The sequence below is a fragment of the Frigoribacterium sp. PhB107 genome (genome assembly GCF_003751515.1).
GTDB lineage: Bacteria > Actinomycetota > Actinomycetes > Actinomycetales > Microbacteriaceae > Frigoribacterium.
Genome location: NZ_RJKU01000004.1, coordinates 56,806 through 112,616, shown reverse-complemented (window position 1 = coordinate 112,616; position 55,811 = coordinate 56,806). Strand labels below are relative to the sequence as shown.

Annotated in this window: 56 protein-coding genes (2 of these 56 only partly in view); 20 read left to right on the top strand and 36 right to left on the bottom strand. The window is 72.6% G+C overall.

The features are described 5' to 3' along the window. The 14 genes from miaA to thyX form a co-directional block, all read right to left on the bottom strand. Nucleotides 1-462, bottom strand: partial view of a tRNA (adenosine(37)-N6)-dimethylallyltransferase MiaA gene (gene miaA / locus EDF18_RS15310; RefSeq protein WP_123548704.1) — the 5' portion only. The gene continues 480 nt to the left of window position 1, outside the view; 462 of the gene's 942 nt are visible here — the first part of the coding sequence; the start codon lies at nt 460-462; the stop codon falls past the left edge of the window. Nucleotides 463-486: 24 nt separating this feature from the next. Then, the gene (locus EDF18_RS15305) at nt 487-1,095 is read right to left on the bottom strand and encodes a regulatory protein RecX (RefSeq protein ID WP_158614701.1); all 609 of its coding nucleotides are present in this window, start codon (nt 1,093-1,095) and stop codon (nt 487-489) included. A 182-nt stretch (nt 1,096-1,277) separates the two neighbouring features. After that, nucleotides 1,278-2,339, bottom strand: coding sequence for a recombinase RecA (gene recA, locus EDF18_RS15300; protein WP_123548702.1), 1,062 nt, complete (start codon nt 2,337-2,339; stop codon nt 1,278-1,280). Between the two features lie 306 nt (nt 2,340-2,645). Continuing rightward, on the bottom strand, nt 2,646-2,870 hold the full coding sequence (locus EDF18_RS15295; RefSeq protein ID WP_123548701.1) for a DUF3046 domain-containing protein: 225 nt from the start codon (nt 2,868-2,870) through the stop codon (nt 2,646-2,648). 82 nt (nt 2,871-2,952) lie between these two features. Then, on the bottom strand, nt 2,953-3,261 hold the full coding sequence (locus tag EDF18_RS15290) for a helix-turn-helix domain-containing protein (protein WP_123548700.1): 309 nt from the start codon (nt 3,259-3,261) through the stop codon (nt 2,953-2,955). A gap of 146 nt (nt 3,262-3,407) precedes the next feature. Then, nucleotides 3,408-3,899, bottom strand: a complete 492-nt coding sequence (locus EDF18_RS15285; protein WP_123548699.1) for a CinA family protein — start codon at nt 3,897-3,899, stop codon at nt 3,408-3,410. Continuing rightward, entirely contained in the window at nt 3,896-4,537 is a 642-nt protein-coding gene (gene pgsA, locus EDF18_RS15280) for a CDP-diacylglycerol--glycerol-3-phosphate 3-phosphatidyltransferase (protein ID WP_123548698.1), read from the bottom strand. The genes EDF18_RS15285 and pgsA overlap by 4 nt, the downstream gene beginning before the upstream one ends. A 1-nt stretch (nt 4,538) precedes the next feature. Next, complete coding sequence (locus EDF18_RS15275) at nt 4,539-7,502, bottom strand: DNA translocase FtsK (protein ID WP_123548742.1); 2,964 nt, start codon at nt 7,500-7,502, stop codon at nt 4,539-4,541. A gap of 76 nt (nt 7,503-7,578) precedes the next feature. Beyond that, nucleotides 7,579-8,808 carry an ABC transporter permease gene (locus EDF18_RS15270; protein WP_123548697.1) on the bottom strand — a complete coding sequence of 410 codons (1,230 nt, stop codon included), beginning with the start codon at nt 8,806-8,808 and terminating at the stop codon, nt 7,579-7,581. Then, entirely contained in the window at nt 8,805-9,590 is a 786-nt protein-coding gene (locus EDF18_RS15265; RefSeq protein WP_123548696.1) for an ABC transporter ATP-binding protein, read from the bottom strand. The genes EDF18_RS15270 and EDF18_RS15265 overlap by 4 nt, the downstream gene beginning before the upstream one ends. Beyond that, nucleotides 9,590-10,606: a biotin/lipoyl-binding protein gene (locus EDF18_RS15260; protein WP_123548695.1), complete on the bottom strand. Its 1,017-nt coding sequence runs from the start codon at nt 10,604-10,606 to the stop codon at nt 9,590-9,592. The genes EDF18_RS15265 and EDF18_RS15260 overlap by 1 nt, the downstream gene beginning before the upstream one ends. Before the next feature lie 120 nt (nt 10,607-10,726). Beyond that, nucleotides 10,727-12,403, bottom strand: coding sequence for a ribonuclease J (locus tag EDF18_RS15255; protein ID WP_123548694.1), 1,677 nt, complete (start codon nt 12,401-12,403; stop codon nt 10,727-10,729). 100 nt (nt 12,404-12,503) lie between these two features. Continuing rightward, nucleotides 12,504-13,481 carry a 4-hydroxy-tetrahydrodipicolinate synthase gene (gene dapA, locus EDF18_RS15250; protein WP_123548693.1) on the bottom strand — a complete coding sequence of 326 codons (978 nt, stop codon included), beginning with the start codon at nt 13,479-13,481 and terminating at the stop codon, nt 12,504-12,506. Between the two features lie 62 nt (nt 13,482-13,543). Then, nucleotides 13,544-14,326: an FAD-dependent thymidylate synthase gene (thyX, locus tag EDF18_RS15245; RefSeq protein ID WP_233569200.1), complete on the bottom strand. Its 783-nt coding sequence runs from the start codon at nt 14,324-14,326 to the stop codon at nt 13,544-13,546. Nucleotides 14,327-14,485: 159 nt separating this feature from the next. On the opposite strand from thyX, the gene EDF18_RS15240 reads away from it, so the two are divergent. Further along, nucleotides 14,486-15,391 (top strand): TIGR01777 family oxidoreductase, encoded by a 906-nt coding sequence (locus EDF18_RS15240; protein WP_123548692.1) that lies wholly within the window; start codon nt 14,486-14,488, stop codon nt 15,389-15,391. Here EDF18_RS15240 and EDF18_RS15235 read toward each other — a convergent pair. Beyond that, nucleotides 15,388-15,828: a hypothetical protein gene (locus EDF18_RS15235; RefSeq protein ID WP_123548691.1), complete on the bottom strand. Its 441-nt coding sequence runs from the start codon at nt 15,826-15,828 to the stop codon at nt 15,388-15,390. The two genes, EDF18_RS15240 and EDF18_RS15235, sit on opposite strands and share 4 nt — an antisense overlap. After that, nucleotides 15,828-16,559: a 4-hydroxy-tetrahydrodipicolinate reductase gene (dapB, locus tag EDF18_RS15230; protein WP_123548690.1), complete on the bottom strand. Its 732-nt coding sequence runs from the start codon at nt 16,557-16,559 to the stop codon at nt 15,828-15,830. Before dapB ends, EDF18_RS15235 begins: the two co-directional genes overlap by 1 nt. 55 nt (nt 16,560-16,614) lie before the next feature. Between dapB and EDF18_RS15225 the strand changes: the two genes are divergently transcribed. Next, the gene (locus EDF18_RS15225) at nt 16,615-17,148 is read left to right on the top strand and encodes a GNAT family N-acetyltransferase (protein WP_123548740.1); all 534 of its coding nucleotides are present in this window, start codon (nt 16,615-16,617) and stop codon (nt 17,146-17,148) included. Here EDF18_RS15225 and EDF18_RS15220 read toward each other — a convergent pair. Together EDF18_RS15220 and EDF18_RS15215 are read right to left on the bottom strand one after the other, a co-directional pair. Then, nucleotides 17,145-17,747, bottom strand: a complete 603-nt coding sequence (locus EDF18_RS15220; protein ID WP_123548739.1) for a histidine phosphatase family protein — start codon at nt 17,745-17,747, stop codon at nt 17,145-17,147. The two genes, EDF18_RS15225 and EDF18_RS15220, sit on opposite strands and share 4 nt — an antisense overlap. 14 nt (nt 17,748-17,761) lie before the next feature. Further along, on the bottom strand, nt 17,762-19,120 hold the full coding sequence (locus EDF18_RS15215; RefSeq protein WP_123548689.1) for a pitrilysin family protein: 1,359 nt from the start codon (nt 19,118-19,120) through the stop codon (nt 17,762-17,764). 242 nt (nt 19,121-19,362) lie between these two features. Between EDF18_RS15215 and EDF18_RS15210 the strand changes: the two genes are divergently transcribed. After that, a complete protein-coding gene (locus EDF18_RS15210; RefSeq protein WP_123548688.1) occupies nt 19,363-19,977 on the top strand; it encodes a TetR/AcrR family transcriptional regulator in 615 nt (204 codons plus the stop codon). A gap of 115 nt (nt 19,978-20,092) precedes the next feature. On the opposite strand, the gene EDF18_RS15205 is transcribed toward EDF18_RS15210, so the two are convergent. Beyond that, complete coding sequence (locus tag EDF18_RS15205) at nt 20,093-21,136, bottom strand: aldo/keto reductase (protein ID WP_233569199.1); 1,044 nt, start codon at nt 21,134-21,136, stop codon at nt 20,093-20,095. 298 nt (nt 21,137-21,434) lie between these two features. Beyond that, nucleotides 21,435-23,708 (bottom strand): polyribonucleotide nucleotidyltransferase, encoded by a 2,274-nt coding sequence (locus EDF18_RS15200; RefSeq protein WP_123548687.1) that lies wholly within the window; start codon nt 23,706-23,708, stop codon nt 21,435-21,437. Between the two features lie 342 nt (nt 23,709-24,050). Here EDF18_RS15200 and EDF18_RS16175 point away from each other — a divergent pair, with 342 nt between their 5' ends. After that, entirely contained in the window at nt 24,051-25,316 is a 1,266-nt protein-coding gene (locus EDF18_RS16175; protein WP_148050110.1) for a hypothetical protein, read from the top strand. A gap of 115 nt (nt 25,317-25,431) precedes the next feature. Here EDF18_RS16175 and rpsO read toward each other — a convergent pair whose 3' ends face one another. Continuing rightward, nucleotides 25,432-25,701 (bottom strand): 30S ribosomal protein S15, encoded by a 270-nt coding sequence (gene rpsO / locus EDF18_RS15180; protein ID WP_056262814.1) that lies wholly within the window; start codon nt 25,699-25,701, stop codon nt 25,432-25,434. A 92-nt stretch (nt 25,702-25,793) separates the two neighbouring features. Further along, nucleotides 25,794-26,249, bottom strand: coding sequence for a VanZ family protein (locus tag EDF18_RS15175; protein ID WP_123548683.1), 456 nt, complete (start codon nt 26,247-26,249; stop codon nt 25,794-25,796). A gap of 119 nt (nt 26,250-26,368) precedes the next feature. On the opposite strand from EDF18_RS15175, the gene EDF18_RS15170 reads away from it, so the two are divergent. Continuing rightward, the gene (locus EDF18_RS15170) at nt 26,369-27,112 is read left to right on the top strand and encodes a M50 family metallopeptidase (RefSeq protein WP_123548682.1); all 744 of its coding nucleotides are present in this window, start codon (nt 26,369-26,371) and stop codon (nt 27,110-27,112) included. 14 nt (nt 27,113-27,126) lie between these two features. On the opposite strand, the gene EDF18_RS15165 is transcribed toward EDF18_RS15170, so the two are convergent. Further along, nucleotides 27,127-27,666 (bottom strand): adenine phosphoribosyltransferase, encoded by a 540-nt coding sequence (locus tag EDF18_RS15165; RefSeq protein WP_123548681.1) that lies wholly within the window; start codon nt 27,664-27,666, stop codon nt 27,127-27,129. Between the two features lie 132 nt (nt 27,667-27,798). On the opposite strand from EDF18_RS15165, the gene EDF18_RS15160 reads away from it, so the two are divergent. The 4 genes from EDF18_RS15160 (at nt 27,799) to EDF18_RS15145 (ending at nt 30,506) form a co-directional block, all read left to right on the top strand. Then, the gene (locus tag EDF18_RS15160; protein ID WP_123548680.1) at nt 27,799-28,854 is read left to right on the top strand and encodes a M4 family metallopeptidase; all 1,056 of its coding nucleotides are present in this window, start codon (nt 27,799-27,801) and stop codon (nt 28,852-28,854) included. A 68-nt stretch (nt 28,855-28,922) separates the two neighbouring features. Then, nucleotides 28,923-29,261, top strand: a complete 339-nt coding sequence (locus EDF18_RS15155) for a protealysin inhibitor emfourin (protein WP_123548679.1) — start codon at nt 28,923-28,925, stop codon at nt 29,259-29,261. Nucleotides 29,262-29,265: 4 nt separating this feature from the next. Next, nucleotides 29,266-29,865, top strand: a complete 600-nt coding sequence (locus EDF18_RS15150; RefSeq protein WP_123548678.1) for a hypothetical protein — start codon at nt 29,266-29,268, stop codon at nt 29,863-29,865. A 50-nt stretch (nt 29,866-29,915) separates the two neighbouring features. Then, on the top strand, nt 29,916-30,506 hold the full coding sequence (locus EDF18_RS15145) for a DinB family protein (protein WP_123548677.1): 591 nt from the start codon (nt 29,916-29,918) through the stop codon (nt 30,504-30,506). Here EDF18_RS15145 and EDF18_RS15140 read toward each other — a convergent pair. The 3 genes from EDF18_RS15140 to EDF18_RS15130 all read right to left on the bottom strand — a co-directional run bounded on the left by EDF18_RS15140 (nt 30,490) and on the right by EDF18_RS15130 (nt 34,118). Then, entirely contained in the window at nt 30,490-32,772 is a 2,283-nt protein-coding gene (locus EDF18_RS15140) for a UvrD-helicase domain-containing protein (RefSeq protein WP_123548676.1), read from the bottom strand. The genes EDF18_RS15145 and EDF18_RS15140 overlap by 17 nt on opposite strands. 141 nt (nt 32,773-32,913) lie before the next feature. Further along, nucleotides 32,914-33,744, bottom strand: coding sequence for an aldo/keto reductase (locus EDF18_RS15135; RefSeq protein WP_199732471.1), 831 nt, complete (start codon nt 33,742-33,744; stop codon nt 32,914-32,916). After that, nucleotides 33,744-34,118, bottom strand: a complete 375-nt coding sequence (locus EDF18_RS15130) for an FKBP-type peptidyl-prolyl cis-trans isomerase (RefSeq protein WP_123548736.1) — start codon at nt 34,116-34,118, stop codon at nt 33,744-33,746. The genes EDF18_RS15135 and EDF18_RS15130 overlap by 1 nt, the downstream gene beginning before the upstream one ends. An 86-nt stretch (nt 34,119-34,204) precedes the next feature. Here EDF18_RS15130 and EDF18_RS15125 point away from each other — a divergent pair, with 86 nt between their 5' ends. Further along, nucleotides 34,205-35,530: an MFS transporter gene (locus EDF18_RS15125; RefSeq protein WP_199732470.1), complete on the top strand. Its 1,326-nt coding sequence runs from the start codon at nt 34,205-34,207 to the stop codon at nt 35,528-35,530. Between the two features lie 29 nt (nt 35,531-35,559). Here the strand turns inward: EDF18_RS15125 and EDF18_RS15120 are convergent, their stop codons facing one another. Next, nucleotides 35,560-36,984 carry a PrsW family intramembrane metalloprotease gene (locus tag EDF18_RS15120; protein ID WP_123548675.1) on the bottom strand — a complete coding sequence of 475 codons (1,425 nt, stop codon included), beginning with the start codon at nt 36,982-36,984 and terminating at the stop codon, nt 35,560-35,562. 143 nt (nt 36,985-37,127) lie between these two features. Between EDF18_RS15120 and EDF18_RS15115 the strand changes: the two genes are divergently transcribed. Further along, the gene (locus EDF18_RS15115; protein WP_123548674.1) at nt 37,128-38,360 is read left to right on the top strand and encodes a YihY/virulence factor BrkB family protein; all 1,233 of its coding nucleotides are present in this window, start codon (nt 37,128-37,130) and stop codon (nt 38,358-38,360) included. A gap of 64 nt (nt 38,361-38,424) precedes the next feature. On the opposite strand, the gene EDF18_RS15110 is transcribed toward EDF18_RS15115, so the two are convergent. After that, complete coding sequence (locus EDF18_RS15110; RefSeq protein WP_199732469.1) at nt 38,425-38,850, bottom strand: cytidine deaminase; 426 nt, start codon at nt 38,848-38,850, stop codon at nt 38,425-38,427. Nucleotides 38,851-38,953: 103 nt separating this feature from the next. On the opposite strand from EDF18_RS15110, the gene EDF18_RS15105 reads away from it, so the two are divergent. Beyond that, nucleotides 38,954-39,526, top strand: coding sequence for a GNAT family N-acetyltransferase (locus EDF18_RS15105; protein ID WP_123548673.1), 573 nt, complete (start codon nt 38,954-38,956; stop codon nt 39,524-39,526). Nucleotides 39,527-39,582: 56 nt separating this feature from the next. Here EDF18_RS15105 and EDF18_RS15100 read toward each other — a convergent pair whose 3' ends face one another. Then, nucleotides 39,583-40,005: a hypothetical protein gene (locus EDF18_RS15100; protein ID WP_123548672.1), complete on the bottom strand. Its 423-nt coding sequence runs from the start codon at nt 40,003-40,005 to the stop codon at nt 39,583-39,585. Between the two features lie 123 nt (nt 40,006-40,128). On the opposite strand from EDF18_RS15100, the gene EDF18_RS15095 reads away from it, so the two are divergent. Further along, complete coding sequence (locus EDF18_RS15095; protein ID WP_123548671.1) at nt 40,129-40,560, top strand: hypothetical protein; 432 nt, start codon at nt 40,129-40,131, stop codon at nt 40,558-40,560. Nucleotides 40,561-40,627: 67 nt separating this feature from the next. On the opposite strand, the gene EDF18_RS15090 is transcribed toward EDF18_RS15095, so the two are convergent. Both EDF18_RS15090 and EDF18_RS15085 read right to left on the bottom strand, forming a co-directional pair. Then, nucleotides 40,628-41,137 carry a hypothetical protein gene (locus EDF18_RS15090; RefSeq protein WP_123548670.1) on the bottom strand — a complete coding sequence of 170 codons (510 nt, stop codon included), beginning with the start codon at nt 41,135-41,137 and terminating at the stop codon, nt 40,628-40,630. Between the two features lie 106 nt (nt 41,138-41,243). Beyond that, nucleotides 41,244-42,776 carry an aspartate ammonia-lyase gene (locus EDF18_RS15085; RefSeq protein WP_233569202.1) on the bottom strand — a complete coding sequence of 511 codons (1,533 nt, stop codon included), beginning with the start codon at nt 42,774-42,776 and terminating at the stop codon, nt 41,244-41,246. Between the two features lie 452 nt (nt 42,777-43,228). On the opposite strand from EDF18_RS15085, the gene EDF18_RS15080 reads away from it, so the two are divergent. Next, a complete protein-coding gene (locus tag EDF18_RS15080; RefSeq protein ID WP_123548668.1) occupies nt 43,229-44,755 on the top strand; it encodes an MFS transporter in 1,527 nt (508 codons plus the stop codon). 14 nt (nt 44,756-44,769) lie between these two features. On the opposite strand, the gene EDF18_RS15075 is transcribed toward EDF18_RS15080, so the two are convergent. The 3 genes from EDF18_RS15075 to EDF18_RS15065 all read right to left on the bottom strand — a co-directional run bounded on the left by EDF18_RS15075 (nt 44,770) and on the right by EDF18_RS15065 (nt 47,988). Beyond that, complete coding sequence (locus EDF18_RS15075) at nt 44,770-44,982, bottom strand: hypothetical protein (protein WP_123548667.1); 213 nt, start codon at nt 44,980-44,982, stop codon at nt 44,770-44,772. After that, on the bottom strand, nt 44,979-46,280 hold the full coding sequence (locus EDF18_RS15070) for an inorganic phosphate transporter (protein ID WP_123548666.1): 1,302 nt from the start codon (nt 46,278-46,280) through the stop codon (nt 44,979-44,981). Before EDF18_RS15070 ends, EDF18_RS15075 begins: the two co-directional genes overlap by 4 nt. A 160-nt stretch (nt 46,281-46,440) precedes the next feature. After that, complete coding sequence (locus EDF18_RS15065) at nt 46,441-47,988, bottom strand: carboxylesterase/lipase family protein (protein ID WP_123548665.1); 1,548 nt, start codon at nt 47,986-47,988, stop codon at nt 46,441-46,443. A 189-nt stretch (nt 47,989-48,177) separates the two neighbouring features. Between EDF18_RS15065 and EDF18_RS15060 the strand changes: the two genes are divergently transcribed. Together EDF18_RS15060 and EDF18_RS15055 are read left to right on the top strand one after the other, a co-directional pair. Next, nucleotides 48,178-49,890 carry a sodium:proton antiporter gene (locus tag EDF18_RS15060; protein ID WP_123548664.1) on the top strand — a complete coding sequence of 571 codons (1,713 nt, stop codon included), beginning with the start codon at nt 48,178-48,180 and terminating at the stop codon, nt 49,888-49,890. A gap of 40 nt (nt 49,891-49,930) precedes the next feature. After that, the gene (locus EDF18_RS15055) at nt 49,931-51,232 is read left to right on the top strand and encodes an ABC transporter permease (protein ID WP_123548663.1); all 1,302 of its coding nucleotides are present in this window, start codon (nt 49,931-49,933) and stop codon (nt 51,230-51,232) included. A 73-nt stretch (nt 51,233-51,305) separates the two neighbouring features. On the opposite strand, the gene EDF18_RS15050 is transcribed toward EDF18_RS15055, so the two are convergent. Beyond that, nucleotides 51,306-51,611, bottom strand: coding sequence for a hypothetical protein (locus EDF18_RS15050; protein ID WP_133738649.1), 306 nt, complete (start codon nt 51,609-51,611; stop codon nt 51,306-51,308). A gap of 157 nt (nt 51,612-51,768) precedes the next feature. Beyond that, nucleotides 51,769-52,371, bottom strand: a complete 603-nt coding sequence (locus tag EDF18_RS15045) for an 8-oxo-dGTP diphosphatase (protein ID WP_148050109.1) — start codon at nt 52,369-52,371, stop codon at nt 51,769-51,771. Between EDF18_RS15045 and EDF18_RS15040 the strand changes: the two genes are divergently transcribed. From EDF18_RS15040 to EDF18_RS15025, 4 genes are all read left to right on the top strand, one after another. Beyond that, nucleotides 52,370-52,720 carry a hypothetical protein gene (locus EDF18_RS15040; RefSeq protein ID WP_123548660.1) on the top strand — a complete coding sequence of 117 codons (351 nt, stop codon included), beginning with the start codon at nt 52,370-52,372 and terminating at the stop codon, nt 52,718-52,720. The genes EDF18_RS15045 and EDF18_RS15040 overlap by 2 nt on opposite strands. Nucleotides 52,721-52,804: 84 nt before the next feature. Then, nucleotides 52,805-53,650 (top strand): hypothetical protein, encoded by an 846-nt coding sequence (locus EDF18_RS15035; protein WP_123548659.1) that lies wholly within the window; start codon nt 52,805-52,807, stop codon nt 53,648-53,650. A 45-nt stretch (nt 53,651-53,695) separates the two neighbouring features. Continuing rightward, entirely contained in the window at nt 53,696-55,804 is a 2,109-nt protein-coding gene (locus tag EDF18_RS15030) for a S9 family peptidase (RefSeq protein ID WP_123548658.1), read from the top strand. Between the two features lie 6 nt (nt 55,805-55,810). Further along, nucleotide 55,811, top strand: partial view of a DUF1697 domain-containing protein gene (locus EDF18_RS15025; protein ID WP_123548657.1) — a 1-nt sliver only. Its footprint extends 593 nt past the window's final position; a 1-nt sliver of its 594-nt coding sequence is all that appears in the window; only part of the start codon is in view: it crosses the right edge, with 1 base visible at nt 55,811; its stop codon lies off the right edge, out of view.

Sequence of the window (55,811 nt, the reverse complement as noted above, 5' to 3'; positions counted from 1 at the left end):
TGTGAGCAGCTCGTGCAGCGCGCCGGGGCCGCCGCTCTCGGCCACGCGTTCGAAGCGCTGTCGCACAGCGACGTCGGTGCCCGGGAACCGGAAGTCGAAGAGCACGCTCGAGACGTAGAGCCCGGATCCGCCCACCAGGAGGGGCACGGCACCGCGAGCGAGGACGTCGTCGATCACGGCACGAGCACGGGACTGGTACCACTCGACGCTGGCCTCGGCCGTCACCTCGAGCTCGTCGAGGAGGTGGTGAGGCACTCCTCGCCGCTCGTCTCGGGGCAGCTTGGCCGTCCCGATGTCCATCCCCCGATAGAGCTGCATCGCGTCGGCGTTGACGATCTCGGCCTGGCGCCCCGCATCGCGGAGACGCTCGGCCAGGTCGAGCGAGAACGCCGACTTGCCGGTGCCGGTCGATCCCACGACGGCGATCACGCCGCCGCTGAGTGCTTCACCGACCGTCGACATGGTGCCCCAGTGTAGGACGGGGCGTCACTCGAAGCGGACGCCGCCCCGGCTGCTGCCGCCGCGCGGCAGGGCCTTCTCGACGGCACGACGTATGGTGTCGGAGCGATAGCCGCGACGCATGAGGTAGCCGTTGAGGCGCCGCTCGGCCGTCGCCCTGTCCAGCCCGCGCAGCGAGCTCGCGCGCTTCACGGCCCACTCGTCGGCCCTGGCCTGCTCGTCGGCGTCGTCGGTCTCGGCGAGGACCTCCTCGATCACGGACGCGTCGATGCCCCGCGCGCGCAACTCGGACGTCACGGCGCCCCGACCGAGGCCCTTGCGGCCCTGTTTCGTCTCGAGGAGGTTCTCTGCGAGTTCCCTGTCGTTGAGGAGGCCCACCCCCTCGAGGCGCGACACCTCGTCGGCCACGACCTCGGGATCGAGGTCGCGCGCCTCGAGCAGGGACGCCATCTCCGCCGACGAGACTCCTCGTCGGCTGAGGGCATGCAGGCTGACGTTCTCGGCCCGGGTCCGCTGTGCGTCCAAGTCCTCGGGCGGCTCCTCGGCCTCTGCCTCGTCGGCGGACGCAGCGGCCGCAGCCGGGACGTCCGACCAGTGCTCGGTCACGGCGGCCAGCGCGGCTGCCGCGTCGCGCACCGGATCCCGCCTCGCGCCGTCGCCCGACGGCTCGACAGGCTCGTCGTCGCCCACGACAGGCGCCGGCCCCCTCGAAGGGTGGCTCGACGCGTCTGCGCCTGTGCGGCCGGACCTGGCCCCGCGGACCCCGAAGAGGGGCGTCACGGGTGCCAGGTCGTCAGCCGACTCGTCGTCGTGCGAGGTCATGCGCCCTTCCGGGCGGCGATCTTCGCCTCGATCGACTCGACGGGGGCCTCGACCGGCTTGGCCCCGCCGACGCCGAGCTTCGCGAGGATCTTCTGCTCGATCTCCTGTGCGACGGAGGCGTTCTTGAGGAGGAAGTTGCGAGAGTTCTCCTTGCCCTGACCGAGCTGGTCGCCTTCGTAGGTGTACCAGGCACCGGACTTGCGGACGATGCCGTGCTCGACACCGAAGTCGATCAGGCTGCCCTCGCGCGAGATGCCGACGCCGTAGAGGATGTCGAACTCGGCCTGCTTGAAGGGCGGTGCCATCTTGTTCTTGACGACCTTGACGCGGGTGCGGTTGCCCACGGCGTCCGTGCCGTCTTTCAGGGTCTCGATGCGGCGGATGTCGAGTCGCACCGAGGCGTAGAACTTGAGCGCCTTGCCGCCGGCGGTGGTCTCGGGACTGCCGAAGAACACGCCGATCTTCTCGCGCAGCTGGTTGATGAAGATCATCGTCGTGCCGGTCTGGCTGAGACCACCCGTCAGCTTGCGGAGGGCCTGCGACATGAGACGCGCCTGGAGGCCGACGTGGGAGTCGCCCATCTCGCCCTCGATCTCGGCACGCGGCACGAGCGCCGCCACGGAGTCGATGACGACGAGGTCGATGGAGCCGGAGCGGACGAGCATGTCGGCGATCTCGAGCGCCTGCTCGCCCGTGTCGGGCTGCGAGACGAGCAGCGCGTCGATGTCGACGCCCAGCTTCTTCGCGTACTCGGGGTCGAGCGCGTGCTCGGCGTCGATGAAGGCCGCGATGCCGCCGCCGCGCTGCGCGTTGGCGATCGCGTGCAGGGTGAGCGTCGTCTTCCCCGAGGACTCGGGGCCGTAGATCTCGACGATGCGGCCTCGAGGGAGCCCACCGATGCCGAGCGCGACGTCGAGCGCGATGGAGCCGGTGGGGATGACGGCGACCGGAGCCCGCTCGTCACTGCCCAGGCGCATGACCGCGCCCTTGCCGAACTGACGGTCGATCTGCGCGAGCGCCGTCTCGAGCGCCTTCTCGCGGTTCTCTGCTGAGGGCATGGTGACTCCTTCGTGGTTGCTGTCCGTGCGCCTGTAGGCTGTCGCGTCGCGCTCGGCCCGGGGGCGGCGGTCTCGACGACAAGGCTGGTGCCCCCACGGATGCGGGAGCGGTGGAACGTCGATGCATGAACGCTACGACCGGCCACCGACATCGCAGACGCGATCCCCGGCGGAAGTGGAGCACTCGGGCGTCGACGCCCTTGTGGAGGAAGCTACCACCGTGCCGAACGCACGTTCGAACTCGGAGCCCGGCGTGTCGAACACCTGATCGTCGACGGCCCGCGGCGCGCGCGTCCGTGACGGCGGTCAGCGACGCGGCTCTGGCAGCCCTGCTCCGTGCCTGCGGCCCACGGGGACGCCCTCGGCCTCGCAGAGGGCCAGCCACACCTCGCGCGGCGGCACACCGCCGCGGAGCGCCTCGTCGGCGGTCTCGTCGCCCAGCGACGAGAGGACGAGGTCGCGGGTGACGACCCGCCCGTACGCCTCGCCGAACTCGTCGTCGACCGCCCTGCGGAACTCGCTTTTGCGCATCAGTCGAGGGTACCCGGACGCCGAGACGCCCCCGACACGGGTCGGGGGCGTCTCGAGGCGTACTGCACGTCGGACCGTGAGGTCAGCGCACGACCAGGTCGGTGTCGAACTCGGCGACCATGTCGTCGGGCAGGGTGTCGGGGATCGGGTTGAGGCCCTCGATGACGGCCATCCGGTCGCCCACCTCGCGCATGATGACGGAGATCGGCGTCTCGAGCGCGTCGGCGACCGACGCGAGGATCTCGGAGCTGGCCTCTTTCTGCCCACGCTCGACCTCGCTGAGGTAGCCGAGTGCGACGCTCGCCTTGGAGGCGACCTGTCGCAGCGTGCGGCCCTTCTGGAGACGGAAGTCGCGGAGGACGTCGCCGATCTCTTGACGGACCAGAACCATGGGACCCCTCCTTGCGACATAAGACCCACCGTGACGGGATTCAGGGGTGGGTGAGGAACACTGCTGTCGAACTGGGTGCCACTGTAGCCAGCCAGCTCTGTGTGACGCTTGTGAACTCACGAGATGTAACGAGACCGAAACCCCGGCTATTCCCGAGGCCCCGCGAGCCAGTCGTGCAGCATCGAGAGTGATTCGGAGACGGTGGCCGATCGGATGGCTGCCCGGTCGCCCTCGAGGGCGAGCCTCGTGACGCGAGCCTCGCCTCCTGCGCTCAGGGCGACGTACACCGTGCCCGGCGCGTGGCCGTCCTGGGCGTCGGGGCCGGCGACCCCGGTGGTGGCGATGCCGACGTCGGCGGCCTGACCCTCGACGGCCAGCGCCCGACGTGCCCCTGCCGCCATGGCGACGGCGACGTCGGGGTCGACGGCGCCCCGGGCCGCGAGCAGCGCGGCCGGCACGCCGAGCAGTGTTGCCTTGAGGGGCGTCTGATAGGCCACGACTCCCCCGGCGACGACCGCGGACGCACCAGGGACCGAGATGAGCTCGGCGGCGAGCAGACCCCCCGTCAACGACTCGGCGACCGCGACGGTCAGCCCCTGGCGGTCGAGCTCGTGCACCACCTCGGCCGCGGTGGTCACGAGGTGCGGGAGTGCTTCAGGGCGACCCGGACGTAGTCGGCACCCGACACGAGCGTGGCCACCACGGCGGCCGTCATCACGACGGTGTTGAGGCCGTGCACCCAGTCGCCTAGCGGCACCCACAGCGGGAAGAGCGCCAGCGTCACCGCGACGGCCTGGAGCACGGTCTTGAGCTTGCCCCCGCGCGACGCGGGGATGACGCGGTCGCGGATGACGACGAAGCGGTACACGGTGATCCCGATCTCGCGCACGAGGATCAGCGCGGTCACCCACCAGGGCAGCTCGCCGAGCACGGAGAGCCCGACCAGTGCGCCACCGACGAGGACCTTGTCGGCGATCGGGTCGACGATCTTGCCGAAGTCGGTGACGAGGTCGAGGCCCCTCGCCAGCATGCCGTCGAGGCTGTCCGTGAGGATGGCGACCACGAACAGCACAGCGGCCGCGATGCGCAACGGGCCGTCGGCGCCGTCGTCGATCAGCAGCCAGGCGATGAACAGCGGCGCCATCAGGATGCGGACGACCGTGATCACGTTGGCGATGTTCGCCGTGCTGGCCGGCCCCGCGCCGCGGCTCGCGAAGCGTCCCCGCCAGGGGAACGTCGCGGCCCGGGGGGCGTCGGGGGTTCTCTCGTCGGTCACGTCAGTCCCTGCCGGTCAGGCCCCAGGCGTCTTCCGACTCCTCGTCGCCGTCGACCTCGTCGTAGCCTCGTGTCATCTCGGCGACGGGATCGTCGCCGTAGTCGCCCGCGCCGACCGCCGTGGGAGCCGAGGAGGCGGGGGCCGGCCCCCGGAGCCCGTCGTCGCCCTGACCGCGCAGCTTGGCCAGAACGCCCGGCAGCTGCTCGTTGTTCACGAGCACGTCGCGCGCCTTCGACCCCTCGGAGGGGCCGACGATGTCGCGCGACTCCATGAGGTCCATCAGGCGCCCCGCCTTGGCGAAGCCGACGCGCAGCTTGCGCTGGAGCATCGACGTCGACCCGAACTGGGTGCTGACGACGAGCTCAGCGGCCGCGAGGAGCAGCTCGAGGTCGTCGCCGATGTCGCCGTCGATCTCCTTCTTCTCGACCACGGCCGCCACGTCGGGCCGGTAGTCGGGACGCGCCTGCCGGGTGACGTGCGCCACGACCTCGGCGATCTCCGCCTCCTGCACCCAGGCGCCCTGGACCCGCATGGCCTTGGAGGCGCCCATCGGCAGGAAGAGCCCGTCGCCCTGGCCGATCAGCTTGTCGGCGCCGGGCTGGTCGAGGATGACCCGCGAGTCGGTGACGCTCGACACGGCGAACGCGAACCGCGACGGCACGTTGGCCTTGATGAGGCCAGTCACGACGTCGACCGACGGACGCTGCGTCGCGAGCACCAGGTGGATGCCCGAGGCACGCGCCAGCTGGGTGATGCGGACGATGCTGTCCTCGACGTCGCGCGGGGCGACCATCATGAGGTCGGCCAGCTCGTCGACGACGACGAGCAGGTAGGGGTAGGGCTTGAGCGACCGGGCGCTGCCGGCCGGCAGCACGATCTCGTTCGCGACGACGGCGCGGTTGAAGTCGTCGATGTGGCGGAAGCCGAAGCTGGCGAGGTCGTCGTACCTCATGTCCATCTCCTTCACCACCCACTGCAGCGCCTCGGCCGCCTTCTTGGGGTTGGTGATGATGGGCGTGATCAGGTGCGGGACGCCGGCGTAGATGGAGAGCTCGACCCGCTTCGGGTCGATGAGGACCATGCGCACGTCGGTCGGCTTGGCCCGCATGAGCAGGGACGTGATCATCGAGTTGACGAAGCTCGACTTGCCGGAGCCGGTGGCGCCGGCGACCAGGAGGTGCGGCATCTTCGCGAGGTTCGCCACGACGTAGCCGCCCTCGACGTCCTTGCCGACGCCGATCGTCATCGGGTGCACGCTCTTGGCGGCGGCCCCGGAGCGCAGGACGTCGCCGAGCGACACGATCTCGCGGTCGGTGTTGGGGATCTCGACGCCGATGGCGCTCTTGCCCGGGATCGGGGAGAGGATCCGCACCTCGTTCGACGCGACGGCGTACGAGAGGTTCTTGCTGAGCGCCGTCACCTTCTCGACCTTGACGCCCGGGCCCAGCTCGATCTCGTACCGCGTGACGGTCGGGCCGCGGCTGAAGCCGACGACCTTCGCGTCGACGGAGAACTGCCGGAGCACCTCGGTGATGGAGCGCACGATCTCGTCGTTCGCCTCGCTGCGCGCCTTCGCGGGCGGTCCGACGCTCAGCGTCGACGCCGCCGGCAGGCGGTAAGGCGCCACGGGCGAGTCGTCCTCGACGTCGAGCGACGGCGGGGCGGGCTCGTCGTCGTCGACGGCGAGGAAGTCGGCCGCGACGTCGCTCTCGCCGGGCGCGGCCGCGGACGCGGTGGCCGGCACGCCGGTCGCAGGCAGGGACGGCAGGACGGTCGTGGCGGCCGTCACACCCGAGGGACCGCCGACGGCGGCACCCGCGGCACCCGCGGCGGACGTCGTGGGCGCCGGCTCGTCGTCGTGCAGCGGGACGTCGATGCCGAACGACCGCACGGCGTCCTCCGCCGCGTCGAGGTCGTGCAGCAGGTCGGCCTGGTAGACGTCGGTCGGGGCTTCGGCTGCCGCGGCCCCCGCTGCCGAGGACCCTGCGGCCGGGGCGTCGCCGCCGATGGTCGCGCCGTGGTCGACGAAGACCGGGCCGGCGGCACCGCGACGACGCGAGCCCCGCCCCCGGCGGTCCGCGGCGTCGTCGGCGCTGCTCTGGGTGACCACGGGAGTGTCGTAGGCCGGGTCTTCTTCACGGCCGCTCTTGGTGCGCCGCCACCACGGCAGCGTGTCGGGCTCGTCTGCGTCGCCCACGGCGGAGCCGTCGCCGGCAGGGGCCGAGCCGCCCTCCGCGGTCGTCTCGCCGAAGAGCCAGCGGTACAGGTCGCCGAGACGGTGGCCGATGCGGTTCGGCGGCGTCTTGGTCATGATCAGCAGCGAGAGCGCGAGCAGGACGACGACGACCGGCACCGCGACCCACTCGGTCGCGAGCATGACCAGCCAGGAGGCGACGAGCCAGCCGAGCACCCCGCCGCCGCTCGCCAGGGCGGGCATGCCGTCGACGGCCTGCGGCTGGCCGCCGTAGATGTGGCACAGGGCGCTGATGGACACGATCATGAGGCCGAGCCCGATGCCGATGCGCGTGTTGTCGTGGACGGAAGCCGGGTGCCGGAACAGCCAGCCCGCGAAGAGCACCATGATGACCGGCAGCGCGTAGGCGACCCGCCCGAAGAACCCGCCGAACGTGTACGCGTCGAACGCGACGGCCAAAGGGCTGGTGGGGTTGAGCCACTCGACCACGGCCCCGGCGATCGCCAGCAGCACGAGGAGGAAGGGGACGCCGTCGCGGCGCTCGGACTTGTCGAGCGACTCGCTGCCGAAGAGCCGGAAGGCGCCGCCGGTCAGGTGGGCCAGGCCCATCCAGGCGGACGCGAGGACGCCGGGGCCCTCGTCGACGGGTGCCGGCGCCTTCGCGGCGGGGAGCTTCTTGGTCGCCGCGGTCGCGCCTCGGGCGGCCGAGGCGCCCGTGGACGCGCCGCGCCCCGAGCGCGAGCGCGCTGTCGACTTGGTGGGCGTGGCCATGCCGTCGAGGTTACCGCCCGCCGCCGACGCCGACCGGAGGTGGTCGGCGCGCCGGGCCCCGAGCGGCCCGCCCACCTCAGTAGCGGATGGCGTCGATGACCTTGACCCGGACGGCGACGAGAGCGGGCAGCACTCCCGCCACGGCGCCGATCAGCGTCGCGGACCCCAGGCCGATCAGGGCGGCGGTGATCGGGAACGGCGGCAGGTCGTCGACCGACCCCTGGGCGATGAAGCCCTGCACGGTCGGGTTCTGCACGACGAGCACGGCGACCATGACGCCGACGGCCCCCGCGACCACCGTGCCGGCGACGCTCTCGAGCATCACCGAGAAGAACACCCGGGGCGCCGTGGCGCCGAACGACCGCCGGACCCCGATCTCGCGGATCCGCTGCCGCACCGTGACCAGCGCGATGTTGACGAGTCCGAGCCCGCCGAGCAGCAGCACGAGCACGCCGACGCCCGTGATGATCAGCTTGATCGGCTTGAAGGGGTCGGAGTCGCCCGCGTACGCCGCGTAGTCGGACCGGTTCACGTCGACCTGCACGTCGTCGCCGAGGGCCGCCGCGAGGTTGCCCTGCACCATCGTGCTCAGCTGGTCGCCGGACGACGTCGGCAGCCACATCTCGTACTGCGGCGTCTCGGCGTACCCGCCCTGCGAGAGCGGCACCAGGTCGTGCTCGTCCGAGGGCAGGAGGAACAGCCCGGGCGCCTCCTCGGCGTACTGCGCCGCCGTGACGCCCACGACGACGCCGGTCACCGAGTCCGTGCCGCTCAGCAGGAGGGTGGGGTGCGAGGCGACCGGAGGGCGGCCGAGCGTGTCCCAGAGCGCCTCGTTCACGACGACCGCCGGGGCCATCCGCTGGTCGTCGCCCTCGACGAACCAGGATCCCTCGGCCATCGACACCCGGTGCATCTCGCCGTACTCGGGGTCGACGACCTGTGCCGAGACGTCGGTGAGGCCGCCGGGCAGCTGGACGGACCTCGTCGTGTAGAGGTTCTCGGACGCCCACGAGATCTGGTAGCGCGACATCGTCGAGCGGAACTCGTCGTCGAGGAGGGCGGGGTCGAGCGGGGTCGCCCCCTGGCTGTAGGCCGAGACCGTGTAGGTGGCGGGTCGCCCGCCGGACTTCTCGGACGACTCGCGCGTGGACTGCTCGGCGAGGCTGCCGAGCCCGACGACGGCGGTCAGCGCGGCGACGGCCACCGCGACCCCGATGAGGCTGAGCAGCACCCGCAGCTTGTTGACCCTCAGCTCGGACCAGGCCTCGACGAACGCTCCCACGACCCCCGACAACAGACCGCTCACGACACGACCTCGACGGGTGCCGGGGCGGAGGAGGAGGGAGCCTCCGAGGCGGAGGCGCCCGCCGGCACGAGGGCCGACGCCCCGGCCAGCCCGCTGCCCAGTCGCGCGGCCGAGAGCACGCCCGCGTCGAGCGAGTAGTGCCGCGCGGCGAGGCCCGCCACGGCCAGGTCGTGCGTGATGGTGACGAGGGCGGCGCCGGTGTCGGACGAGATGTCGTCGAGGAGGCGCATGACCGTCGCCCCCGTCTCGATGTCGAGCGCTCCCGTCGGCTCGTCGGCCAGGATGACGCGCGGGTCGCGCACCAGCGAGCGCGCGATCGCCACCCGCTGCTGCTCGCCGCCCGAGAGGCGGTGCGGCATCGAGTCGACGCGGTGCCCGAGCCCGACCTTCTCGAGCATCTCGGCCGCGATCGCCCGCCGGCGCCAGAAGCGCCGACCGCGGGCGTAGAGCAACGGCGTCATGACGTTCTCGAGCGCCGTGCGCCCCTGCAGCAGGTTGAACTGCTGGAAGATGAAGCCCACCTGCTCGCCGCGGAGCCGGTCGCGGGCCCCCGAGCGCATGCCGCTGACGTCGACGTCGTCGAACCAGTGCGTACCCGTCGTCGGCGCGTCGATGAGCCCCAGGATGTTGAGCAGGGTCGACTTGCCCGAGCCGGAACGGCCGACGATGCTCACGTGCTCGCCCGCCTCGACCACGAGGTCGACGCCGCGGAGGATGTCGAGCGTCGCGTCGTCGGCGAGGGGGACCGTCTTCGTGACTCCCTCGAGCCGGATCAACGACATCAGCAGTAGACCTCTCCGGTCGTCGGGTCGACGCAGCCCTCCTGCGAGGCGACGGCGCCGGGCACGAACTCGAGGACCATGTCGCCCTCGACGAGGCCCCCGGTCACCTCGACGGTCGTGCCGTCGTTGATGCCGAGCGTGATCTCCCGCTCCTCCTCGGTGCCGTCGGCGCCGACAACGGTCACGACGCCCTTGCCCGCGGCGCCCTCGACCGCGGTGAGCGGCACCGTGAGGACGTCGGTCGCGACGCCGGCGGGGATCGTCAGCTTCGTGGCGAGGCCCGCGAAGACCGTGACGTCGCCGGGGACGGCGCACGTCACCGACTGCCCCGAGACGCCCGTGCCCGACGAGTCTCCGGTGTCGCCGGCGGTCGTGGTGCCCGCGCCGGCACCGGCACCGCCGACCGAGAGACCGGTGCAGGCGAACGGCGCCGGGCCGCCCTGGATGGACGCGGTGCCCTCGGCCGGCCGGCTGACCAGGCGGTAGAGCTGGTCGGCGGCCAGCGCCCCCGTGACGTGGAACGTCGGAGGCGCCACCTTCGCGACCGCGTTGCCCACGGCCACCTCCTGGTCCTTGATGACGGAGAGCTCCGTCACGGTGCCCGCGACGGGCGACGTCACCACCGCGGTCTTGACGATCGGGGCGCGCTCGGTGACGGTGCCGTCGGCCGAGACCAGCGCCTCCTGCGGGGTCTCGGAGCGCAGCGTCGCGATCTTGTCGCCCGCGGCGACGGCCTGGCCCTTCTCGACGACCACGGTCACGACGGTGCCGGCGAGGGTCGCAGGCACGGTCGAGGCGACGTCGGCCTCGACCGTGGCGTCGACCGTCACGTCGTTCGTGACGGTGCCGACGGCCACGGCGACCTGGGGCTCGACGGCCTCGCCAGCCGGGACCGCCACGGAGCCGGTCGCCGCGTCGGGCGCCGCGAAGAACGCGAGCTTGACGAGGGCCACCGCGATCGCGACGAAGATCAGGATGCGGAGGATCGGGAAGATCCAGGTCTTGGCGACGCGCACGGGCGACTCCCCCTTCGGAGCAACGGACGGAACGTGCTCACCATAGGAGGAGGGGGACGACGGAGGCCTCAGCCGTCGGGATGACTTCCCGAGCGAGCTGAGGCCTCGTGCCGAGCCGGGTCAGGCGCCGATGACCACCGGCACGATCATGGGACGACGACGGTGCTGCGTGGCGACCCAGCGGCCCACCGTGCGGCGGACGACCTGGCTGAACTGGTGGGTGTCCCGGGTGCCGTTCTCGGCCGCCTCGGCCAGCGCGGCGAGGATCTTGGGCATGACGTCGTCGAAGACCCGCTCGTCCTCGGCGAAGCCGCGCGACTGGATCTCGGGGCCGACGACGACACGCCCCGTGGTGGCGTCGATCGCGAGGAAGACGGAGATGAAGCCCTCCTCGCTGAGGATGCGCCTGTCCTTGAGGTCGGCGTCGGTGATCTCGCCGACGGTCGAGCCGTCGACGTACACGTAGCCGAGGTCGAGCTGTCCGACGACCTCGGCGACCCCGTCGCGGAGGTCGACGACGACGCCGTCCTCGCCGAGGATCGTGTTCTCGCGCGGCACGCCGGTGCGCTCGGCCAGGGCGGCGTTCGCGTAGAGGTGCCGGTGCTCGCCGTGCACCGGCATGACGTTCTTCGGGCGGAGCACGTTGTAGCAGTAGAGGAGCTCGCCGGCCGAGGCGTGGCCCGACACGTGCACCTTCGCGTTGCCCTTGTGCACCACCTTCGCGCCGAGCTTGGTGAGCCCGTCGATCACCCGGTAGACGGCGTTCTCGTTGCCGGGGATGAGGCTCGAGGCGAGGATGACCGTGTCGTCCTGCCCGATCTCGATCTGGTGCTCGAGGTTCGCCATCCGGGCGAGGACGGCCATCGGCTCGCCCTGCGAGCCCGTGCTCATGTAGACGATGCGGTCGTCGGGGAGGTCCTTGGCCTTCTTGGCGTCGATGAGGACGCCCTCGGGCACGACGAGGTAGCCCAGGTCGGCGGCGATGCCCATGTTGCGGATCATCGACCGGCCCATGAACGCGACCCGGCGCCCGTTGGCGTGGGCGGCGTCGAGCACCTGCTGCACGCGGTGCACGTGGCTCGAGAAGCTCGCCACGACGACCCGGCGCGGCGCCCGGCGGATGACGTCGTCGAGGACCGGTCCGATGTCGCGCTCGAGGGCGGTGAAGCCCGGCACGTCGGCGTTCGTCGAGTCGGGGAGGAACAGGTCCACCCCCTCCTCGCCGAGGCGGGCGAAGGCCCGCAGGTCGGTGATGCGGTCGTCGAGCGGCAGCTGGTCCATCTTGAAGTCGCCGGTGTGCAGGACGACGCCTGCGGAGGTGCGGATCGCGACGGCGAGGGCGTCCGGGATCGAGTGGTTCACCGCGACGAACTCGAGGTCGAACGGGCCGAGGGTCTCGCGCCCGCCCTCCTTCACCGTCAGCGTGTACGGCTTGATGCGGTGCTCCTTGAGCTTCGCCTCGATCAGGGCGAGCGTGAGCTGCGAGCCGATCAGCGGGATGTCCGCGCGGAGGCGCAGGAGGTAGGGCACCGCCCCGATGTGGTCCTCGTGGCCGTGGGTCAGCACGACGGCGAGGACGTCGTCGAGCCGGTCGCGGAGGGGCGAGAAGTCGGGGAGGATCAGGTCGACGCCCGGCTGGTGCTCCTCGGGGAACAGGACGCCGCAGTCGACGACGAGCAGCTTGCCGTCGATCTCGTAGACGGTCATGTTGCGCCCGATCTCGCCGAGGCCACCGACCGGGATGACCCGGAGCGTGCCGTCCTCGAGCTTGCGCGGGGTCTTGATGGTCGTGGGCATCGTGTCCTTCGGGTCGAGGTCGGGGCTCGTGCCCCGGGGATCGAGGTCTCTGTCGGCCCGCGCGCCGAGCCGTCGGCACGGCCAGCGGCGTGCCGCGTGGTCAGCGCGTGGTGCCGTGCACCTTGGGCAGGGCGCCGCCGGCCGCCGCGTTGCGGTCGGGGCGGAAGCGGCTGAGGTCGAGCCCGGGGATGTCGCCGACGTGCGAGAGCTCGTCCTCGATGAGCGCCGCCTCGCTGTCCTCCGGGCCGACGAGCGGCAAGCGGACGCGGGGGCTGGAGATGCGGCCGAGGCCGTGCAGGATGTACTTCGCCGCCACCGTGCCGGGCACGTGCGTCATGACGGCGCGCACCAGCGGCTCGAGCATCTGGTGCGCCGCCGTGGCCGTGTGCAGGTCGCCTGCGTTCACGGCGTCGATCATGGTGCGGTACGGCGCGGAGACGATGTTCGCCGTCACGCCGATCAGGCCGGAGGCGCCGATCGCCAGGTGGGGCAGCACGTTCGCGTCGTCGCCCGAGAAGTAGAGCAGGTCGGTCTGGTTGATGACGCGGCTGACCTCGGCGAAGTCGCCCTTCGCGTCTTTGACGGCGACGATGTTGGGGTGCTTCGCCGCGCGCAGCAGCGTCTCGTACTTGATCGGGATGCCGGTGCGGCCGGGGATGTCGTAGAGGATGACCGGCAGGTCGGTCGCGTCGGCGATCATGCGGAAGTGCGTGAGCACGCCGGCCTGCGTGGGCTTGTTGTAGTACGGCGTGACGATCATGACGCCGTCCGCGCCGGCCTTCTCGCTGGCCTTGTACAGCTGGATCGCGTGCGCGGTCTCGTTCGAGCCGCCGCCCGTGATGATCTTTGCGCGCCCCGCGGCGACCGACTTGCCGACCTCGACGAGCTTGAGCTTCTCGGGGTCGGTCAGGGTGCTGGTCTCGCCCGTCGTGCCCGTGACGACGATGCCGTCGGCACCCGCCGAGACGCAGTCGTCGATGTGCTTCTCGACCGCCGGCCAGTCGACCTCGCCGTCGGCGGTGAAGGGGGTGACGAGAGCGACGAGGACCTGCCCGAAGGGGTTGCTGATGTTCGACACGTCGACCAGCGTACTGTCTCGCCCCGCGCGGATCGCCCCTCGGAGGGTCAGCGTCGACCCGGTCAGGGGGCGACGCGGCCGTTCGTGCCGAAGGCAGCGTAGGTGAGGGGCATGAGCTCGGCCCAGATGTCCTCCATCTTCTCGGCGCACATCTCGATCTCGCGCTGCGGGAACGACGGGAAGTGCGTGCCCTCGCGCTTCGTGCGGAGGCTGAGGAAGTTCATCAACGACCGCGCGTTCACGGTGACGTACATCGACGAGTAGATGTTCAGCGGCAGGACGATGCGGGCGACCTCGCGCGCGACGCCGGCGTCGAGCATGCGCTTGTAGGCCGCGTAGGCCTCGCGGGAGGTGCGCTCGGTCTCGGACCGGACGAGCTCGCTCTGCTCGGGCGTGCCGGGCAGGAAGTCGTAGGCGCCGGGCTTGCCCACCTGCTGCAGGTTGCGGGTCGCGGCGGGGACGTAGAAGACGGGGTTGAGCTCGCGGTAGCGACCGCTCTCTTCGTTGTAGCTCGCCATGCGGTGCCGCATGAACTCGCGGAACACGAAGATCGGCGCCTGCACGTAGAAGGTCATCGAGTTGTGCTCGAAGGGCGAGCCGTGGCGGTCGCGCATGAGGTAGTTGATCAGGCCGGCGCCCTTGGTCGCCTGCGCCCCGTCGGCCGAGGCCTGGGCGCCCTCGAGCGTCTGCTCGCCCATCGTCGAGACGCGCGCCGCGAAGAGGACGTCGGAGTCGTGCGCGCTCGAGCGGACCAGCTCGACCGTGACGTCGCTGCGGAACTCGACGGGGTCGGCGGCGGTCTCGGGAGACGAGGAGGCAGGGGTCACGGCGTCGGCATCAGTCACGGCCACGACTCTACCTCCGACCACCGACGAGCCTCGATCGGCCGCAGGCTCGGCCCCTCGGCCCAGGGGCCGGCGCCCGGTCGACCGGGAGGAGGCGCGGCTACGCTCCCGGAGAGGCGCACATCCCCTGCGCCGCACCTCCTCGAGAAAGACGGGCCCATGACCGCCGACTCCCTCACCGTCCTCGTCTCCGGCGCCTCCGGCCTGGTCGGCACCGAGCTCCGCCGTCAGCTGGTGGCCGCGGGCCACACGGTCGTCGCGCTCGTCCGGCGCGAGGCCCGCGACGAGGGCGAGGCGACGTGGGTGCCCGCTGCCGGGATCGTCGACCGCACCCTGCTCGACCGGGCGGACGCCGTCGTGAACCTGAGCGGCGCCTCCCTCGGCCGGCTGCCCTGGACCGCCGCCTACAAGCGCGAGATCCGCGACTCGCGTGTGACGGCCACCGCCACGTTGGCGCACGGCATGGCCGGCGCCGAGCGGCCGCCCGCAGTGTTCCTCAGCGGCTCGGCCGTGGGCATCTACGGCGACCGCCCGGGCGAGCGCCTGACCGAGCAGAGCCCCCGCGGCAGCGGCTTCCTCAGCGACGTCGTCGCCGACTGGGAGGCGGCGACCGCCCCGACGCCCGACGCCACCCGTGTCGTCCACCTGCGCACCGGCGTCGTCGTGGGCCCCGGCGGCGCCATGGCCCCGCTGCTGCCCCTCACGAAGCTCGGCCTCGGCTCGCGCCTCGGCACGGGCGACCAGTTCTGGCCCTGGATCAGCCTGCACGACGAGGCCGCGGCCATCGTGCACCTGCTGACGTCGAGCCTGAGCGGCCCCGTCAACCTGGCCGGCCCCACGCCCGCGACCAGCGACGCCCTGACGCGACGGCTCGCCCAGGACCTGGGACGCCCCTACGCGCTGACGGTGCCCGAGGTCGTCATCAGCACGGCGATGCAGGAGGCGGGTCGTGAGATGCTGCTGCCCAGCCAGCAGGTCGTGCCGGAGGCGCTGCTCGCGGACGGCTTCGCCTTCCGTCACCGCACGGTCGACCAGGCGGTCGACGCGCTCGTCGGCAGCCGCTAGGCCGCGGACCGCATCCGCGACGCCTTGCGGACGGCCTGTCGGGCCCGCCTGCGGTCGCCGCACGCGTCGTAGGCCAGGCCGAGCCGGAACCAGGTACGCCAGTCGTCGGGGGCGTCCTCGACTGCCTGGGCCCAGCGCGGGAACGCCGCGTCGGCGGCGGCGCGTTCGTACCGGCCCGAGGCACGGCGCGGGACCTCGTCCACCGGCAGCTCGCCCGCCTCCTCGAGCTCGCGCACCATCTGCTGCGTGTGCACCCCGAAGCGCAGCTCGGCGACCAGGGCGAAGATCCCGAGGACCGGCAGCACGAGCAGCGCCACGCCGAGCACGACGGCCACGGGCTCGCCGGTCATGACGAAGAGGTACGCGCGCTGCGCGACGAGGACGACGTACAGGAGGAGGAACAGCGCCATGACGAGCGCCGCGGTGCGGCCCTTCATCAGTCGAGCGGCAGCACGCTGTCGAGCCCCACGACGACGCCCTCGACCCGGGGCGCCTCGGCCATGGCGACGAGCAGCCCCTGCTCGTAGGCGCGCTGCGAGATCGTGTCGTGCGTCAGCGTGAGCGTCTCGCCCTCGCCGCCGAAGACGACCTCCTGCTTCGCGACGACGCCCCGGAGGCGCATGCTGTGCACGGGCACGCTGGCGACCTGCTGGCCGCGGGCGCGCTGGTCGGAGAAGGGGGCGGAGACCGGGCCCAGCTCGCGGCGTGCCTCGGCGATGAGCTCGGCGGTGCGGACGGCCGTGCCCGAGGGCGAGTCGACCTTGCCCTGGTGGTGCGCCTCCACGATCTCGACGCTCTCGTAGAAGCGGGCCGCCATCGTGGCGAACCGCGTCGCGAGGACGGAGCCGAGGGAGAAGTTCGGGACGACCAGGACGCCGGGGCCGCCGACGTCGGCGACGACGGTGCGGAGCTTGGCCACCCGCTCGGCGTTCCAGCCGGAGGTGCCGACCAGGACGGGCAGGCCCGCCCGGACGACGTGCTCGACGATGCCCGGGCTGACGGCCGGGTGCGTCACGTCGACCACGAGGTCGGCGCCGCGCACGTCGTCGAGGTCGTCGCGGGAGGAGAGGCCGGCGTGCAGCTCGAGGCCGGGGGTGCGCCGGACGAGGTCGACGACGAACGAGCCGAGCGTGCCCGTGGCTCCGACGACGGCGATCTGTGAGGTCATGGGCTCCAGGCTACTCGGCGGCGCCCGGGGGCCCGCCCGACCTAGCATGGTGCGCATGCCCCGGTTCCGTGCCGTCCCCGTGTCGTCCCCCGCCGCCGCCGAGCTGCTCGAGGCGTACTTCGCCGAGCGCCGGGAGACCTTCCCCTCGGGGAAGGGCAGCTACCGCACCGCGTCGCCGTCGGACGCGACCTTCACTCCCCCGGCCGGGTCGTTCCTCGTCGTCGAGGACGACGACGAGGTCGACGACGACGGAGCAGCCGAGCCAGGCACGGCGCACGCCCTCGCCTGCGGCGGCGTCCGCCGCATCGACCCGACCGGGGAGGGGCTGGTGCGGTACGAGGTCAAGCACGTCTACGTGCGCCCCGAGGCCCGCGGGCGAGGGCTCGGTCGCCTGCTGATGGCCGAGCTCGAGGAGGTGGCTGCCGACCTGGGCGCGGACCTGGTCGTCCTCGACACGAACGAGAGCCTGCTGGCGGCCGGGGCGCTCTACCGGGCGACCGGCTACCGCGAGGTCGAGCCGTACAACGACAACCCGAACGCGACGACCTGGTTCGCCAAGCCCGTGGCGCCCCGCGAGCCCGTCAGCTAGATCGGCTGCTCGACCGGCAGGCCGGTGCGCAGCTCGACGGGCAGGTGGCCCAGGTCGTTGTGCGTCACGAGCTCCGGCGGCTTCGCCGAGCGGACACGGATGATGGTCAGGCCGGCGTTGGCCTGGTTCACGCCCATCCAGCGCCAGTCGGGAGCCCCGAAGACCTCGCGCACGAACCACCCGATGACGAAGTTGTGCGTGATGAGCAGGTCGTGGCGATCCTCGCGGGAGGGCGTCAGCCACTCGGACACCGCGTCGGCCATCTGCGCCTGGCCCGCCTCGATCTCGTCCTCGGTGACGCCGCCGAAGAACGGCTTGTAGGCGGATGGCATGTCGGCCGTCGGGCCCGAGGGCACGCAGTCGAAGAGAAGGGTGGACGGCTGCGACTCGAGGGCGGGGAGCCGCTCCGTCATGATGCGCGCCGTCTCGGCCGCCCGCTCGAGCGGGGAGTGCCAGGCGGCGGAGAACGGGACTCCCCCGAGCCGCTCGGCGAGGAGGCGCGCCTGTCGCTTGCCGCGCTCGGACAGCGGGCCGTCGGGGAGCCCGTGCTCGGCGTCCTGTTGCTCGCCGTGCCGGACCAGGTACAGGTAATGGGACACCGTCGTCTCCTGACTCATGGGGTGACCGCCGCCGACGTCGTCGTCGGGGGCGTGAAGGAGGATCCGTCGACGTCGCCCACGACCACGGTCGAGAGGGGACCGGACCGGAGCTCGCGAGCGAGGTCGCGCACGTCGTCGAGGCCGACGCGCCCGAGCCGGGCGAGGGAGGCGTCGAGGTCGACGAACTCTCCGGTCGACAGCTCGGCCCGGCCGAGGCGGTTCATGCGGGTGTCGCTGTCCTCTAGCGCGAGGGCGGCGGCGCCGCCGAGCTGGCCGAGCGCCCGCTCCCGCTCGAGCTCGGTGACGCCCGAGTCGGCGACGCGGTCGAGCTCGTCGAGCATGAGCTGCCCCACCATCTCGACGTTGCTCGGCGTGCAGCCGGCGTAGAGGCCGAACAGCCCGGCGTCGGAGTAGCTCGGGGCGAACGAGTAGACCGAGTAGGCCAGGCCGCGCCGTTCGCGGATCTCCTGGAACAGGCGGGACGACATGCCGCCTCCCAGGACCGAGTTGAGGACGGCGAGGGCCGGGCGGCGGTCGTCGGAGGCGGAGATGCCCGGCATGCCCAGCAGGACCGTGGCCTGCTCGAGGGGGCGGCGCACGACGAGGGTCGGCTCGCTGGGCGTCGGCACGACGAGCTCGGTCGAGCGTCGGGACACGGGAGCGGCTGCCTCGGTCGACCACGGCGACCTCGCGAGAGCCTGCTCGAGCCGCTCGACGACGTGGTCGTGGTCGACGGCTCCGGCGATCGTGACGACGAGGTCGCGGGGCCGGTAGTTCGCCAGGTAGTGCGCGTGCACGTCGTCGCGCCGCGCCTCCTTGATGCTCTCGGGCGATCCTCCGATCGGGCGCCCCAGCGGGTGCTCGCCGAAGACGGACTCGAACAGGCGCTCGCCGGCCACGTCCGCGGGGTCGTCGTCCGCCATCGCGAGCTCCTCGAGGATCACGCCCCGCTCGGTCTCGAACTCGCCGGGCTCGAGGGCGGAGGACGTGAGCATGTCGGCGAGGACGTCGACGGCGTCGTCCAGGTCGACGTCGCGCACCCGGGCGTAGTAGCAGGTGTACTCCTTCGCGGTGGCGGCGTTGTGCTCGCCGCCGACCGACTCGAAGGCGACCGCGATGTCGAGCGCGGAGCGCCTCGCCGTCCCCTTGAAGAGGAGGTGCTCGAGGAAGTGCGTGGAGCCGCGCTCGCCGGGCTGCTCGTCGCGGGAGCCCACGGCGACCCAGAAGCCGACGGTCGCGCTGCGGGCCCCGGGCATCTGCTCGGTGAGGACGCGGACGCCCGTCGGGAGGAGGGTGCGCCGCACGAGTGCGTCGCCCGTCGCGCGGAAGGAGAGCTCGACCGAGTCGAGTGGGAGGGAGACCGGGCCGTTCATCGCGTCGAGCCTACGGGACCGCACCTCGGCACCACCCGACCGTCGGCAGTGGCACCCGAACTGGGGGACGGCCGTGCGGACAAACAGACGGTTCAGTCTGTCCTCCGCGATGGTACAGTCGGGGAACCGTCGACGGGACACCCCCCTGCCTCGTCGTCGGCGGCTGGTCGGAGGTCATCCGGCGGTCCGGAGCAGACGTCCCCCGCGCTGCTCCAAGCCGATATGCCTCGAGGAGCCACGCTGTGACGGTCGATTCCCCCCCTCCGGCCGTCCAGCGTCTCCCGGGGCGGCCCCGTGCCGACCAGACGACGCCCGGCGCCCGGGACCGCGTGCTGACGACGGCCGACCGGCTCTTCTACGACGAGGGCGTCCGCGTCGTCGGCGTCGACCGCCTCATCGCCGAGGCGTCCGTGACGAAGGCCACGTTCTACAAGCACTTCGGCGCGAAGGACACCCTCGTGCTCGAGTACCTCCGCGTGAGGCACGAACGTGCCGTCGCCGGGCTCGAGACCGTCGTCGCCGCGTCCCCGGGCGGCGCCGCGACCGTCCTCGCGGTCGTCGACGAGGTCGTCGCGTCGCTGCAGTCGCCTCGCTTCCGCGGCTCGGCCTTCGCGAACGCCGCCGCCGAGTTCAGCGACCCGACCCACCCCGTCCGCGCCGCCGTGGCCGAGCACCAGGAGTGGCTCACCGACGCTCTCGTCGAGCTGTTCAAGGACGCCGACCACCCGATGCCCGGCGACGCGGCCGACGACTTCCTGCTGGCGCTCGACGGTGCGCTCGTCGGCGCGTACTGCGGCGACGCCATCGCGGCGTCCGCGGCGCTCCGCCGGACGGCCGAGCGCCTCCTGCCGGCCTAGCCCGCCGTCACTCCCGGGCCGGTCGAGCAGGTCGGGCCCGTCGGGCTGACCAGGCCCGTCGCACGGACCGGGCTGATCGTTCCGCCAGGCGGAGACGCGCCGGGCTGATCGTTCGCTACGCGGACACGCGGTCCAGCTCGAGCACCTGGGTGCGCGTGAGCTTCACCGTGGCCGCCTGCGCGAGCTCGACGACCTGCTTGGCGTTCGTGGCGCTCGCCACGGGCGCCACGACGTGAGGCTTGGCCAGGAGCCAGGCCAGGGCAACGGCCGCCGTCGAGACCTCGTGCGCCGAGGCGACGCTGTCGAGCTCGTGCAGCACGCGCAGCCCCTTCTTCGTCAGGTAGCCGGAGACCCCGCGGCCGCGCTTCGTGCCGGCGAAGTCGGAGCGCGAGCGGTACTTGCCGGTGAGGAACCCGCCGGCCAGGGCGAACCGGGGCATGACCCCGAGGCGCAGCTGAGCGGCGACGCGTGCCAGGCCCTTCTCGTACTCGGTGCGGTGCATGAGGCTGTACTGGTTCTGCAGGGCCACCATCGGGGCCACGCCGAGCATGCCGGCGGCGATGCGCGCCTCGTAGAGCCGGTTGCCCGAGTGGTGCGACCCGCCGAACCAGCGGACCTTGCCGGCGCGGATGAGGTGGTCGACGGCGAGCAGCGTGCGCTCGAAGGCGACCTCGGTGTCGTCGACGTGCAGGTACAACAGGTCGATGTGGTCGGTGCCCAGGCGCTCGAGGGACGCCTCGACGGCGCGCTCGATCGAGCGCGGCGAGAGCCCGGGAGCGTCCGCGCCCTTGCCGACCTTGGTCGAGACGACCATGTCGTCGCGCGATCGGCGCGAGCGCATCCACGAGCCGATCATGACCTCGCTGCGGCCGCCGGCGTAGCTGTCCGCCGTGTCGACGAAGTTGCCGCCGTGGTCGTAGTAGGCGTCGAGGACCGACATGGTGTCGGTCTGGTCGGCCGTCCAGCCGAAGACGTTGCCGCCGAGCGCGACGGGGAAGACCCGGAGGTCGGAGACCCCGAGTCGACGTCGGGGCTGGATGATGCCGAGGTCGACGGGCACGGTCGCGTCTCCGACGGTCTCGGGGAGGCGCGCAGGGAAGTCGACAGGAGGTGCGGAGGGCGTGGTGGGACCGGGGATGCCCGCCGACGTGTTCGTCACTCCGTGCCCTTCGTGGTCGTGGCGTCGTGCGGTCGAGGTGCCGGCCCCTCGCGGCACGATCCTCGGAGGATCGTCGCGGGGGTACGCCGGACGACCACCTCGATGTGCCGCCTGAGATGGCCCGGGAGCACCGTGCTCGCTCCTGGTGCAAGCGTACGTGCTGAGGCCGCCGCGCGCCTGCCGCCGCACCCGATCGTTACGAGATCCGGCACCCCGAGTTCGGGGGCTGCCACGGGACGACGGAGCGCCCGCCCCGACGTGGTCGGGACGGGCGCTCCGGCTGGCTGCCGATCGAGGACTAGACCTCGACGGACTCGTCGTTCGACTGCTCGGCGGCACCGCTCGAGTCGGTGTCCGCCTCCTCGGCGACGACGGGCGCCAGCGACAGCTTGCCGCGGTCGTCGATCTTGGTGATCTCCACCAGGATCTTCTGTCCGACCCCGAGGACGTCCTCGACGGCCTCGACGCGCTTGCCGCCGGCCAGCTTGCGGACCTCGCTGATGTGCAGCAGGCCGTCCTTGCCGGGGAGGAGCGAGACGAAGGCGCCGAACGACGCGATCTTGACGACCGTTCCGAGGAACTGCTCGCCGATCTCGGGGTTGGTCGGGTTCGCGATCGCGTTCACCTGGGCGCGGGCGGCCTCGGCCGAGGGACCGTCGACGGCGCCGATGTAGACCGTGCCGTCCTCCTCGATCGAGATGTCGGCACCGGTGGTGTCCTGGATCGAGTTGATCGTCTTGCCCTTCGGGCCGATCAGCTCGCCGATCTTGTCCTGCGGGATCTGGACCGAGATCACGCGGGGCGCGGTCGGGGCCATCTCGTCGGGCGCGTCGATGGCCGAGTTGAGCACGCTCAGGATGGCGGTGCGCGCCTCCTTGGCCTGCTTCAGGGCGGCGTCGAGGACGGCGGTCGGCAGACCGTCGAGCTTCGTGTCGAGCTGGATGGCCGTGACGAACTCGGACGTGCCGGCGACCTTGAAGTCCATGTCGCCGAGGGCGTCCTCAGCACCGAGGATGTCGGTCAGCGCGGCGTAGCGCGTCTGGCCGTCGACCTCGTCGGACACGAGGCCCATGGCGATGCCCGCGACCGGAGCGCGCAGGGGCACACCGGCGTTGAGCAGCGACAGGGTCGAGGCGCAGACGGAGCCCATCGACGTCGAGCCGTTGGAGCCGAGGGCCTCGGACACCTGACGGATGGCGTAGGGGAACTCCTCACGCGACGGCAGCACCGGCACGAGGGCGCGCTCGGCGAGGAAGCCGTGCCCGATCTCGCGACGCTTCGGCGAACCGACACGGCCGGTCTCGCCGGTCGAGTAGGGCGGGAAGTTGTAGTGGTGCAGGTAGCGCTTCTTGGTGACCGGGCTCAGCGAGTCGATCTGCTGCTCCATCTTCAGCATGTTCAGCGTGGTGACGCCCATGATCTGGGTCTCGCCGCGCTGGAAGATGGCGGAGCCGTGCACGCGCGGGATGACCTGGACCTCGGCGTCGAGCGGACGGATGTCGGCGAGGCCGCGGCCGTCCATGCGGACCTGCTCGGTGAGGATGCGGTCGCGGACGACCTTCTTCGTCGCCGACTTGTAGGCGGCGGAGACCTGACCGGTGGCCTCCGCGGGCAGCTCGCCCGCGTCGACCTTGGCCGAGATCGCGTCCTTGACCTTGCTCTTGAGCACGTCGTCGGCGTCCTGGCGCTCGGTCTTGCCGGCGATCTTGTAGACCTCGGCGAGCTCGGTGCCGGCAGCCTCGGTGACGGCCGCGAGGACCTCGTCCGTGTAGGGCAGGAACACCGGGTAGTCGGCGATCTCCTTGAAGGCCTGCGCGGCCATGGCCGACTGCGCGTCGACGAGCTGCTTGAGGAACGGCTTGGCCGCCTCGAGGCCCTGGGCCACGACGGCCTCGTCGGGCTTGGTGGCGCCGCCCTGGATGAGGCCCCAGGCGTGCTCGGTGGCCTCGGCCTCGACCATCATGATGGCGACGTCCTCGTTGCCCGCGGCGTCGGTGACGACACGACCGGCGACGGTGAGGTCGAAGACGGCCTCCTCGAGCTGCGAGGCCTTGGGGAACGCGACCCACTGGTCGCCGATGAGCGCGAGGCGCACGCCGGCGATCGGGCCGGAGAAGGGCAGGCCCGAGATCTGGGTCGAGGCGCTGGCGGCGTTGATGGCCAGAGCGTCGTAGAACTCGTCGGGAGCGATGCTCAGGACGGTGATGACGACCTGGACCTCGTTGCGGAGGCCCTCGACGAACGAGGGACGCAGGGGCCGGTCGATGAGACGGCAGACGAGGATGGCCTCGGTGGAGGGGCGACCCTCACGACGGAAGAACGAGCCGGGGATCTTGCCCGCGGCGTACGAGCGCTCTTCGACGTCGATGGTGAGCGGGAAGAAGTCGAAGTTGTCCTTCGGCTTCTTGCTCGCGCTGGTGGCCGAGAGGAGCATCGTGTCCTCGTCGAGGTACGCAGCGACGGCTCCCTGAGCCTGCTGGGCGAGACGGCCGGTCTCGAATCGGATGGTGCGCTTGCCGAACTTGCCGTTGTCGAGGACGGCTTCGCCGAACTTGATCTCTGGACCCTCCATGTGGGGGCTACTCCTCTTTGTTTTGCATCGAGGCCCCGTGTGGGCATCGATGTGCATCGGGAGCGGGCGGCGAGGACGGCGTGAGGACACGCACGTGCAGCAACGCGACGGAGGCGGCGGCACGTCTGGTCAGCGGAAGAAACGGTCGGACCCGCCCCGCGACCCCGTGCTCGGGACTCTCCTGCGTGCACGTGTCGGGGCGTTCCGCCTGTCACCACCGGCGACCAGCAGCCAGACCGGCCTGCTCCGAGGGCGATGTTAGCACCCGGCCCCTCGGGGACCAGGGAGGCGACCCCCTCTCGGGGCGGCGCCCCGGGCCGGAGCCCCGGCTAGGGTCGACGGATGCACGCACCTCGCCGCCCGCGCCCCGTCAGGACGCGCGCGGCCGGGACGCGCGCGACATCCGCGGTCGCGATCGCGACCGCGGTCGCCTGCTCGGCCGTGCTCGTGCTCGCCCCCGGCCTGCCCGCCGTCGCCGGGGAGGCGCCGACCGGGGACGCCTCGTCGGTGCAGCGGCAGATCGACACGGTCGTCGGCTCGCTCGACGAGCTGGAGGCCGGCGCCGCCGACGCGAGCGAGCGCGCCGTGGTCGCCGAGGGCGCGAGCACCCGGGCCGCCGACGCCCTCGCCGCGGCTGCGGCGCTCTCGGACCAGCTCGACACACGGTCCGCCGAGGCCGAGTCGACCGAGGAGGCGGCCCACCGGCAGGCGGGACAGCTCGCTGCGCACCTGGCCCGCGCCGGCAGCGGCGCGTCGACGATCAGCGTGCTGCTCGGCTCGGACCACCCGGACGAGGTGCTGCGCCAGCTCGGCACCCTCACCCAGCTCGGGGACCGCTGGCAGGTCGTGCTGGCGGACGCCACGACGAGCAGCAACGAGCTCGCCTCGCTCCGCGACCAGTCGGAGGCCGCACGCGCGGAACGCGAGCGCCTCGCGACGGAGGCGGCGCAGGGGGCGTCGGCCGCCTCCTCCGCCCAGGCCGCGGCCGACGGCGCGGTCGCGTCGGCGACGAGCCGCACCGACGAGCTCTACTCGCGTCTCGCCGCGCTGCGGCAGAGCACCCCCGACGCCGAGCGCACGGCCCGGCGGGACGCGGCGGTCCGCGCCAGCACCGAGCAGGCGGGCGCCGCAGCGGCGGACCGGGGAGCCGCCTCGAGCGGCAGCGGAGCCGGGACGACGGCACCGCCTGCCGTCGTGCTGGCACCGGCACCCTCCCCAGCGCCCGCGCCAGCGCCGGCGCCCGCACCTGCGCCCGCGCCAGCCCCTGTTCCTGCCCCTGCTCCTGCTCCTGCTCCCCCGGCCGGCGTCGTCAACGACCCGGCGGGCGCGAAGGCCTACGCGGCGTCCAAGATCGGCACGGGGTCCGAGTACACGTGCCTCGTGCAGCTCTGGAACAAGGAGTCGGGCTGGCGGACGAACGCGCAGAACCCCACGAGCGGCACGTACGGCATCCCGCAGGCGAACCCGGGGAGCCTCATGGCCTCAGCAGGGCTGGACTGGCGGACGAACTACCGACCCCAGGTCGACTGGGGCCTCAGCTACATCGCCGACCGGTACGGCACGCCGTGCGGCGCCTGGGGCTTCTTCGTCCGGAACAACTGGTACTGAGCCGGCCTCTCCGGTCTCCGTCGCGTCCGGGCTGCAGGCAGGACGAGAACGGCCCCCGCCCTGCTGAGCAGGACGGGGGCCGGAGTCGAGACCCGGAGGTCGTCGGCGAGGTCGACTAGCGACGCAGGCCGAGACGACCGATCAGCGTGCGGTAGCGCTCGATGTCGACCTTGGACAGGTAGCCCAGGAGACGACGGCGCTGGCCGACGAGGAGGAGCAGGCCACGACGCGAGTGGTGGTCGTGCTTGTGCTCCTTGAGGTGCTCGGTCAGGTCGAGGATGCGCTGCGTCATCACGGCGATCTGGACCTCGGGGGATCCGGTGTCGCCGGGGTGGGTCGCGTATTCTTCGATGATCCGGGTCTTGACGTCAGGTGCGAGTGCCATTCAGGATCCCCTTCCAGTTCGTTGCGCGGCGCCCGTCACAGGATGTGCGAGCTCTCTTGTTCCGCGGCCGTTCAGACGGCAACCTGGCGAGCTTACCAGACGGGTGCCGGACGAGGTGAGCGACGCCGGGCTCGCGACCGGCGGCTGCTCGGCAGGACGAGACCGACGAACGCGGCACCGATCGCCGCGCCGATCGAGTTCATCAGGATGTCCCGCGGGTCGGAGAACCGCGTCGACGAGAGGGCTGTGGCCTGGTAGAACTCGATGGCGCAGCTCGCGGCGAAGCCGACCACGACGCCGACCCACCAGGCGCGCTTCGGGAGGAGCAGCGCGGGGAACATGCCCATGGGCACGAACATGGCGACGTTCGCCGCAGCCTCGACCCTGGCGAACGTGATCCAGCTCGTCTCCTCGTGCCGGCCGAAGAAGTCGAGGGCGCGCCAGAGCAGCTCCGACGTGCCGTCGCCGTAGACCGACGGGCGCAGCGTCATCCACGCCACCCCGGCGAGGTAGACGAGGCTGAAGAGGAGGAGGACGGCGCGGCGCATCCGTCCATGGTGCGGCACTGCGGCTCGGAACACGCTGCCCGGAGCCGAGGACCATCCTCACGACGGAGGCGGTCGACCCCGGGGAGGGAGGACCGGGAGGCGCCTCCTAGGCTGGCGGGATGGACGAGACCACCGCCTCCTTGGCCGCTCTCTGGGCCCGGGTCGCGCAGCGCGCCGACCCGCTCCCCCTGTCGTGGATGTTGCTGGCCGTCGCCGCCGGGGCCGCGCTCGTGCTGCTGCCGGGCACCTGGCACACGGTGCGGCACGCGGTGACCGTCGTGCACGAGGGCGGCCACGGCCTGGCCGCCGTGCTGACCGGGCGGCGGCTGACGGGGATCCGGCTGCACTCGGACACGTCGGGCCTGACCGTCTCACGAGGCCCGCGGTCGGGGCCGGGCATGATCCTCACCCTCCTCGCGGGCTACACCGCCCCGGCGCTGGCCTCGCTGGGCGCCTCCTGGCTGCTCGGCGCGGGCTTCGCCGCCGGGTTGCTCTGGGCCTTGCTGCTGCTGCTCGCGCTGATGCTCGTGCAGATCCGCAACTGGTTCGGCCTGTGGGTCGTGCTCGTGGGCGCGGCCGTCGTCGCGGGCGTCACGTGGCTCGCGCCGGTCGAGTGGCAGCAAGTGTTCGGGCTGGTGCTGATGAGCGTGCTGGGCCTGGGAGCCCTCCGCGCCTCCGTCGAGCTGCAGTCCAGTCGTCGGCGAGCGGCGCGCCACGGCGCGCGCACCGAGTCGGACGCCGACCAGCTCGCCGGGCTGACCCACGTGCCCGGCGTCCTCTGGGTCGGCGTCTTCGTCGGGGTCGCGGCGGCGTGCCTCGTGGGGGCGTCGCTGCTGCTGTTCCCGGGGTGGCTCGCGCCCTAGGCCCGGCTCGCGCCCTAGGCGGGAGCGCCGCCGAGGGCGTGCACGGGGATGCGCGACGCGAGGCGTTCGCGGCCGGGCAGACCTTCGAGCTCGAGCAGCACGGCGATGCCGACGACCTCGTAGCCCGCCCGCTCGAGCAGGGTGACCGTCGCGTCGGCCGTTCCGCCGGTGGCGAGCACGTCGTCGACGACCAGCACCCGGGTGCCCGGGGGCAGCTGGCTCGGCCGCAGCTCGAGCGTCGCCTCGCCGTACTCGAGCGCGTAGCTCTCGCTCAGGACCTCGCCGGGCAGCTTGCCGGCCTTGCGCACGGTGAGGACGCCGACGCCCTGCTCGATCGCGATGCCGCCGGCGAGCGCGAAGCCCCGGGCCTCGATGCCCGCCACTGCGGTGAAGGCCCCGTCGAACGGCTCGGAGAGGGCGGCGGTCACGGTGGCGAAGGCGTCCGCGTCGGAGAAGAGCGGCGTGACGTCGCGGAACAGGATCCCGGGGACGGGGAAGTCGGGGACGACGGCGATCATGCGGTCGACGAGGGCGGAGGCGTCGGAGGCGGTCATCCGGTCGACGCTACCGGCTCGCGGAGGCCGCGCCGCACCTCCTGGGGGCGGCGGTGCCGTGTGGGCCAGCCGCTCGTGACGATCGTGTGAACGGACGGCCCCGATGTCGGAGGCCGGTGACAGAGTCTGTCCATGACCCGCTACATCGTGCCCCCGTACCTGCTCGCCCACCTCGCCGCGGCCGACACCGAGCGCTTCGCACGTGCCCCCGAGGCGGCCCGGCACGGGCTGCTGCAGATCGACGAGGTGCGTGCCGCCCGCAGCGAGGCGCCGCCCGTGCGGCAGGGCGCCGTCGCCCGGGGCGCCGAGGTCGAGCGCACCATCTCCGACGCCCAGGGCACCGAGCAGCTGCCCGGGGTGCGGGTCCGCGGCGAGGGCGAGCCCGCGGGCGACGACGTCGCGGTGACCGAGGCGTACGACGCCCTCGGCGCGACGCACGCGCTGTTCCGCGAGGTCTACGGGCGGTCGAGCATCGACGGCGCGGGCCTGCCCCTCGACGCGACCGTGCACTACGGGCAGGACTACGACAACGCGTTCTGGAACGGCGAGCGGATGGTCTTCGGCGACGGCGACGGCGAGGTCTTCGGCCGCTTCACCGCCTCGGTCAGCGTCATCGGCCACGAGCTGGCCCACGGCGTCACGCAGTACACGGCGAACCTCGAGTACCAGGGCCAGTCGGGCGCCCTGAACGAGTCGGTCAGCGACGTCTTCGGGGCGCTCGTCGAGCAGCACCTGTTCGACCAGACGGCCGAGCAGGCGACGTGGCTGATCGGCGAGGGGCTCTTCACCGAGGCCGTCGAGGGCCGCGCGCTCCGATCGATGTCGGCGCCGGGCACGGCGTACGACGACGACGTGCTCGGCAAGGACCCCCAGCCGGCGCACATGGACGACTACGTCGAGACGACCGACGACAACGGGGGCGTGCACCTCAACTCGGGCATCCCCAACCGCGCGTTCTTCCTCGTCGCCGACGCCCTGGGCGGCCGCGCGTGGGAGCGGGCGGGGCAGGTCTGGTACGACACGCTGGTCGGCGGCGAGCTGTCGCCGACTGCCTCCTTCGCGGAGTTCGCCGCAGCCACGGTCTCAGCGGCGGCGGCCCGGTACGGCGCCGACTCGGAGGAGGCGCGGGCCACGGCCGCAGGCTGGCAGGGCGTGGGCGTGGGCGTGGGCGTCGAGCCGGCAGCCTGAGTCCTGGTCCCCCGAGTGCCGGACCTCACGCCCTCGGCAGCTCGGCGCCGCGGAGTAGCATCGCGGCCATGATGGTGACCGTCCAGAGGTCCGGCGGCTTCGCCGGGCTCACCCGCACCTGGCAGGTCGACGTCGCTGCCGAACCCGACACCGAGTCCTGGCTGGTGCTGCTCGACCTCGTGCCCTGGTCGGAGGCCCCCGCCCCGACCCAGCCGGTGCAGCCCGACCGCTTCGTGTGGGTCATCTCGGCGGAGACGTCGCCGGCGAAGAAGGCCAAGCTGCCCGAGCAACAGGTGACCGGGCCCTGGCGGGAGCTCGTCGACCGGGTGCGCGAGGTGAGCGACGCGGAGGGCGAGGGCGAGCGCGGCGCCGCGCACGACCCCACCGCGCCGGGCCACGGGGCCTAGTCGCGTGCCCTCTCGAGACACCGTCTTCGCGTCCGTGGCCGCACTCGTCGTCATCGGCGGTGCCGTCGGGATCGGGCTGGTCGGATCGGCGCAGCCGTCCCGGGTCGTCGGCGCCCAGAACGCCCCGCCCTGGCCCGTGCCCGCCGTGGGCGACCGGCTCGGCCGTGCCGAGCTCGCGGGCATGCAGAACGTCTGGGGCGAGGACCTCGCGATGCACGTGCACACGCACCTCTCGATCACGGTCGACGGCGAGGCCGTGACGATCCCCGGCGACATCGGGCACGACGCCGACACGAAGCTCGCCGCTCCCCTGCACACCCACGACACATCCGGCATCGTGCACGTCGAGTCGCCCCGACGGGAGTCGTTCGTGCTGGGCCAGCTCTTCACCGAGTGGGACGTGCACCTCGACGCCGTGAGCATCGGCTCGCTCGGACCCGACGACGGCCTCGAGCTGACCGCCTTCGTGGACGGGAGCCGCTGGTCGGGCGACCCGGCCGGCATCCGGCTGAGCGACTTCGAGGACGTCGCGCTCGTGCTCGCGCCCCGGGGCGAGACCGTGACCGCGCCTCCCGCGTTCGGCTGGCCGCCCGACTACCGCTGAGCGTCCCGGCAGAGGTGGCGGCAGGGGCAGGGACGCGGCACGCTGGGGGCATGGACGAGAAAGAGACCCTGCAGCGCTACCTCTCGAAGCAGCGCGCCGACCTGCTGGCGAAGCTCGACGGGCTCGACGAGTACGACGCCCGGCGTCCGCTCGTCGCGAGCGGCACGAACCTGCTCGGCCTCGTCAAGCACGTCGCGAGCGTCCAGCTCGGCTACCTCGGCGAGGTCTTCGACCGGCCGTCGTCGCAGGAGATGCCGTGGCTGACGGACACGAGCGAGCCGGAGGCGGACCTCTGGGCGACCGAGGACGAGACGCGGGAGGCGATCGTCGCGTTCGCTCGGCACTCGGCCGACCACGCCGACGCGACCGTCGCGGCGCTCGACCTGGACTCCCCCGGCGTGGTGCCGTGGTGGCCGGCAGACCGACGCGACGTCACGCTGCACTCCATCCTCGTGCACCTGTGCGTCGAGACCGCGCGTCACGCGGGCCACGCCGACCTCGTCCGCGAGCTCGTCGACGGCAGGCTCGGCAACGGACCGGCCGACCCGAACGTCCCGGACCGGGACGACGAGGGCTGGCGCGCCCATCACGACCGGGTCGAGGCGGCGGCCCGGGCCGCCGGCGCTAGCCGACGACCGTGAGGCGCTGCGTGGGCCGGGTCATCGCGACGTAGAGGCTCGCCGCGCCGCGGGCAGCGCCGGTGCGGATGCCCTCGGGATCGACGAGCACGACGCTGTCGAACTCCAGGCCCTTGGACGTCGCGGGGCTGAGCACCGAGATCGGCCGGGTCAGCGACGCCGTGCCCGGCGCTACCTGCCCGGGGAACAGCGGGTCGAGCCCTGAGACGAGGTCGGCCACGAGGTGCTGCGGCGCGATGACCGCGAGCGTGCCCTCGGAGTCGATGCCGCGGTCGGCGGCGACCGCCTCGACGGCCGCGGCGACGAGGGCGTCGTGCGCCGCGCCTCCCCGGCTGTCGCCCGCGGCGGCGAGGCCAGGCACCGCGATCTCGCGCACCGGCCACTCGCTCGACCGGACCGACCGGCTCGCCGTGATGGTCAGCCCGTTCTCGACGGCCAGGCGTTCGGCGTGCTCGACGATCTGGCTCGGCGTGCGGTAGTTGACCGTGAGTTCTTCGAGGCGCCAGGGCGCCGTGGTGCCGGCGACGCTCGAACCGCGACGACGGCCGAGCAGGGCCTGGAGCGCCCTGTCCCACGAGGAGGCGGCGGCCGGGCTGGACGCCTGGGCGATGTCGCCGACGACGGTGAACGAGCGCAGCGGGCAGCGGCGGGACAGCAGCCGCCACTGCATGGGCGAGAGCTCTTGCGCCTCGTCGACCACGACGTGCCCGAAGGCCCAGGTGCGGTCGCCCGCGGCGCGCTCGGACGTGGTCATCGACGCGGCGCGCTCGGCGAAGCCGCCGGCGATCTGCTCGGCCGACACCATGCCCTCGACGCCCATGTTCTCGATGGCGCGCTCGGCGTTCTCGATGTCGCGCTTGCGCTGCTGCTTGCGGGCCAGCTTGTCGGGGTCGACCCCGGCCTGGAACTCGCCGAGCAGCTCGGCCGCCTCGTCGAGCAGCGGCACGTCGGAGATCGTGAACTGCGAGCCGCGGGGACGCTGGAGCAGGGCCCGCTGCGCCGGCGTCCAGCGCTGGGTGATGGTCGCGAGCCAGTTCGGGCGCGCGAACATGTCCTCGACGAGCTTCTCGGCCGACAGCGGCATCCACGCGGTGTTGAGCAGCACCCGCACGTCGTGCGACTGGCGGATGTCCTCACGGAGCACCGCCTCGTCCGACTCGTCGACGGTCGTGCCGTGTTCGCGCATCTGCGACACGAGCAGGCGCGTCAGCGCCGAGAGCGCCGCCTTGTTGAAGGTGACCCGGCCGAGGTTGTGCTGCTTGCCCCGCTCTTGTGCGCGCCGCATGGCGTCGCCGATCAGCTCGGGCTGCACGACGAGCCGCTCGCCGTTGATGTCGATCGTGGTCGCCTGCGTCGGCCGGACCTGCCGCGAGCGCACTGCCCGCTTGATCAGCTCGGCCATCTCGGCCGAGCCCTTGAGCGCCGCGACGTCCGGGGCGTCGTCGACCTGGGTCTCGAGGTCGGGGTAGAGCCCGCCGAGGCTCGACAGCACGACGCCGCTCTCGCCGAGCGACGGGAGGACCTGCTCGATGTACCGCAGGAACGACCGCGACGGGCCGACGATGAGCACGCCCGAGCCGCGCAGGCGGTCGCGGTGCGAGTAGAGCAGGTAGGCGGCGCGGTGCAGGGCGACCGCGGTCTTGCCCGTGCCGGGCCCGCCCTGGACGACGAGGACCCCGTCGAGCTCGGACCGGATGATCCGGTCTTGCTCGGCCTGGATCGTGGCGACGATGTCGGTCATGCGGCCGGTCCGCTGGGCCGTGAGGGCAGCCATCAGCGCGCCCTCGCCCTGCAGCTGCACGTCGTCGCGGTCGAGCAGGTCGGGGTCGAAGACCTCGTCCTCGAGGCGGGTGACGGCGCGGCCGGCGAGCGTGAGGTGACGGCGGGCCCGGACGCCCATCGGCGTCGCCGCGGTCGCCTGGTAGAAGGCGCTCGCGCCGGGCACCCGCCAGTCGAGCAGGATCGGGTGGTGCTGCCGGTCGCGCAGGCCGACCCGGCCGATGTAGCGGAGGGCGCTGCCGGTCTCGTCGGGCCGCTCGAGCTCGAGACGGCCGAACGCGAGCCGCTCGTCGACGGCGCCGAGCTGGGTGATCGTGTCCTCGTAGAGCTTCGCGAACGCGTCCCGCTCGCTGCGGCTCTGGTGGTTGCCGCCCACGGCTTCTCGCCGGGTGCTCTCCAGCCGCACGCGGGCGTCGGCCTTCAACTCGTCCAGACGCGCGTACAGCGTGGCCACGTAGGCGCGTTCGCGCTCGAGCTCAGATGACACCAGGTTTGCTCCACCCCTCGGGAAAAGACGGCACGCCAGTCTACCTGTGCCCGGGCGCGCCTCCGCCCCACCCGCGACGACGCCCGCGCCCTCCGAGGAGGACGCGGGCGTGTCGAGCCGAGCGGGTCGAGACCGCAGGCGGAGCTAGAACTCCTCGTGCGTCTCGGGGTCGCCGTCCCAGAGCCGGCCGCGCTCGAGGCCGCTGATGCGCGCCACCTCGTCGTCGGACAGCTCGAAGTCGAAGACGTCGAGGTTCTCGCGCTGACGGCCGGGGTCGGCCGACTTGGGCACGGGCACGGCGCCGAGCTGGACGTGCCAGCGCAGGACGACCTGGGTGGGCGTCTTGCCGTGGGCTCGGGCGATCTCGGTGACCACCGCCTCCTGCAGCAGCTCGCTCTGCTTGGCGAGCGGGCTCCAGCTCTCGGTGACGATGCCCATGCGCTCGTGCACCGCGCGCATCCCCGCCTGGGGGAAGTACGGGTGCAGCTCGATCTGGTTCACCACGGGCACGACGCCGGTCTCGTCGGCGACGCGCTGCAGGTGCTCCTCGGTGAAGTTCGAGACGCCGACGCTGCCGACGAGGCCGTCCTCCTGCAGCTTGACGAACGCGCGGAACGAGTCGACGTACTTGTCGACCCGCGGCAGCGGCCAGTGGATCAGGTAGAGGTCGACGAAGTCGAGGCCGAGGTTCCCGCGCGTCTCCTCGAAGCTCGCCAGCGTCTCCTCGTAGCCGTGGTGCCGGCCCGGCAGCTTCGACGTCACGACGAGCTCGTCCCGCGGCACGTCGACACGGCGGACGGCCTCGCCGACCGCCGCCTCGTTGCCGTAGTTGAGGGCCGTGTCGAGGAGGCGGTAGCCGGACTCGATCGCCGTGGCGACCTGGCCCGCGCCCTCGTCGCCGTCCATCCCGTACGTGCCGAGGCCGAGGGCCGGGATGGTCCGGCCGTCGGCGAGGCCGATCGAGGGGGCCGTCATCAGCTGACGCCGAGGAGGTCGATGACGAAGATCAGGGTCTTGCCGGAGAGCGGGTGCCCGCCGCCGACGGGACCGTAGGCGAGGTGGGGCGGGACGACGAGCTGGCGGCGGCCGCCGACCTTCATCCCGGGGATGCCCTCCTGCCAGCCGCGGACGAGGGCCGCGAGGGGGAAGTTGATGGGCTCGCCGCGGCTCCACGACGCGTCGAACTCCTCGCCGGAGTCGAACTCGACACCGAGGTAGTGGACGTTGACGGTCGAGCCGGACTGGGCCTCGTCGCCGTCGCCGACCGTGATGTCGGTGATCTCGAGCTCGGCGGGAGCAGGAGCGGTGGGGGCGTCGATCTCGGGCTTGGTGCTGGGGTCGTGAGTCATGGCTCCATCCAACCACCGCCTCCTCGTGTCGTCGGGAGGAGGCGGGACGTCGACCCCGAACGGTGCGCATCGCGCATGATGGAGCCTTGACCACTCCGACTCCCGCCCCTGCCCCGTCCCGCCGTCCGGTGCTCGTCGACGTCACGCCGCTGCGGCAGAGCCCGGCCTTCGCGCGCCTCTTCGTCGGCAACACCGTCAGCGGCATCGGGACGCAGCTCACCCTCGTCGCCGTCGGGCTCGAGGTCTACGACATCACCCGCTCGACCTTCGCCGTCGCGCTGGTCGGCGTCGTCTCGCTCGTGCCGATGATCGTCGCGGGCCTCTGGGGCGGCATGCTCGCCGACGCGTTCGACCGGCGCAAGGTCGCCCTCGTCGCCGCCGTCTTCGCCTGGCTGTCGACCGCCGCCATCGCCCTGCACGCCTGGCTCGGCCTGCACGAGGTCGGGCTGCTCTACGTGCTGACCTGCGTCAACGCGGTGGCCGGGACGATGATCGCGACGTCGCGCGCCTCGATCGTGCCGCGCCTCCTGCCGGCCTCGCTGCTGCCCGCCGCCGCCGCGCTCGGCGGCATCGGCACGGGGCTGATGCTCACCGTCGGGCCGGCGCTCGCGGGGGTCCTCGTCGCGGGCATCGGCTTCGCCCCCACCTACACGGTCGACGTGGTGCTCTTCTCGTTCGCGTTCCTCGGGATCGTGACGCTGCCGCCGATCCGCCCCGAGGGGAACGCCCAGCGTCCGGGGCTGGCGTCCCTGGTCGAGGGGATGCGGTTCCTGCGGCGGGCGCCGACGGTGCGCACGACCTTCGTCGTCGACATCATCGCGATGACCTTCGGGCAGCCGCGGGTGCTCTACCCCGTGGTCGGGGCGGTGGTGATCGGAGGAGGTGCGGTGACGGTCGGCGTCCTCACCGCCTCCTACGCGGTGGGCGCCCTCCTGAGCAGCGTCTTCTCGGGGCGGCTCGGCCACGTGCGCCTGCAGGGCCGAGCGGTGGACCGCGCGATCACCGTCTACGGGATCTGCATCGCCGCGTTCGGGATCGTGCTGGCGCTCACCTCGCCGCGCGGCGACGGCGGGCTGACGGAGGGGCTGGGACAGGCCGACCTGGTCGCGCTGGGCGCTGCCGCGCTCGCCCTCGCGGGGGCCGGGGCCGCCGACAACGTCAGCTCGATCTTCCGCTCGACCATCCTGCAGACCGCGGCTCCCGACCACATGCGGGGGCGCCTCCAGGGCGTGTTCATCGTGGTCGTGACCGGCGGGCCGCGTGTCGGCGACCTGTTCGTCGGCCTGGTCGCCGCCGCGGGCGTGGCGTGGCCGCCGTTGCTCGGCGGGGCGCTGATCATCGTGCTCATCGCCGTCGTGGCACGGCTCACGCCGTCGTTCAGGACGTACGACGCGCTCCACCCGACGCCGTAGCGACGGAGGCGGCGCGGCGGCCGTCGGCCTCACCAGCCGGGAGGCGGGAGGGGGCGACCCCAGGGATCGTGCGTGGGCGGGCCGTCCTGCCAGTGGTGCTGCTGGACAGGCTGCTGCGGCACCTGCCGCTGCGCGGGCTGCTGCGGCCAGACCTGTTCGGGCTGCGGCTGCGGCTGCTGCTGCTGCTGCTGCTGCCAGGCCAGCGCGGGCTGCTGCGGCCACCCGACGAAGGCCGCGGGCGGCGCCTGCAGCGCGGACCTGCTCGCGGCGAGCGCCGCCAGCAGGTCGGCCTCGTCGCGGCGTGCGCCCTCGTCGTGTCCGCGCTTGCCCTTGACGAGCCGCTGCCGGGTGAAGGCGAGGCGCGTGGCGTCCGAGACGAAGCGCCGCATGGCAGGCCCCGTCCCGTTCGCGGCCGCCCAGCGGCGTGCTCGACGGCGGCCGGCGCCCGTCGACAGCATCGCGACCTCGTCGGCGCTGAACCAGCCCACCGCGGCGTACTCGGCGAGCCGTGCGTGGGTGACGCGGCGCTCGTTGCGGCGCAGGAAGACGACCAGCAGCACCATCGCGACGAAGATCGGCACCTGCACGAGCAGGTAGTAGACGAAGAAGCCGTCGCCGACGACGACGAGCGCGCCGTTCCAGAGGGCGTGCAGGGCGGCGGCGGGCACGACGCCGAGGGCGAACCAGCCGATCGCGCCGAGCCGGCCGGTGCGTCGAGCCGCCCAGCCGAGCGCGATGCCGGTGCACGCCGTGTACATGACGTGGGCGAACGGCGACATCAGCGCCCGGACGACGAAGACGAACACCAGGCCGTCGCTGCCGAGCGTCAGGTCGTCGACGACCTGCAGCGCGAAGTACTGGATGTTCTCGACGAAGGCGAACCCCGCGGCCACGGTCGCGGCGTAGACCACGCCGTCGACGGGGCCGTCGAAGTGCCGCCGGAAGATCCACAGCACCAGCAGCACGCCGAACCCCTTGGCGACCTCCTCGACGATCGGGGCCTGGACGACCGCGCCGAAGACCTCTGCGCCTCCTCGCGCCCCGATGCCGACGAGGCCCTGCACCGACCCGACGACGAGGTCGACGATGAGGGCGGTGCCGACCGAGACGGCCGCGCCCCAGAGGAACGCGAACAAGAGCGCGACGCGGGGCTCCGGCTCCCAGCGGTCGACGAGCCAGATGCCCACCATGACGATGGCGAGCGGCACGAAGGCGAGCAGGCTCGCGGCGAGGATCACGCCGGGCGACAGGAAGATGAGGAAGTAGACGACCAGGGCGAGGACGAAGACCCCGATCACCGTGAAGCCGACCGCGAGGGCGACACCGCTCGCGACCGGGCGACGCCGGGGCGCGGGCTGCGCGAAGACCGGCTGCGCCGGCCACCAGACGGGCTCGGGCGCCCGCGCGGGCTGCCCGGCGATCTGGTGCTGCTGTCCGGAGTCGTCCCACGTCATGCCCCCGACCCTACGGGCCCGCAGGAGGCGGTGGCCGGGTGCCGAGGAGGCGCCGGCCGCGACGACGGCCGGGCACTGGCCGGGCGCTGGCCGCGGCGCGCACGGCACGCGCTCCGGCCCCTCCCCCGCTGTACCCTCAGGGAATGCCTGCGACGCGGTCCCTCCCGGAGAACCCGTCGCCGACCCGGTACGTCGTCATGCGGGTGTGGCACGACTTCCTGAGGCACCGCACGATCGACGCCGCCGCCTCCCTGACGTTCTTCTCGACCCTGGCGATCCTGCCGACCGCGCTCGCCCTCGTGTCGGGCGTCGCGCTCTTCCAGGACGGCGAGGCGGCCGTCAACGACATCCTCGAGGTCGCCCGCTTCGTCCTGAGCGCCGACGCGATCGACACCCTGCGGCGACCGCTCGAGCAGATGCTCAGCCTCTCGAACCCGGGCGTCGCCTTCGGCATCGGCCTGTGGCTGACGCTGTGGTCGCTGTCGTCGTACACGACCGCCTTCGGCCGGGCGATGAACACGGCCTACGAGGTCGAGGAGGGGCGGCGCATCTGGAAGTTCCGCGGGCACATGATGATCGTCACCTTCGTGCTGATGGTGTCGTTCGCCGTGATCGCGGCCCTGCTGCTCGTCACTCCGACGCTCTTCGTCGGCATCGGCGAGGCCGCGGGCTTCGGCGAGCCCTGGTTCACCCTCTACAACGTGCTCAAGTGGCCCGTCATCGCCGCCCTCGCGGTGTTCGCCGTCGCGATGCTCTACTACTTCACGCCGAACGTGCGGCCGCCCCGGCTGCGGTGGGTGTCCTACGGCGCCATGTTCGCGCTCGTCATCTGGGCGGTCTGCACCCTCGGCTTCGCCCTCTACGTGTCGACCGTCTCGAACTACGACCGCTTCTACGGCTGGCTCGGCGGCGTCGTGGTGGTGCTGCTCTACTCGTACATCAGCAACTTCGTGCTCGTCATCGGCGGCGAGCTCGACAGCGAGGTGCTGCGGATGCGCCAGCTGCGCCGCGGGGTGAAGGCCGAGGAGGTCATCCCCCTGCCGATGCGCGACACGGCCCGCAACCACATCCTCGCCCGGAACGGCGCGTGGGACGTCCGGGTCGGACGCGCGCTCCGCGAGCGGGCCCTGCGTGAGAACGGGGGCGTGCTCGACGCCGACGAGCTGCGTCACCTGCACGTGCGGGGCGAGCGGCTGCACATCACCGACCGCGACCACGCCCACTCGGCCGCGCTCGAGCTCGACCTGGACGGCGACGGCAGCCGCGAGCCGGAGCGGACGCCCGAGGTCGACGCAGCGCGCTCGCCCGAGGAGTATGACTCAGCCCGCGCCCCCGAGGTCGACGCCGCCCGCTCCCCCGAGCCTTCCACGCCGTAGCCGCCGCAGGCGTTGCACCCCGTAGTGGGCGATGCACCCCCGTCGTCACGGGGTGCATCGTCCACTACGGGGTGTCCCGGCGACGAGGAGGCTCCGGCTCGGGCCACGCCCACTCCGGGAGCAGGGTGCGCAGCGGTGCCGTCCTGCCCTGACCGAGGACGATCGTTGCGTCGATGTTGGACGGGTCGATCTGCCGGATGAACTCGCGGCACCGGCCGCAGGGAGGCAGCACGGTCAGGCGCTCGTCGTCGTCCCGCCAGACGGCCACGATGCGGGCGATCGCGTACTCGCCGCTCGTGACCATGGAGGCGACCGCCGCGTGCTCGGCGCAGAAGCCCGTCCCCGAGCCGGTGTCGATGCAGACGCCCACGTGGATCGCGCCGGTGGTCGTCTCGAGCGCCGACGCGACGTCACCGAAGAGGCGACCGCCCACGCGATGCGGGTTGATGCTGGTCCTGGCGATCTCGATCAGGTCGTCGTGCTCCGTCATCCTCCGAGGATAGGCAGAGCAGCTCTCAGCCCTCGTCGCGACGACGACACGAGGCCTCCCGCCCCTGGCGACCAGGTGCCGCGGATGCGGGAAGATCGAGGCCATGGACTCGGACACGGTGGCGACGACGCCTCGACTGACGCTGCGCCTCCATCGCTCGAGCGATCTGGCCCGGCTCGTCGCGATCCACTCCCGGCCGGACGTCGCGAGGTACCTCCTGCAGGACCCGTGGACCCTCGAGGACGGCGAGGCACAGCTCGAGCGACGCCTGCCCCGGACCGACCTGGCCGAGCCCGTCGGGGCGCTCGCCCTCGTGGTCGAGCGGGAGGGCCTCCTCATCGGCACGGTGTCGCTGTGGCGCACGGAGCAGGAGCGGCGCACCGTCGAGATCGGCTGGACGCTCGACCCTGCGCACGGAGGCGGCGGCTACGCGACCGAGGCGGTCGCGGCCGGTCTGCGGCTCGCGTTCGGACAGGACGACGTCCACCGCGTCACGGCGCAGCTGGACGCCCGCAACGCGGCGTCCGAACGCCTCGCCGTCCGGGTGGGCATACGCCAGGAGGCGCACCACCGGCAGGACTTCTGGAGCAAGGGCGAGTGGACGGACACCCTGGTCTTCGCGGTGCTGGCGGACGAACAGCGTCCGAGGCAGGCGCTCGATCGGCGGCCCGACTGACCAGCCCACGACCCGTGCGGGAAGCGGACGCGGGCAGGTGAAGGAGCGGCCGCTCCTCAGGCCGGCAGACGGAGCGCGCCGGTGTAGTCGCGACCGTCAGGGCGAGCTGACGCGAAGAGCCGGAGGTCAGCATGGTCACCTCGACAGACGGCGGCGGCCATCCTGTGGGCGCGCGCGGCGCTGGCGAGCGGTGACCGCCGGCCCTTCTCCGTGCGGACCGCCGCGAGGTCCGCTGCCAGACGGTCGTGGTGTCCCGCGGCGACCTCGAGGCTCCCGCCGGACGACAGGGTGATGCTCGCAGCGAGGCCGAGCTGGGACTGCAGCACCGCGACCGCCTCGTCGTCGCGGCTCTCTGCGGAGAGATCACCGACCAGCAGACTGAGAACGCGGATGCGAGCCCACGCCGTGAGCACCGACGTCTCGTCGACGGGGTAGCGCTCGACCAGGCTGGTGATGCGATCGAGGAGCACGTCGGTCATGGGCCGATCCTCGCACGCCGCTGGCCGAGGCTCGGGAACACGGGGGCCCGTCGGCCCCCAGACCGCGACCGCCGACGTCGACACGAGGAGGTCGTGACCGTCGTGCGCTGAGAGGATGACCGCATGACGGATCACCTCGGACGACGCATCGAGCACCTCATGAGCAGGTACCCGGTCGACGAGTCCTCTCGCCACACAGCCTGGGCTCGGACCACCGCGCTGAGCGAGCTCGTCCGGATCCTCCGGACGAACGAGCCGACCGACGTGGGGGTCGAGACGCTCGAGGCCCAGCTGAGACTGGCGGCGATCATCACCCGCGACTGCGACGGCGACCTCGAGGACGCGGCCGCGCACCACGATCGGCTGGCGTCCGACATCACCGCGGTGCAGCCGGACGCCGACCCCTGGTCCCCCGTGCGGAACGCCGCACGCGCCCACCGGATGGCCGCTGCGATCTGCCGTGGCGACCACTCCGACCTGCGGCTCTTCGCCTCCCCCCGGAAGGACGGGATCGACCGCACCCCGGCACTCCGGCTGCCGTCTGCCGAGGGGTGACCGCCGGCCCCCGCGCGCCGCAGCGGTCCGCCGCTCCGTCAGCACCCGCCGTGCTCGGCCGACGACGTCACGATCGCTCAGGACGGACGCTGTCGGACGTCCCGCCCGCAGCGGGGCGGTCCGGCGAGAAACGATCACCCGAGGCAGGGCTGTAGGCGTACCAGCGGCCACCACCCAGTCTCTCCGTGAAGGCTCGAGCCTCCTCGGCCTGCCGCTCTGCTCGCACGTGCAGGGCCTTCGCCGCCCTGGGGTTGGTCGGCGGCTCCGCAGACCTGAAGACCTGGCGCCCCTCGACCATCAGGTGCACCTCCACGCCGCGCCCGAGCTCGTCGGCGACCCGCCCGGCCAGGGCACCGCCGGTGACGGCGAACTCGTGCTCGTCCTCAGGCGCGTGCGACGGGACGTCCGGATCGAGGCGCGACCGGTGGAACGCGTCCCATGCTCGGAGATCGTCCTGGAGTCCCGGCGACAGGCGGGCATCGTCGAGGTCGACCGCACCGCCGGACCAGAGCACCGTGCCCGCGTGATCGGGGAACATCCGCACGATCAGGCGGCCGTCTCGTGAACGCTCGGTCATCCCGAGACCGTATCGTGCCCGCCGGACGGCGCCCAGGGGTTCCCGGCCGGTGCCGGGGAGGCGCGGTGCAGGCCGGACCGGAACCTCGCCTCCTGCGGACCGCTCGTCAGCCCGCGGTCTCGTCGCCCGGGTTGCGCACCCCGGTCGCGTTCGCGGCGCGGGCCACGGCAGCCGCCGGGTCGTCGACGTCGATGATCGGGATGGCGCTCGTCACGGCCTCGAGGCCGGACAGGCGTGCGGGCGACAGCACCTTCTGCACCTGCGCCTCGCTCATCAGGCCGGCCGCGACGACGAGCCGGGCGATGGGCGCGTTCGTCGTGAGCGCGGTGTGGGCGATCGCGGCGGCGGCCGAGTAGCCGATGTACGGCGTGAGAGCCGTGACGCTGCCGACGTTCGTCTCGACCTGCTGCGTGAGCCGGGCACGGTTCGCCTCGATGCCGTCGACGCAGTTCACCCGCAGGGTGCGGCAGGCGTAGGTCATCCACTGCAGGCTCTGCATCACCGAGTGCGTGATGACGGGCTCGAACGCGTTGAGCTGCAGCTGCCCCGCCTCCGCCGCCATCGTCACCGTCACGTCGGCACCGGCGACGGAGAACGCGACCTGGTTCACGACCTCGGGGATCACGGGGTTCACCTTGCCCGGCATGATCGACGAGCCGGCCTGGCGCGGCGGCAGCGTGATCTCGCCGATGCCGGCCTGCGGGCCCGACGACAGCAGGCGCAGGTCGTTGCAGATCTTCGACAGCTTGATCGCGCTGCGCTTGAGCGCCCCGCTCAGGGTCATGAAGACGCCGGTGTCGCTCGTCGCCTCGATCAGGTCGGGGGCGGTGACGAGCTCCATGCCCGACAGCTCGCTGAGGTGCCGGCGCACGGCGTCCGCGTACTGCGGGTCGGCCGTGATGCCGGTGCCGATCGCCGTGGCGCCGAGGTTGATCTCGCCGAGCAGCGGGACGACGTCGCGGAGGCGCTGCACGTCCTCGCCGAGGGTGTGCGCGAAGCCGACGAACTCCTGGCCGAGCGTCATCGGGACGGCGTCCTGCAGCTGGGTGCGGCCGACCTTGAGCACGTCGTGGAACTCGGCCCCCTTGGTCGCGAAGGCCGTGGCGAGCAGGTCGAGCTCGTCGAGGAGGCGGCGGAGCGTCAGGACCATCGCGATCTTCACCGAGGTCGGGTACGTGTCGTTCGTGCTCTGGCTGCGGTTGACGTCGTCGATCGGGTGCAGGTGCGCGTAGTCGCCCTTGGCGTGGCCCATCAGCTCGAGGGCCCGGTTCGCGATCACCTCGTTGCTGTTCATGTTCGTGCTCGTGCCCGCGCCTCCTTGGATCACCCCGACGGCGAACTCGTCGTGCAGCGCTCCGCCGCGGATCTCGACGCAGGCCTGCTCGATGGCGTCGGCCTTGTGCCGCTCGAGCACGCCGATCTCGACGTTCGCGCGGGCGGCGGCCTGCTTGACGAGCGCGAGCGCGATCACGAGGTCGGGGTAAACCGAGATCGGCCGCTGGCTGATCGGGAAGTTCTCGAGCGCCCGCGCCGTGTGGATGCCCCAGTAGGCATCGGCGGGGACCTCGCGGCTGCCGAGGGAGTCGGTCTCGGTCCGCGTGCTCGGTCCGGCGGAGCGCCGCCCGCGCGCGGCTGGCAGCTCGCCGGTCTGATCGGCGGGTCGCTCGCCGGGACGCCCGTCGAGGTCGTCGGTGCCGGCACCGTGCTGGTCGTCGGTGCGGGTGCTGTCGGTCGTCACGGTGTCGTGCCTCCGTCGTCGTCGTCGTTCGCCGCCACGACCTCGTGAGCCGTGACGGTCGGCCGCTGCCGAGCCTACCGAGCCGAGGAGGCGCGGGCCGGGCCGAGCGCACATCGTCGACAGGTGTCGACCAGCGTCGCGAACCGTGGGAAGCTTCTCGACGCCGCCCGAGTTGCAGCCTCTGCACCGATGCGTCGCCGCCTGCTCGAGGAGCACAGCGGCGACAGAGCATCACCGCAGCGCCACATCCTCGCCGCGCAGGACCGCAGCGCCACATCCTCGCCGCGCAGGACCGTAGCGCCGCGTGCCGCCCCACCCGACCGCCGCCCCCGGGCCGCCAGCCGAGAAGACGCATGACCACCACGACGCACGACGACGCCCGCCCCGACGCCCCCGAGGGCGACCCTGCTCCCGGAGGCGCCTCGTCGCTCACCCCGGCCGAGCGGCGGCGCCTGACCCGGACACCCGACCCGCGCGTCGTCACCGCGGTGCTGGCCTTCTCGGGCCTCGTCGCGGCCCTGATGCAGATGCTCGTGATCCCGATCGTGCCGTCGTTCCCCGAGCTGCTCGACGCCGACCCCGCCGACACGACCTGGATCATCACCGCGACCCTGCTCGCCGGCGCCGTCGTCACCCCGATCGCCGGACGCCTCGGCGACCTCATGGGCAAGCGCCGGATCGTGCTCGCCCTGGTCGTCGTGATGATCGTCGGGTCGATCGTCGCCGCCTCCACGTCCGAGCTCGTTCCGCTGATCATCGGTCGTGCGCTGCAGGGCACCGCGCTCGGCATCATCCCGCTCGCGATCAGCATCCTCCGCGACACGTTGCCCGCCGAGCGCCTCGGCGGAGCCGTCGCCCTCGTCAGCGCCACCCTCGGCTTCGGCGGCGCGGTCGGCCTGCCGCTCAGCGCCTGGATCTCGGTCACCTTCGACTGGCACGTGCTCTTCTGGACCGCCGCCCTGCTCGGCGTCGTCGTCTTCGCCCTCGTGGCCTGGCTCGTGCCCGCCAGCACGCTCCGCACCGAGGGCCGCTTCGACCTCCCCGGAGCGATCGGCCTCGCGATCGGGCTCACGGGCGTGCTGCTCGCGGTCTCGAAGGGCAACGACTGGGGCTGGCTCAGCGGCTCGACCCTCGCCTCCGGCCTGACCGGCCTGGCCGTGCTCGTGCTGTGGGGCTTCTACCAGCTGCGGGTCAGCAGTCCGCTCGTCGACCTGCGGGTCGCCGTCCGCCCTGCCGTGCTGCTGACGAACCTCGCGTCGGTCGCGCTCGGCTTCGCGCTCTTCGGCAGCAACGTGTCGCTGCCGCAGCTGCTCGAGCTGCCGGCCGAGACCGGCGTGGGCCTCGGCCAGAGCATCATGGTCGCGTCGCTCTGCCTCGCGCCCTCGGGCGTCGTGATGATGCTGATGGCTCCGGTCGCCGCACGGGCCACCGCCCGCTTCGGCGCGCGCATCTGCCTCGTCGTCGGCGGGTCGATCATCGTCGTCAGCTACGCGGTCGCCGCGGTCGCGTTCGACCAGGTCTGGCAGATCGTGCTCGTGTCGGTGCTGATCGGCTTCGGGATCGGGCTCGCCTACGCGGCCATGCCGACGCTGATCATGCACGCCGTGCCCGCCACCGAGACGGCCGCGGCCAACGGCCTGAACACCCTGATGCGCTCGCTCGGCACGACCAGCGCGTCGGCCGTGGTCGGGCTGCTGCTCACCGCCAACTCGATGCCGTTCGCCGGTGGATCGGTGCCGACCGAGGCCGGCTTCCGACTGACGTTCGTGCTCGGCGGGGCCGTGGCGCTGCTCAGCGTGCTGCTCGCCGTGGCGATCCCGCGACGTGAGCCCGTGTACGAAGACGCGGCACTGCCCACCGGGCCGGTCCGCACGCGCTGACCGGCCGCCGATCGTCAGCGGTGCAGCGCCGGGACGATCAGGTAGATGCCGTAGAGGACGCCGAGGCCGCAGAGCACGAAGCACGCGTAGCCGGCGACCGTGCGGACGACGCTCCGGTCGTCGACCGTGAGGAGGCGGAGGCCCAGCGAGTAGACCGTCACCAAGGCGGCGGCGGAGAACAGCGACACCAGGGCGACGGTGACGAAGGCGGACCAGTCGATGTTCATCGGGTCGTCCCGTCGTCGGTGCGGTCGGTGCGGTCGGCTCGGTCGCCGCGGTCGGCGGTCGTCGTCGCGACGGGCGGGTCGTCCAGCCGGACGAACGGCGCCTCCACTCCCCCGGCGGGCGTGTCGACGCGGCCCTTCTTCTCGGCGCGGCGAGCACGGCGGCGGGACAGGACGCTCGTCGCCGCCACGTCGACCTCCATGGCCGCCGACTGGTCGTGCGGGCGGCGACGCGACAGCAGGAAGATCCCCGCGATGACCGCGACCCCGACGACGGCGTCGACGACGAGTCCGACGATGCCCGCCGAGGCGATGAACGCCGCGACGGCGCCGACCGCAGCGCTCGCGGGCAGGGTGATGAACCAGGCGGCGACGATCTTGCCGGCGGTGCTCCACTGGATCTTGGCGCCGCGACGTCCGAGCCCCGCGCCGATGATCGAGCCGCTCGCGACCTGCGTCGTCGAGAGCGCGAAGCCGAGGTGGCTGGACGCCAGCACGGTGGCCGTGGTCGACGCCTCGGCGGAGAAGCCCTGGGTCGGCTTGACCTCGGTGAGGCCGCCTCCCATGGTCTGGATGATCCGCCAGCCGCCCGTGTACGTGCCGAGCGCGATCGCGAACGCGCAGACCACGACGACCCAGAGGGGCGGGCCCGAGCCTGCTCCGAGGGCGCCCGACGCGATCAGCGTCAGGGTGATGACGCCCATCGTCTTCTGGGCGTCGTTCGTGCCGTGCGCGAGCGCGACCAGCGACGACGTGAAGATCTGGCCGTAGCGGAAGCCGCCCCGCTCGCTCTTGTCGTCGCGGCGACGCGTGATCCGGTAGGCGAGCCGGGTGGCCGTGTACCCGACGAGCCCTGCGATCAGCGGAGCCAGCAGCGCGGGCAGCACGACCTTCGAGAGCACGACCGAGAAGTCGACCGAGCTGAGGCCGGCACCGACGACGGCCGCGCCGATCAGGCCGCCGAAGAGCGCGTGAGACGAGCTCGACGGCAGGCCGCGCAGCCAGGTGAACATGTTCCAGACGACCGCGCCGATCAGCCCGGCGAAGATCATCTCGGGCGAGATCTGCACCCCGCCGTCGCCCTCGCGGATGATGCCGCCGGAGACCGTCTTCGCGACCTCGGTGCTGAGGAAGGCGCCGACGAGGTTGAGCACGGCGGCCACCGTCACCGCGACCTTGGGCTTCATCGCCCCCGTCGCGATCGGGGTCGCCATGGCGTTGGCCGTGTCGTGGAACCCGTTGGTGAAGTCGAAGAAGAGGGCCAGGACGATGACCAGGACGACGATGAGCGTGAGATCCACCGGGCAACACTCGCACCCCGGTGAACGGCGGTCAACTCGGAGGTGCACGGCCCGCGACGAGGAGGTGGACGGCAGGTGTCCGAGGACGACGCGCGCGGAGTCCGGCACACCCGCTCCGCGCTCTCAGCACGCGGCTCCGACCGGCTCCGTCCGGCTCCGCTCAGACGTGCGGCACGAACTCCTGCCAGGCCCGACGCCGGTCGCCCCGCGGGTCCTCCTCGACCCGGTCGACGTCGTCGATGACGAGCGTGCGGCGGCGCTCGGGCTCGTAGGTCGGCCAGTCGGCGACCGCCCCGGTGAGGACGAACTCGACCCAGCGTGCGCGCATGCGGGAGGCCGTGCGGAGGAACGCGCGTCGACCGCCGAGCAGGCTCATCGCCCAGCCGAACGGCGTGCGCATCCGGTCGTAGAGCGCCCAGAGCTCGAGCCCGTGGAACGCGTCGACCCCGGCGACGCGGAGGATGCGCGGCGCGGCGTCGAAGCGGTAGAAGCGCACCCGCTGGTGGCGCGCATGGCGCTCGGCGACCTTCACCGACGGGAACCAGAACGCGTAGTCCCCGCCGAAGTCGAGCGCCGCCGGGCGGTCGGGCAGCCCGGGGTAGAGCTTCTTGATCGCCTTGCGGGACGGCTTGGCGGTGGCGGCGAAGATCGCGCGGATGCGTGGCTTGGTCGTCGCGAGGATGTCCCGCCGCCCCGTGAAGACCGAGCCCTCGCGGTCGTTCGTCCCGATGATCAGGGGCACGGGGTGGGCCCGGCCGGCCTTGAAGGCGTCGAGGGGCCGTTCCGGCAGCACGTCGCCGTCGATCACCGGGCAGAAGCAGATCGTGCCCGGCTCCTCGTCCGGGGTGCGGAGCTGCAGCTCGGCCGCCGCCCGCACGATCGAGGCGACCGGCGCCTCCTCGAGCATCTGCGCCGCGTCGTCGAGCGACGTCGACTCGAGGTCGTCGTCGCCGACCTGGTGGCTCAGCAGCTCGAGGAACTCGGCCGCCCAGGGCCGGGTCACCTCGGGCAGGTAGACCGCGTTCGTCGGCGAGCTCTGCGCGATGGCCCGGGCGAAGAGGCCGCGTGCCGACGGCACCGTCATGAGCGTCGTCACCGCGTTGCCGCCCGAGCTCTCGCCCGAGAGGGTGACCGCGCCGGGGTCTCCCCCGAACGCCGCGACGTTGGCGCGGACCCACTCGAGCGCCGCGACCTGGTCGCGCAGCCCCAGGTTCGACTCGACCGGGCGCTCGGGAGTCGACCAGTGCGAGAGGTCGAGCCAGCCGAGCGCGCCCAGCCGGTAGTTGATGCTGACGTAGACGAGCCCGGAGTCGCGCACCAGCGTCTCGCCCTGTCTCGGGTACTCGCGCGACGAGCCGACGCTGTACGCGCCTCCGTGGACGTAGACGAGCACCGGGAGGCGGTCGCCCGGCCGGGAGTCGCGGGGCGCGACGACGTTGACGGTGAGGCAGTCCTCGTCGAGCGGGGTGCGGCGGTCGACGCCGACGAACTGCCCCCTGTCCTGCGGGGCCGCCGGGCCGAACTCCGCGGCGTCGCGGACGCCCGACCAGGGAGAGGCCGGGGCCGGGGCCCGGAAGCGGCGAGCGCCGGTGGGAGCCGCCGCGTACGGGATGCCGCGCCAGGCGAGCACGCCCCGCTCGCGCACCCCGCGGACGAGGCCGCCGACGGTCTCGCGCAGCAGGGGGTCGTCGTCGCGGGCCGTGGTCACGACCCGACTCTACGAGCAGGAGGCGGAGGCGGCAGACACCGGCGGCGCGCCGGTCGCGGGCCCGTCACGCACCGGTCGCCCACCCGACGACCGTCGTTCATCCGGAGTTCTCCGAGGTGCCGCCTGAGAGACTGGTGAACGACTTCACACACTGCACATCTGCACCGACGGAACGGGGACTCGCGCCGCATGGAACTCGCCGAAGTGCTGATCATCCTCTCGGGCTCCCTCCTCGTCACCGGCTTCGCTCGCTGGAAGGGCCTGCCGGCCCCGCTGCTCACGGTCGCCGTGGCGCTCGCCGTGTCGTTCCTGCCCGGGGTGCCCGACATCCAGATCGACAGCGAGGTCATCCTCACGGTCGTGCTGCCGCCGCTGCTCTACTCGGCGTCGCTCGACGTGTCGCTGCTGAACTTCCGTGAGAGCCGCGTGCAGATCCAGCGGCTCGGCATCGGCGCGGTCGTCGTCACCGCGTTCGTCGTGGGCGGGGTCGCCTACGTGCTGATCCCCGACATGACGTGGCCGGCCGCCGTGCTCGTCGGAGCCGTCGTCGCCCCGCCCGACGCAGTCTCGGCCGCCGCGATCGGTCGCAAGCTCGGCCTGCCCCGCAAGGTGATGACCGTGCTCTCGGGCGAGAGCCTGATCAACGACGCGGCGTCGCTGACGCTGGTGAAGGTGTTCCTCGCGATCGTGGGGGGCGCCTCCTTGACGCTGTGGGAGGACCTCGGCATCTTCGGCCTCGCGATCGGCGTGGGCGTCGCGGTCGGCCTCGTGCTCGGCTTCGTCGCGCACCGCGTGCGGATGCGCATCGACGACCCCGTCATCGAGAACGTGATCGGGCTGCTGCTGCCGTTCATCGCGTACATCACGGCCGAGGAGCTGAGCGGCTCGGGCGTGCTCGCCGTGGTCGCGGCCGGCCTCTTCGTGGGCTTCAACTCGCCCCGCACCGGCTACGCGACCCGCCTGCAGGAGCGCCCGTTCTGGGCCGCCGCCGACGTGCTGCTCGAGGGCTTCGTCTTCGCCCTGATCGGGCTGCAGCTGCGCACGGTCGTCCAGGAGGTGGCCGCGAGCGACCGAGGACTCGGCCAGAGCGTCGGGGTCGCCTTCGTCGTCCTCGCGGTGGTGGTGCTCGTCCGGCCCGCGTTCGTCTTCGCCAGCTACTACGCGGCCCGCGTGCTGCGTTACCTGCTGTTGTCGCGCCTCCTGCGGGGCATGCGCCGGGTGCCGGCGTTGCGGCGCGTGCGGTACCACCCGCAGCCTCGGCTCGACTGGCGCCAGCTGACCGTCATCTCGTGGACGGGCATGCGCGGGGTGGTGACCCTCGCCGCCGTCGTGTCGATCCCGGCCGTGACCGAGAGCGGGGTGCCCGTGCCCGCGCGCGACACCATGTTCCTGATCGCGTTCGTCGTGACCGTCGGCACGCTGCTGCTGCAGGGGCTGACGCTGCCTGCCGTCATCCGCCGGCTCGGCGTGCAGGACACCGGCCAGCGCGACCGCGACCTCGCCGCCGAGCTCGCGCTCTTCGCGACGAGCACCGCCGAGACCCTCGAGCACGTCGAGGCGCGACGGGCGGCGTGGACGGCGCAGTACGGCCCCGAGCTGACCGAGCGGGCGATCCAGGCGGCCACGGCCAGGCTCGTGCGACAGAACGACGCCCTCCAGCGCGGCGCCGTCGAGGACGCCTCCGACCGCACCGTCACGGGCGCCGAGCGCGACCGCCGACGCGAGGTGCCGCGGGCGATCAGCAAGATCCGGCGCGAGCTGCTCGACAAGCGGCGCGAGGTGGTTCTGCGCGAGCGCGACGCGGGCGCCCTCGACGAGGAGGTCATGCGCCACGTGCTGCTCGGCATCGACGCGGAGGAGCTCGCCATGGACACCAACGCGATGTCGAGCACACGGTCGTGAGGGCCGGGCGTATCGTGACGGCGAGCGAGAAGGAGGACGCGTGACGTCGACGAAGCCCGATCCGGGGCGCTTCCGCCGCTGGTACTCGACCCTGCACCCGTCGCTGCAGCTGATCGGACTGCAGCTCTGGCTGCCGCTGTTCTTCATCGTCGGCTTCTGCCTCTGCTACATCGCCGCGTTCCACGCCCCGCACCCCCACGACGTGCCGATCGCGGTCGTCGGGTCGTCGTCGGAGCTGCAGCAGGCGCTCGACGAGGCGGACCCCGGCGTCTTCGTCGTCCGCGGCGAGACCACCGTCGAGGAGGCGCGCGAGGCCGTCCGCACCGGTCACGCTGCCGTCGCCTGGGACCCGGCCGGCTCGACCATCTACAAGGCGAGCGCGCACCAGTACCAGGCGTCGGCGCTCATCCCCGCGATGATCACGCCGGTGCTCCAGGCAGGAGGCGCGACACCCGTCGTCCAGGACCTCGCGCCCCTGCCCGCCTACGACGAGTACGGCACGGTGTCGCTCTACCTCATGCTCGCCTGGTGCATCGGCGGCTACATGGTCGCGATGTTCATCGGCCTGATGGGCGCGCCGCTGCGGCACCGCACCCGGGTGTCGGTGATCGTCGTCGGCGCGCTGCTGATCTCGCTCATCACGAACACCCTCGCCGGGCCGGTGATCGGCGCGGTGCAGGGGCACTGGGGCGAGCTGGTGCTGCTCGGCTGGGCCTGGATCACGGCCATCGGCCTCACGGTGAACGGGATCAGCTACTTCGCGGGGCGCTTCGTGGCCCTGCCCGCGATGATCGTGTTCGTCTTCCTGTCGATGCCCGCATCGGGCGGCGCCTACCCCTCGTGGTTCATGCCGCAGCCCTTCGCCTGGCTGAACGCCGTCGTGGTCGGCAGCGGCATCACCGAGATGCTCAAGCGCGTGCTCTACGACGTCGGCCCCGGCTACGGCCGCGGCCTGACTATGCTCGTCAGCTACGCCGTCGCCGGCGTCGTCCTGATGATCGTCGGCAAGGCGTGGTGGGAGCGGCGGCGCATCCGCCGCATCGTCACGGGCCGGACGACCATGTTCGCCGACGCCCAGGCCGCGAACCGCGACTTCCTCATCAGCGAGCGCGACGACGTGCTCGCGCGGCACGGGCTCGTCGCGACCGACACGGGCAGCATCGACACGGTGCCCGAGGACGAGCGGAGGCGGTACGAGGCGGGCGCGGACGACGGCTCGGACGTCGACGGCGACGTGCACGGCGACATGTTCCTCGGGGCTCCGGGCGGGCTCGAGGACACGGGGCTCGACACGCGGCCGGTGCGCGTGGTGCCGCGGCGGGACGACGCCGACGGCCGCTAGGTCCCTGCAGACGACGACGGGCCCGTGTGCAGTGCACACGGGCCCGTGTCGCGGTCGGCCGTCGATCGCCTGGTCAGCGGCTCCCGGCAGCGACCGCGGCCGCTCCGCGCCTGGCGAGCAGGGCTTGTTCGGCGGCCCGGTCCGAGTGCGCGAAGCGGACGGCGACGACCGCGAAGCGCGTGAGCACCGCGGCGGTGCCGATCAGGGAGAGTGCGAGTCCCGTGCTCCCCAGCACGGCGCCCACGACGATCGCGGCAACGGCGACGGCCCACCCGAGGGCCACCACCCATCGCGGTGTCGTCAGGGACAACTCGGCCCACCGTCGCGTGCCACCCGTCGTGCGTGTCGCACGGATGGTGACCGCCTGGTGTCCGCTCATGTCGCACTCTCTCCTGATCGTGTTGATCTGTCACCCGAATGACTCGTCTCCATCGACTGTAGGGATCGCGCCCGGAGCGTGCGTCCCCCTCTTGCGGGGGCACCCGAGAGGGGGCAGAACGCGCCGGAGTCCTCCGTTCTGCGGACCGGACGGGGCCTCAGGATGTGGGCAGCGGCCGGTCGGAGACCACCGTCGCGAGGTCGTCGCCGAAGGTGAACTCGTGGGCCACGTGTCCCCCGACGAGCACGCCGGACAGCCACTGCCGGGCGTCGTCCCACATCTCGTCGAGGGGCAGGTCGGCCACGTCGTGCCAGGCGGGCACGAGCTCGTCGCTCTCGGCCGGCTCGCCCTGCCAGCGGGTCGTCACGAACACGGACGACCGCTGGCTCCACGACTCGCGGTGGGGGAAGAGGTAGAGCAGCTCGCCCCGGGGGTCGAGGTCGGCAGGGTCGACCGTCACGCCCGCCTCCTCGGCGACCTCGCGGACCGCCGCCTCGACGGCCGTCTCACCCGGCTCGAGCTTGCCGCCGAGGCCCACGTGGTAGCCGACGCCGAGGCCGGTCTTCTTGCGGCCGAGCAGCACCTGGGCGACCCCGTCGCGCTCGCGGAGCAGGTACGTGACGCAGACGCGGTAGGGCATGCCGCCCAGGGTAGCGACCGGCGGCCCGGCGCCGAGCAGGACCGCGGCACCGGGACGCGGGAGCCGCGCGACGGGCACCGAGGAGGCGTCCAGGGACGCCCCGCGTAGGGTCGTCGTCATGCCCGAGACGCCCGACGCACCCCGCGGCGGCGTGCCGGAGTTCCGCGGCGCCGGCCGCAGCCTCGAGGTGCTGCGGGCCGAGGCGCACGACGAGCTGGCCGCCCTGATCGAGCTGCGCTGCCGCGGAGGCGAGGACCCGTGGGACGTCGTGCCGTCGCTGCCGACCGTCGACGAGCAGGTCGTGATCGGCATCCGCGCCGACGCCCGGGGCGTCGAGGGCGTGCCCGTCGCGGGCGGTCTCGGGGCCGAGGACGAGCTGCGGTTCCTCCGCGGGGTCGCGCTGTGGCACCCGGAGCTGTCGCGCGCCGTCTGGTCGTTGATGGGGCGCATCGACGCGGCGTCGCGCTGAGGGGCTGACCGCGTCTGGGGCGGCGACCTCGCGACGTCTCGTTCTCGGCGTCGCGCTGTCGGGGGTCGCGGCTAGCGTGGCCGCATGATCTGGAGCGACGTCCTCACCGTGACGCTCGGCGCGTTCCTCGGCGCCGGGGCGGCCTTCGCCTCGAACCTGCTCGTGCGGCTGCTCGAGTCGCGTCGGGCCGAGGCCTCGGCCCTCAACGAGCTCGTGACCGAGATCCACTTCCGGCGGGTGCTCCGGCGCATCTCCGCCACGCGCAGCCCCGACGCCGCGACCCGCGACCCCGGCTGGCAGCACGCACGGCGGTCGATCGGCGCGCTACGGGGCGTGATCCGCGCGGCACGTCGGCGCACGCGTCCGCGCTCGACCGCGTTGCCCGTGCTCAACGAGATGACGCTGGCGTGCAACACGTTCCTCGACGACAGCGAGGACGCTCCCGACCTGTACCGCCTGCACCTCATGCAGCTGCACGCGCGGCTCAACGAGAGCGTCCGACGCCTCCGCGACCCGCGCCGGGCCATCGCCGACCTCGAGCCGGGCGAGGCGCACCTCGCCCCGACCGTCGCGGGGCTGCGGGCCCCGACGACCCTGCTGGCGGACGACGGACTGCGGCCGGGAGGCGCGGGTACCGTCGCCCGCATGACAAGCGACGCGCACGCCGACCAGCCAGCCCCTGCCGACCTGCCCGACCCCGCCGACCTGCCCGACCCCGCAGGCGTGCCCGACGACGACCTGGACGGCCTCGCCACGCTGCCGGGCGTGCGCACCGCCGGCGGCGCCGAGAAGGCCGGCACCCCGGAGGAGGCGGCCGAGATCCGTCGACAGGAGGCGGCCCCCGGCCCCGCCGAGAGCCACGTCGCGTCCGACGAGTACCCCGACGTCCCCGAGCAGGACGGCCTCACGGGGTCCGACCGCGGGGTCTGAGGCGCGAGCCGGAGCACGACGCGGCAGCCTGGCTAGGCTGGCGGGATGGCCTCCCTCACCCCTCCCCGCGCCCCGCAGAAGCCCGTCGTCCGCAGCCACCACGGCCACGACGTCGTCGACGCCTACGAGTGGCTGCGCGACAAGGAGGACCCCGAGGTGATCGCCCACCTCGAGGCCGAGAACGCGTACACGGCCGAGCAGACCGACCACCTGGCCGCCCTGCGCGAGACGATCTTCGAGGAGATCAAGAACCGCGTGCAGGAGACCGACCTCGGCGTCCCCGTCCGCGAGGGCTCGTGGTGGTACTACTCGCGCACGGCGGAGGGGAAGCAGTACGGCATCCACTGCCGCGCCCCGATCTCCGGGCCGGACGACTGGACTCCCCCGGCGATCGCCGCCGACCGCGCCGCCGAGGGCGAGCAGGTGCTGCTCGACGGCAACGTCGAGGCCGAGGGGCACGACTTCTTCTCGCTCGGCAGCTTCGACGTCTCGGCCGACGGCACCCGCCTGGCCTGGGCCGTCGACACGACGGGCGACGAGCGCTACCTGCTGCGCGTCCGCGACCTCGAGACCGGCCGCGACCTCGACGACCGCGTCGAGGACACCGCTCCCGGCGCCGTGTTCGACGCGACCGGCGAGTGGATCTTCTACCCCACCGTCGACGAGGCGTGGCGGCCCGACACCATCTGGCGGCACCGTGTCGGCACGACGGGCGACGACGTCGTCGTGATGACCGAGCCCGACGAGCGCTTCTGGATCGGCGTCGGCCTCACCCGCAGCCGCCAGTACCTGCTGATCGAGATGGGCTCGAAGATCACCAGCGAGACCTGGCTGCTGGACGCGACCCACCCGACCGGCGAGTTCCGGGTCGTCTGGCCCCGCCGGGAGGGCGTCGAGTACGAGGTGGAGCACGCCGTGATCGCGGGCAGCGACCGCCTCCTGGTCGTCCACAACGACGGTGCCGAGAACTTCGAGCTGGTCGACGTGCCGGCCGACGACCCGACCTCGACGACCGACCGCCAGGTCGTCGTGCCGCACAGCGCCTCCGTCCGGCTCGAGTCGGTCGACGCCTTCGCCGGGCACCTCGTCGTCGAGTACCGCCGCGAGGCGCTGCCGCGCTTCTCGGTCGTCCCCCTGGGCCCCGACGGCATCGGCGAGCCGGTCGAGGTCGAGTTCGACGAGCCGCTGTTCTCGGCAGGGGCGTCGGGCGGCCCCGAGTTCGCCCAGCCGACCGTGCGGTTCGTCCACACGTCGTTCACGACGCCCTCGACCGTCGTCGACCTCGACGTGCGCAACGGCGAGCGCCGTGTGCTCAAGCGCCAGGTCGTGCTCGGCGACTACGACTCCGCCGACTACCAGCAGGCCCGCGAGTGGGCGACGGCTGCCGACGGCACCCGCATCCCGATCTCGCTCGTCTGGCGGCGCGACGCCGTCCGCGTCGGCGAGCCGGCTCCCCTGCACCTCTACGGCTACGGCTCGTACGAGCACAGCATCGACCCGGGCTTCAGCGTCGCCCGCCTCTCGATGCTCGACCGCGGCGTGGTCTTCGCGGTCGCGCACGTGCGCGGCGGCGGCGAGATGGGCCGCGCCTGGTACGAGCAGGGCAAGACCCTGTCGAAGAAGAACACCTTCACCGACTTCGTCGACGTCGCCGACCACCTGATCGCTGAGGGACGCACCAGCCCTGAGCTCCTCGTGGCCGAGGGCGGCAGCGCGGGCGGCCTGCTGATGGGCGCCGTCGCGAACATCGCACCGGAGCGGTTCGCCGGGATCGTCGCGGCCGTGCCGTTCGTCGACGCCCTGACGAGCATCCTCGACCCGTCGCTGCCCCTCACCGTGATCGAGTGGGACGAGTGGGGCGACCCCCTGCACGACCCCGAGGTCTACGAGTACATGGCGAGCTACTCGCCGTACGAGAACGTGCGTGAGGGGGCGACGTACCCGCGCATCCTCGCGGTGACGTCGCTCAACGACACCCGCGTGCTCTACGTCGAGCCCGCGAAGTGGGCGGCGCGGCTGCGCGACGTCGGCGCTCCCGTGCTGCTCAAGACCGAGATGTCGGCCGGCCACGGCGGCGTCAGCGGACGCTACGAGTCGTGGCGCGAGCGGGCCTTCGAGCTCGCGTGGCTGCTCGACGTGCTCGGCCGCGCCTAGGCCGACG

Coding starts and splice junctions, on each gene's coding strand:
- recA (WP_123548702.1), bottom strand. CDS start 2,339: ATGCCCTCAGCAGAGAACCGCGAGAAGGCGCTCGAGACGGCGCTCGCG.
- EDF18_RS15295 (WP_123548701.1), bottom strand. CDS start 2,870: ATGCGCAAAAGCGAGTTCCGCAGGGCGGTCGACGACGAGTTCGGCGAG.
- EDF18_RS15290 (WP_123548700.1), bottom strand. CDS start 3,261: ATGGTTCTGGTCCGTCAAGAGATCGGCGACGTCCTCCGCGACTTCCGT.
- EDF18_RS15275 (WP_123548742.1), bottom strand. CDS start 7,502: ATGGCCACGCCCACCAAGTCGACAGCGCGCTCGCGCTCGGGGCGCGGC.
- EDF18_RS15265 (WP_123548696.1), bottom strand. CDS start 9,590: ATGTCGTTGATCCGGCTCGAGGGAGTCACGAAGACGGTCCCCCTCGCC.
- EDF18_RS15255 (WP_123548694.1), bottom strand. CDS start 12,403: ATGCCCACGACCATCAAGACCCCGCGCAAGCTCGAGGACGGCACGCTC.
- EDF18_RS15240 (WP_123548692.1), top strand. CDS start 14,486: ATGACCGCCGACTCCCTCACCGTCCTCGTCTCCGGCGCCTCCGGCCTG.
- EDF18_RS15235 (WP_123548691.1), bottom strand. CDS start 15,828: ATGAAGGGCCGCACCGCGGCGCTCGTCATGGCGCTGTTCCTCCTCCTG.
- dapB (WP_123548690.1), bottom strand. CDS start 16,559: ATGACCTCACAGATCGCCGTCGTCGGAGCCACGGGCACGCTCGGCTCG.
- EDF18_RS15225 (WP_123548740.1), top strand. CDS start 16,615: ATGCCCCGGTTCCGTGCCGTCCCCGTGTCGTCCCCCGCCGCCGCCGAG.
- EDF18_RS15215 (WP_123548689.1), bottom strand. CDS start 19,120: ATGAACGGCCCGGTCTCCCTCCCACTCGACTCGGTCGAGCTCTCCTTC.
- EDF18_RS15200 (WP_123548687.1), bottom strand. CDS start 23,708: ATGGAGGGTCCAGAGATCAAGTTCGGCGAAGCCGTCCTCGACAACGGC.
- EDF18_RS16175 (WP_148050110.1), top strand. CDS start 24,051: ATGCACGCACCTCGCCGCCCGCGCCCCGTCAGGACGCGCGCGGCCGGG.
- rpsO (WP_056262814.1), bottom strand. CDS start 25,701: ATGGCACTCGCACCTGACGTCAAGACCCGGATCATCGAAGAATACGCG.
- EDF18_RS15175 (WP_123548683.1), bottom strand. CDS start 26,249: ATGCGCCGCGCCGTCCTCCTCCTCTTCAGCCTCGTCTACCTCGCCGGG.
- EDF18_RS15170 (WP_123548682.1), top strand. CDS start 26,369: ATGGACGAGACCACCGCCTCCTTGGCCGCTCTCTGGGCCCGGGTCGCG.
- EDF18_RS15165 (WP_123548681.1), bottom strand. CDS start 27,666: ATGACCGCCTCCGACGCCTCCGCCCTCGTCGACCGCATGATCGCCGTC.
- EDF18_RS15160 (WP_123548680.1), top strand. CDS start 27,799: ATGACCCGCTACATCGTGCCCCCGTACCTGCTCGCCCACCTCGCCGCG.
- EDF18_RS15155 (WP_123548679.1), top strand. CDS start 28,923: ATGATGGTGACCGTCCAGAGGTCCGGCGGCTTCGCCGGGCTCACCCGC.
- EDF18_RS15145 (WP_123548677.1), top strand. CDS start 29,916: ATGGACGAGAAAGAGACCCTGCAGCGCTACCTCTCGAAGCAGCGCGCC.
- EDF18_RS15135 (WP_199732471.1), bottom strand. CDS start 33,744: ATGACGGCCCCCTCGATCGGCCTCGCCGACGGCCGGACCATCCCGGCC.
- EDF18_RS15130 (WP_123548736.1), bottom strand. CDS start 34,118: ATGACTCACGACCCCAGCACCAAGCCCGAGATCGACGCCCCCACCGCT.
- EDF18_RS15120 (WP_123548675.1), bottom strand. CDS start 36,984: ATGACGTGGGACGACTCCGGACAGCAGCACCAGATCGCCGGGCAGCCC.
- EDF18_RS15115 (WP_123548674.1), top strand. CDS start 37,128: ATGCCTGCGACGCGGTCCCTCCCGGAGAACCCGTCGCCGACCCGGTAC.
- EDF18_RS15110 (WP_199732469.1), bottom strand. CDS start 38,850: ATGACGGAGCACGACGACCTGATCGAGATCGCCAGGACCAGCATCAAC.
- EDF18_RS15105 (WP_123548673.1), top strand. CDS start 38,954: ATGGACTCGGACACGGTGGCGACGACGCCTCGACTGACGCTGCGCCTC.
- EDF18_RS15100 (WP_123548672.1), bottom strand. CDS start 40,005: ATGACCGACGTGCTCCTCGATCGCATCACCAGCCTGGTCGAGCGCTAC.
- EDF18_RS15095 (WP_123548671.1), top strand. CDS start 40,129: ATGACGGATCACCTCGGACGACGCATCGAGCACCTCATGAGCAGGTAC.
- EDF18_RS15090 (WP_123548670.1), bottom strand. CDS start 41,137: ATGACCGAGCGTTCACGAGACGGCCGCCTGATCGTGCGGATGTTCCCC.
- EDF18_RS15080 (WP_123548668.1), top strand. CDS start 43,229: ATGACCACCACGACGCACGACGACGCCCGCCCCGACGCCCCCGAGGGC.
- EDF18_RS15075 (WP_123548667.1), bottom strand. CDS start 44,982: ATGAACATCGACTGGTCCGCCTTCGTCACCGTCGCCCTGGTGTCGCTG.
- EDF18_RS15060 (WP_123548664.1), top strand. CDS start 48,178: ATGGAACTCGCCGAAGTGCTGATCATCCTCTCGGGCTCCCTCCTCGTC.
- EDF18_RS15050 (WP_133738649.1), bottom strand. CDS start 51,611: ATGAGCGGACACCAGGCGGTCACCATCCGTGCGACACGCACGACGGGT.
- EDF18_RS15040 (WP_123548660.1), top strand. CDS start 52,370: ATGCCCGAGACGCCCGACGCACCCCGCGGCGGCGTGCCGGAGTTCCGC.
- EDF18_RS15045 (WP_148050109.1), bottom strand. CDS start 52,371: ATGACGACGACCCTACGCGGGGCGTCCCTGGACGCCTCCTCGGTGCCC.
- EDF18_RS15035 (WP_123548659.1), top strand. CDS start 52,805: ATGATCTGGAGCGACGTCCTCACCGTGACGCTCGGCGCGTTCCTCGGC.
- EDF18_RS15030 (WP_123548658.1), top strand. CDS start 53,696: ATGGCCTCCCTCACCCCTCCCCGCGCCCCGCAGAAGCCCGTCGTCCGC.